Annotated in this window: 49 protein-coding genes; 34 read left to right on the top strand and 15 right to left on the bottom strand. The window is 34.0% G+C overall.

What is annotated here, in order from left to right; all coding sequences use genetic code 11:
* Window positions 1-486: 486 nt before the first annotated feature.
* Window positions 487-1632, bottom strand: a complete 1146-nt coding sequence (locus tag V179_RS0125680) for a tyrosine-type recombinase/integrase (RefSeq protein WP_028394000.1) — start codon at window positions 1630-1632, stop codon at window positions 487-489.
* 290 nt (window positions 1633-1922) lie between these two features.
* Between V179_RS0125680 and V179_RS0125675 the strand changes: the two genes are divergently transcribed.
* The 5 genes from V179_RS0125675 (at window position 1923) to V179_RS0125655 (ending at window position 4540) form a co-directional block, all read left to right on the top strand.
* Complete coding sequence (locus tag V179_RS0125675; protein WP_028393999.1) at window positions 1923-2225, top strand: hypothetical protein; 303 nt, start codon at window positions 1923-1925, stop codon at window positions 2223-2225.
* Between the two features lie 95 nt (window positions 2226-2320).
* Window positions 2321-2788: a hypothetical protein gene (locus V179_RS0125670; RefSeq protein WP_235179259.1), complete on the top strand. Its 468-nt coding sequence runs from the start codon at window positions 2321-2323 to the stop codon at window positions 2786-2788.
* A 94-nt stretch (window positions 2789-2882) separates the two neighbouring features.
* Window positions 2883-3086 (top strand): hypothetical protein, encoded by a 204-nt coding sequence (locus V179_RS0125665; RefSeq protein WP_028393997.1) that lies wholly within the window; start codon window positions 2883-2885, stop codon window positions 3084-3086.
* Window positions 3087-3147: 61 nt separating this feature from the next.
* Window positions 3148-3333, top strand: coding sequence for a hypothetical protein (locus tag V179_RS0125660; protein WP_028393996.1), 186 nt, complete (start codon window positions 3148-3150; stop codon window positions 3331-3333).
* Window positions 3334-3571: 238 nt separating this feature from the next.
* Complete coding sequence (locus tag V179_RS0125655) at window positions 3572-4540, top strand: helix-turn-helix domain-containing protein (RefSeq protein ID WP_028393995.1); 969 nt, start codon at window positions 3572-3574, stop codon at window positions 4538-4540.
* A 325-nt stretch (window positions 4541-4865) separates the two neighbouring features.
* Here the strand turns inward: V179_RS0125655 and V179_RS31155 are convergent, their stop codons facing one another.
* Window positions 4866-5030 carry a hypothetical protein gene (locus V179_RS31155; protein WP_154664027.1) on the bottom strand — a complete coding sequence of 55 codons (165 nt, stop codon included), beginning with the start codon at window positions 5028-5030 and terminating at the stop codon, window positions 4866-4868.
* 423 nt (window positions 5031-5453) lie between these two features.
* On the opposite strand from V179_RS31155, the gene V179_RS0125645 reads away from it, so the two are divergent.
* The 25 genes from V179_RS0125645 to V179_RS0125520 all read left to right on the top strand — a co-directional run bounded on the left by V179_RS0125645 (window position 5454) and on the right by V179_RS0125520 (window position 26029).
* On the top strand, window positions 5454-6515 hold the full coding sequence (locus V179_RS0125645; protein ID WP_028393994.1) for a helix-turn-helix domain-containing protein: 1062 nt from the start codon (window positions 5454-5456) through the stop codon (window positions 6513-6515).
* A gap of 448 nt (window positions 6516-6963) precedes the next feature.
* Entirely contained in the window at window positions 6964-7221 is a 258-nt protein-coding gene (locus V179_RS0125635; protein ID WP_028393993.1) for a hypothetical protein, read from the top strand.
* 387 nt (window positions 7222-7608) lie between these two features.
* Window positions 7609-8004 (top strand): hypothetical protein, encoded by a 396-nt coding sequence (locus V179_RS28820; protein ID WP_084552495.1) that lies wholly within the window; start codon window positions 7609-7611, stop codon window positions 8002-8004.
* Window positions 8005-8125: 121 nt separating this feature from the next.
* Window positions 8126-8551, top strand: a complete 426-nt coding sequence (locus V179_RS0125625) for a hypothetical protein (RefSeq protein ID WP_028393992.1) — start codon at window positions 8126-8128, stop codon at window positions 8549-8551.
* Between the two features lie 174 nt (window positions 8552-8725).
* The gene (locus V179_RS0125620; protein ID WP_028393991.1) at window positions 8726-8911 is read left to right on the top strand and encodes a hypothetical protein; all 186 of its coding nucleotides are present in this window, start codon (window positions 8726-8728) and stop codon (window positions 8909-8911) included.
* Between the two features lie 297 nt (window positions 8912-9208).
* Complete coding sequence (locus V179_RS0125615; protein ID WP_028393990.1) at window positions 9209-9475, top strand: hypothetical protein; 267 nt, start codon at window positions 9209-9211, stop codon at window positions 9473-9475.
* A 123-nt stretch (window positions 9476-9598) separates the two neighbouring features.
* Entirely contained in the window at window positions 9599-9763 is a 165-nt protein-coding gene (locus tag V179_RS31150; RefSeq protein ID WP_154664026.1) for a hypothetical protein, read from the top strand.
* A 1-nt stretch (window position 9764) separates the two neighbouring features.
* The gene (locus V179_RS28815; protein WP_051405148.1) at window positions 9765-11789 is read left to right on the top strand and encodes an ATP-dependent helicase; all 2025 of its coding nucleotides are present in this window, start codon (window positions 9765-9767) and stop codon (window positions 11787-11789) included.
* Window positions 11790-11836: 47 nt separating this feature from the next.
* On the top strand, window positions 11837-12142 hold the full coding sequence (locus V179_RS28810; RefSeq protein WP_028393989.1) for a hypothetical protein: 306 nt from the start codon (window positions 11837-11839) through the stop codon (window positions 12140-12142).
* 99 nt (window positions 12143-12241) lie between these two features.
* Window positions 12242-12442: a hypothetical protein gene (locus V179_RS0125595; RefSeq protein ID WP_028393988.1), complete on the top strand. Its 201-nt coding sequence runs from the start codon at window positions 12242-12244 to the stop codon at window positions 12440-12442.
* Entirely contained in the window at window positions 12442-12711 is a 270-nt protein-coding gene (locus V179_RS28805; RefSeq protein ID WP_034302618.1) for a hypothetical protein, read from the top strand. The genes V179_RS0125595 and V179_RS28805 overlap by 1 nt, the downstream gene beginning before the upstream one ends.
* Window positions 12712-13015: 304 nt before the next feature.
* Window positions 13016-14866, top strand: a complete 1851-nt coding sequence (locus V179_RS0125585) for an RCC1 domain-containing protein (RefSeq protein ID WP_028393987.1) — start codon at window positions 13016-13018, stop codon at window positions 14864-14866.
* Between the two features lie 662 nt (window positions 14867-15528).
* The gene (locus V179_RS0125580; protein ID WP_028393986.1) at window positions 15529-16155 is read left to right on the top strand and encodes a WxL domain-containing protein; all 627 of its coding nucleotides are present in this window, start codon (window positions 15529-15531) and stop codon (window positions 16153-16155) included.
* Between the two features lie 51 nt (window positions 16156-16206).
* Window positions 16207-18108 (top strand): hypothetical protein, encoded by a 1902-nt coding sequence (locus V179_RS0125575; protein WP_028393985.1) that lies wholly within the window; start codon window positions 16207-16209, stop codon window positions 18106-18108.
* Window positions 18109-18166: 58 nt separating this feature from the next.
* Window positions 18167-19399 (top strand): WxL protein peptidoglycan domain-containing protein, encoded by a 1233-nt coding sequence (locus V179_RS0125570; protein ID WP_235179261.1) that lies wholly within the window; start codon window positions 18167-18169, stop codon window positions 19397-19399.
* Window positions 19400-19511: 112 nt separating this feature from the next.
* A complete protein-coding gene (locus V179_RS0125565) occupies window positions 19512-19883 on the top strand; it encodes a hypothetical protein (protein ID WP_028393983.1) in 372 nt (123 codons plus the stop codon).
* An 80-nt stretch (window positions 19884-19963) separates the two neighbouring features.
* Window positions 19964-20311: a replication/maintenance protein RepL gene (locus tag V179_RS0125560; protein ID WP_028393982.1), complete on the top strand. Its 348-nt coding sequence runs from the start codon at window positions 19964-19966 to the stop codon at window positions 20309-20311.
* Window positions 20311-20754 carry a hypothetical protein gene (locus V179_RS0125555; protein ID WP_028393981.1) on the top strand — a complete coding sequence of 148 codons (444 nt, stop codon included), beginning with the start codon at window positions 20311-20313 and terminating at the stop codon, window positions 20752-20754. Before V179_RS0125560 ends, V179_RS0125555 begins: the two co-directional genes overlap by 1 nt.
* 32 nt (window positions 20755-20786) lie before the next feature.
* The gene (locus V179_RS0125550) at window positions 20787-21056 is read left to right on the top strand and encodes a hypothetical protein (RefSeq protein WP_028393980.1); all 270 of its coding nucleotides are present in this window, start codon (window positions 20787-20789) and stop codon (window positions 21054-21056) included.
* A gap of 130 nt (window positions 21057-21186) precedes the next feature.
* Window positions 21187-21723 (top strand): cupredoxin domain-containing protein, encoded by a 537-nt coding sequence (locus V179_RS0125545; protein ID WP_028393979.1) that lies wholly within the window; start codon window positions 21187-21189, stop codon window positions 21721-21723.
* A gap of 211 nt (window positions 21724-21934) precedes the next feature.
* Window positions 21935-23173, top strand: coding sequence for a DUF1173 family protein (locus V179_RS0125540; RefSeq protein WP_028393978.1), 1239 nt, complete (start codon window positions 21935-21937; stop codon window positions 23171-23173).
* 60 nt (window positions 23174-23233) lie between these two features.
* On the top strand, window positions 23234-24286 hold the full coding sequence (locus V179_RS0125535; RefSeq protein WP_028393977.1) for an RES domain-containing protein: 1053 nt from the start codon (window positions 23234-23236) through the stop codon (window positions 24284-24286).
* 72 nt (window positions 24287-24358) lie between these two features.
* Window positions 24359-25468, top strand: coding sequence for a tyrosine recombinase XerS (gene xerS, locus V179_RS0125530; protein ID WP_034302614.1), 1110 nt, complete (start codon window positions 24359-24361; stop codon window positions 25466-25468).
* 74 nt (window positions 25469-25542) lie between these two features.
* Window positions 25543-25695: a hypothetical protein gene (locus V179_RS32595; protein ID WP_407637276.1), complete on the top strand. Its 153-nt coding sequence runs from the start codon at window positions 25543-25545 to the stop codon at window positions 25693-25695.
* 31 nt (window positions 25696-25726) lie between these two features.
* A complete protein-coding gene (locus V179_RS0125520; protein ID WP_028393975.1) occupies window positions 25727-26029 on the top strand; it encodes a DUF3895 domain-containing protein in 303 nt (100 codons plus the stop codon).
* A gap of 250 nt (window positions 26030-26279) precedes the next feature.
* Here V179_RS0125520 and V179_RS0125515 read toward each other — a convergent pair whose 3' ends face one another.
* The 3 genes from V179_RS0125515 to V179_RS0125500 form a co-directional block, all read right to left on the bottom strand.
* Complete coding sequence (locus V179_RS0125515) at window positions 26280-26906, bottom strand: hypothetical protein (protein WP_152534827.1); 627 nt, start codon at window positions 26904-26906, stop codon at window positions 26280-26282.
* Complete coding sequence (locus tag V179_RS0125510) at window positions 26887-27357, bottom strand: hypothetical protein (RefSeq protein WP_028393973.1); 471 nt, start codon at window positions 27355-27357, stop codon at window positions 26887-26889. Before V179_RS0125510 ends, V179_RS0125515 begins: the two co-directional genes overlap by 20 nt.
* Window positions 27358-27775: 418 nt before the next feature.
* On the bottom strand, window positions 27776-28678 hold the full coding sequence (locus tag V179_RS0125500) for an ATP-dependent DNA ligase (RefSeq protein WP_152534826.1): 903 nt from the start codon (window positions 28676-28678) through the stop codon (window positions 27776-27778).
* A 164-nt stretch (window positions 28679-28842) separates the two neighbouring features.
* Between V179_RS0125500 and V179_RS0125495 the strand changes: the two genes are divergently transcribed.
* Entirely contained in the window at window positions 28843-29592 is a 750-nt protein-coding gene (locus V179_RS0125495; protein ID WP_028393971.1) for a phospholipase D-like domain-containing protein, read from the top strand.
* 73 nt (window positions 29593-29665) lie between these two features.
* Here the strand turns inward: V179_RS0125495 and V179_RS0125490 are convergent, their stop codons facing one another.
* The 3 genes from V179_RS0125490 to V179_RS30880 form a co-directional block, all read right to left on the bottom strand.
* Complete coding sequence (locus tag V179_RS0125490; protein WP_028393970.1) at window positions 29666-29959, bottom strand: hypothetical protein; 294 nt, start codon at window positions 29957-29959, stop codon at window positions 29666-29668.
* A gap of 121 nt (window positions 29960-30080) precedes the next feature.
* A complete protein-coding gene (locus V179_RS0125485) occupies window positions 30081-31376 on the bottom strand; it encodes a TerD family protein (protein ID WP_028393969.1) in 1296 nt (431 codons plus the stop codon).
* A gap of 56 nt (window positions 31377-31432) precedes the next feature.
* A complete protein-coding gene (locus V179_RS30880; RefSeq protein WP_028393968.1) occupies window positions 31433-33094 on the bottom strand; it encodes a C40 family peptidase in 1662 nt (553 codons plus the stop codon).
* A 272-nt stretch (window positions 33095-33366) separates the two neighbouring features.
* Between V179_RS30880 and V179_RS0125475 the strand changes: the two genes are divergently transcribed.
* The 3 genes from V179_RS0125475 (at window position 33367) to V179_RS0125465 (ending at window position 35725) form a co-directional block, all read left to right on the top strand.
* Complete coding sequence (locus V179_RS0125475; RefSeq protein WP_028393967.1) at window positions 33367-34575, top strand: hypothetical protein; 1209 nt, start codon at window positions 33367-33369, stop codon at window positions 34573-34575.
* Window positions 34569-35129, top strand: a complete 561-nt coding sequence (locus tag V179_RS0125470) for a hypothetical protein (RefSeq protein ID WP_028393966.1) — start codon at window positions 34569-34571, stop codon at window positions 35127-35129. Before V179_RS0125475 ends, V179_RS0125470 begins: the two co-directional genes overlap by 7 nt.
* A 347-nt stretch (window positions 35130-35476) precedes the next feature.
* Complete coding sequence (locus V179_RS0125465) at window positions 35477-35725, top strand: hypothetical protein (RefSeq protein ID WP_028393965.1); 249 nt, start codon at window positions 35477-35479, stop codon at window positions 35723-35725.
* 92 nt (window positions 35726-35817) lie between these two features.
* Here V179_RS0125465 and V179_RS0125460 read toward each other — a convergent pair whose 3' ends face one another.
* The 7 genes from V179_RS0125460 to V179_RS28795 form a co-directional block, all read right to left on the bottom strand.
* Window positions 35818-36459 carry a hypothetical protein gene (locus V179_RS0125460; protein ID WP_028393964.1) on the bottom strand — a complete coding sequence of 214 codons (642 nt, stop codon included), beginning with the start codon at window positions 36457-36459 and terminating at the stop codon, window positions 35818-35820.
* A gap of 14 nt (window positions 36460-36473) precedes the next feature.
* Window positions 36474-38408, bottom strand: coding sequence for a peptidoglycan DD-metalloendopeptidase family protein (locus V179_RS29400; protein ID WP_051405146.1), 1935 nt, complete (start codon window positions 38406-38408; stop codon window positions 36474-36476).
* 4 nt (window positions 38409-38412) lie between these two features.
* Window positions 38413-41727, bottom strand: a complete 3315-nt coding sequence (locus tag V179_RS0125450) for a type IV secretion system protein (protein WP_028393963.1) — start codon at window positions 41725-41727, stop codon at window positions 38413-38415.
* Between the two features lie 20 nt (window positions 41728-41747).
* Window positions 41748-43820: a VirB4 family type IV secretion system protein gene (locus tag V179_RS0125445; RefSeq protein WP_028393962.1), complete on the bottom strand. Its 2073-nt coding sequence runs from the start codon at window positions 43818-43820 to the stop codon at window positions 41748-41750.
* The gene (locus V179_RS0125440) at window positions 43774-44685 is read right to left on the bottom strand and encodes a hypothetical protein (protein ID WP_028393961.1); all 912 of its coding nucleotides are present in this window, start codon (window positions 44683-44685) and stop codon (window positions 43774-43776) included. The genes V179_RS0125445 and V179_RS0125440 overlap by 47 nt, the downstream gene beginning before the upstream one ends.
* Before the next feature lie 22 nt (window positions 44686-44707).
* On the bottom strand, window positions 44708-45028 hold the full coding sequence (locus V179_RS0125435; RefSeq protein ID WP_028393960.1) for a PrgI family protein: 321 nt from the start codon (window positions 45026-45028) through the stop codon (window positions 44708-44710).
* A gap of 84 nt (window positions 45029-45112) precedes the next feature.
* Entirely contained in the window at window positions 45113-45484 is a 372-nt protein-coding gene (locus V179_RS28795; protein WP_051405145.1) for a hypothetical protein, read from the bottom strand.
* Between the last annotated feature and the right edge of the window lie 900 nt (window positions 45485-46384).

The following is a 46384-nucleotide window of genomic DNA, read 5'->3' as shown; positions in this document are numbered from 1 at the left end:
TCATTAGCGTGCAAGAAGCATAGGAATCTCACTCATGTGTGCAAAAAACGTTTATTTCACACAAACGAATTATAATGTTATTACGGTAACAACGTAGAAATGAGTGTGATTACTATGAAAAAAGAATCATTGGAAATTTTTGTTGAGGATCTTGAATTAGCTATTCAATATGGTGATGACGTTCTAAGTGTAAAAAAAGGCAAAGTACATCTTACGAAATTGATACAGCTGAGGACTTATTCAAAATGTTAGATGAAAAATAAGGGGAGGTATTGGGTTTGGAGGAGAGAGAAGAATTTGACAAGGAATTCTTAGAAATTCTTGAAGCCGTATTATATGATTATGATGAAGCCGTTAAAAATCTTAAAGACCGTTAAATAAAAAAGTTCCTTTTATATAGAAGGGACTTTTTTATTTAGTGGTAGCATCAGGATAATGCGAATTTACAATGTAAATAAGTGATCATTTATTTCGAGTTTCTTCCTATTATATATACTCTCCAAAAATCTCAGGTTTCCACGAATGAATGGCATGCCGCTCCTTCTCCAATATCTTCTCCAAATAAATCTCTGTAGTCTGAAGTTGTTCATGTCCCAGGCTTTTCATAATGGTATAAGGATCGGAACCATTAAGATGTGAAATTATAGCAAACGCATGTCGAAAATGATGCGAAGAAATGGACGAAGAACGAAAATTCAAGAATGGCAACTCACTTTCTTTAATTACCTTTGTGAGATACTGAGACAAATAAGAAGGGGAATAGGCTCGTCCAGTATTCGTCGTAAAAAGTGGGGAATCCCTTTCCGCATCTTCAATACTAGCTAATCCTCTTGCGTGGCGAAACATTCGAATACTATTCATCCCTTTCTCTTTCAAAGGGATTTGCCTTCTTTTATTTCCTTTCCCTAGTACATCTAAAAAGTAAGAACCTGTGATGGAATCATACTGCAGGTCTTTGACTGTAAGTGTACAGAATTCCTCATTCCTCATTCCTGTCATGGTCAATACATGAATGATTCCAAATACAATCGGATGATTAATTTTACGGAAGTGGTCCAGGAGTTGAATCACTTCCTTCGGTCCAAGGTCCCGATTTGGCCGATCATCCTTTCGTACACTTGTCTTATAAAAACCGCTATGAATGGGTTCACTTATATACTTCACTTCATATAAGAAGTGGAGGAAACTCTTAAGTATCGTTGTTTTTCGTGCTAACGTTGCCGCTGAATAGGCTCCTTTTGCTTGAACATACGGACTTTTTGTTGCTAGCCATTCCTGGTACCGACGAATATGGCGTGTAGAAAGGGATTTAAATAAAGAGCCGTCCACAACCCGCTCCATATCTAGATCAATTTCTGAAGAGTAACGTAATAATTGCTCGATAAAGTGGGTAAGTTCCCGCTCATACTCTTTGATCGTCCGAGCGGATTTATCATGCTGCCGATTCAAATGTTCTTGTCGATATAAAAACCAGTGAAGCATTTCAACATCCGTAAAGTCTGCAAAAGGAATCTGCCCCCTTTTTTCCGCCTCATCCAATTGACCTTGCAATTGAGGTAATGATATCTCCCCTAACTGCTTTTTCCAATTTATCACCTGCAAGTCTCTATTGTTTACTGCCAGTTCTGCCATTCTTAACACCTTCTTTTTTATATACTCATAAATGATAAGCGCAAGACTATAAATAATAATATCCTAAATTATGTACCTTATAATCTATTATAACAAATATCAATTATATAGAAATTATGAACAACCTAAATAAAGAATATATTTGTTTATGTTATATTTAATCTCTATATTTATAGATTCTGATTTATATTATATTAAATTTGATATCTATAAATCTTTATCCTATAATAGGAATATGCAAAAATAGGATTATATAGGAAGTTATACACATTGATTCAGGTGGGGAGAAAATGATAAATGAAGGTGAAAAACTCAATATTTTTAAGTATTGGGATAAAGAAGCTAATGAAGGAGAATTTGTCGGGGGAGATCCTGAAAGTATAGTCGATTTAATCCCATATGAAACAGGGGATCAGGTTCGCGTCTTTTTGAATGTGACGGAGGAAGAGGATTCTGAAAGTTATTATTACATAAGAGAATTTGAGAAAAAGCGTGGAGAAGTAATTGAAGTCATTATGCAGCCACGTTTACAATATCGTGTTCGCTTCAATCAACAAGAAGCTATTTTGTATCACGAAGAACTAACCATTTAATGAGTAGGTTCCATAATCGGAAAGACAATTTGAAAAGATGAGTCTTTCGAAATACAATATAACAATTGGAACAATGTTCGAAGTAGACACATGATATGCAGCAGAAAGGATTTTTTGATTTGTTTACAAAATGGAGAAAAAATTTACTTGTAAATAGGCTGAAAAAAGAAACACATAAAGAAGCAAATACAATTGCTAAACACTGGGAAATGCGAAAATTCGTTATTGTGAATAAAAGTGTTAGAGAGGATTTTCCTGATATATATAATGGTGCTTTTAATACTGAGTCTAAACGTGTATATATTCATAATATACCTTTGACAACAGTTAATTTTCTATTTAATGAACTTTTAAAAATATCTGTAGATGTTGAAGGTATTTCGGTAGAGTTTGACCAAGATAAAAGTGGCCATAATATAGAATTTGAAATTTATTTAAGACAAAATGATTCAGACGACAGAATCCCATCCTTTTTAGATATAGCAAATACTCCATGTAGCCTGGATGTATCGGAACGATTTTATTTTGAACTAATTAGTATATTGGAGAGCAATATATCTTAGTGTTGCTGCACATCACGACTATTAAACGAATTCATTGTAATTGAAGAAAAGACAGATGATATGCAACAAATAAAGACAAGAGAGGAATATAAAAATGCCTAAAGAACAAATGAAAATGAGTATTGCTGAAATAAAAAATTCTATGTTAAATCCTGATTTAATAAAACACTTACATGGACTTAATATATCTAATCAATGGGGACAAATTGATGGTAGGCAACTAATATTAGATGTTTATAGATTATGCGAAAAACATGAAGAACTCTTAAAAGAATTAGAGGACTCGAAAAGAAAATAAAATGTCGCTTTCCGAATATACCGTAGACACATACTGTACTACAGGTTAAGGAGTGTTCTTAGTGAAAGATAATAAAGAGAATTGTCCATTTTGTAATGCTGATTTACAAGGAGAACCCATACCAGTAGAACAACAAGACTCTAATGGAGCTACTCACTTCAGCAGAAAAATTGGTATATATGATTTTGAAAAGGATAGAACAATTAAATGGCAATGCCCAGATTGCAAAGGTGAATGGAATAGATAATCACGTTGATGTGCATTAGGCATATATTACGAAGCTTTACGCAAGCAAGGCACCACTGATGAAGGTTTTTATAGTTGACACGGATGCCTTGAATAACAATATATTTCCCTAGCTGATATAAAGTTACCCTTTTTAGTGAATTTTTTTACTAAACTTATTTAGATATTTAATAAAAAAGATCAAAAAATATAGCATATTTTAAGGCAACCGTAAATAATACAACAAAGGAGTGTATCTCATGGATTGGTATACTCAGCAAGAAGTAGCAGACATGTTAGGGATCTCTAAAGCTACCGTGTACCACTGGGGGAAACAGAAAAAAATTATTAAAATTCCAGATCCGTACCGCACTATTAGAGAAACCCGGTATCAAAGAGCAGAAGTAGATGCAATTGCCCGAGAGCTGAAGACTCAACCAAAAGGACTTCCCCCTTCAAAGGTTGCGAAAAAATTAGGGGTTTCGGTCCAAAAGATTTATAAACTAATTCAAGAAGGTACAATTAAAGCGAGTGAAGTCCCAGTAGGGGATGAAAGAAAAACATACGTTATATCAGCGGTAGAATTAGAGCAAGCAGAAAAACTCCTTACCCCGAGTAGAGATGATCGACCTACACGGAGTGAATTTTATGATAGTAGAAATGGTGTAGCCTTATTTCAAAAATTTTATTCTTCCAAAATATCAGAGGCCCGTATAACTCGGAACGAACAAAACGATTGGGGTTTCTTAATTCAATCAAATCAAAAGTGGATTCCGTATGAAGAAGGAGTAAAGGTGTATCAACTTGTTCCTAGTTATCCGATACATGCTGATCCTGTTGAATTTAAAGGGTATGTGACTTTTGAAATTCCGTCGGATATCATTTGGTTTTATTCTTTTATGGATTACTTATACCAGGTTTGGGGGATGGAGAACATTCGACTAAGAGTTCTTCAGGATGGTTCTATAAAACTTTTAGTTCGTGCTGGTGAGAAGAGGCTAACTTCGAATCAAGCATTCTCAATTTCGGACATACTTCCTTTTTTAATGGATGGGGAAATTATAAAAGATGATGAGTTGTTTATTCTAAGAAGCTCATATCGAAAAACGACTGTTGAACTTCCCAAAAAGATGTTAAAGCAAGTAATAGATGCAGCTGAAAAGGAAGGTATTAGCATGAGTCTGTGGTTAGAGCATCTAATTGAAAAGAATATCAATAAAGAGGATTAATATAGTCGATATACCTTTGGTGGTTCTTAATACGTTTTAGTAAGGGGAGAAAGCTCTCCCTCTCCCAATACCCAAAATAAATTACCACTAGTTACAATGATTAATATAAAAGGCGGTGAAAAAATGGCAGCATCAATCCATACTCTATTAATATGCCATTCGTGCCATAAGCGAATTAAAAGTGATTCTCTATACACAGAATGGGAAGAATCAATCTATTGCGAACCATGCTTTGATAAATACCTGGATTTAATTACCCCAAAAAGTTGGGAAAATAAATAACAAATAAGCTTAGAAGAGCTGATTGCTAACGAGAATGAAACGATTAGAGTTTCTTATTCTTATTAGCAATCAGCTCTTCTATTGTTACATTCGTTTCCCTATAGATATGCTCGGGTGTTTTATTAAGACTGTGCATCACTGCCGCTAGAGCATAGGCTTTTTCTCCACTTCTTTTAATCTTCATAGTAACTTTATGATCTATACCCACTAGTATCCCTCCATGAATCACGATTTAATTTGTTACGTTGCATATCTCAACAGAAAATGATTAAATAGTTAGTAGAACATAATATTAACAGGGAACACCCCTCAGTAAAATTACGCCTGAACTACAGGTGTATTTGCTGAGGGGTTTTTTGTTTATGTTCTATCTAAGGCCACATGAACTTATCTAGCAATGTATGACAAATTTTGATATGATAATTTAGAGAATTGAATCGTAAATAAGAAATAAAAAAAACCCACCGGGGTTTCATTTAATCACTCAGTTTGGCCGCTGCAGATTAAATGAAAGATAGGGGCGGGATTTCTTGTGTATTCATATAACTGTATTCTATCAATTTTATATGATAAATACAAGTGAATTCCTTTCGTTTAATCCTGGCTGGGTAACAGGACAGGGGAAATTTTAATGGATGAGAAAATGAATTTAAAAGGCAAAAAAGATAGGCTTAGATATTTTAGACGTGTCGATACAGGCGTCATTGACCCTAGAGTTAGATTAGAGCAAAAAAAAGATGGATCTATCCAATCAGTATTAATTTCGTATCCACAGCAGGATAAAATATTTTTTTCAGATGACGAAGTAAGAAATTTCTCATTAGATGGATACGGAATAAGTATCCCTTATGTTGATGGAGAGTTTACAATTCTTAATAATTACTTCTTTGATTTTTGGGGCTATTACTTAAACGCAGAAGGGGTAGCACTGTACGGTCATTTAAGAAGATATACATATGGAGAGAAAGACTGGTGCTTTCCAAACATAGACTTAATCGCACTAAAAATGGATAAATCCCGACCTACAGTATTAAACTACATCGAATTATTAGAACGATATGGATTCATATATAAATTTAATATTTTGAATGAAGACCAAGAGAATCGAGAAGAAACTCCTATATATAAAGTTAGAAAAACGATTCCTCTCTTGACACAAAAGCTAATTGAAGGAGATACAGAACTCCAGTCTTCAGTTAGTGCTCCAAAGCACATACAGAAAGCTATAAAAAAAGAAAGAGCTGGATTACCTGAAAGGCTTCATATTGAACATGATAAATATGTAGAGAAGTACTTCAACAATGCTAATGTTATGGTGCCTGAAAAGTTGGATTATGAAGAGATTTATACGGCTTTGCTACAACAAGGGCAACGCAAGAAGCAATCCAAGCGCAGATCTCAAGTGAAAAGAAAACAAATCCATTTGTCGTTAACTAAAAATATGACTGAAAAAGAATTTACAGTATTAGACAATCTGTTAAATGTTGTCCAAGGTCATATATCTAAACCTTCTTTTGAAACGTGGTTCTATGATTTGCTTCTCAAAATAGAATCGGACAATTATACAATATATACCTATAGTGAAGTCTCACTTGAAATCCTACAAAATAGATATTCTGATAAACTAACAGAGTGGTTGAAAGAAATTGAACCAAGAATGGGTAATCTAAAAATAGAATTGTTAGCAAATTAACAGAGCTAAGCTCTGTTTTTTTTGTTCACCTTTACCCGCTTTTAAAATTTTTAATAGGGGGGTAAAAAAATTAATTACCGCTATTAAAATTTTTAATGGGGGGAATAAAATGTTTAATTACTGCTATTAAAATTTTTAATAGGGGGTAAAAAATTTTAATAGCTTAGATTTTTTATGCGTTTTACCGCTATTAAAATTTTTAATAGCGGTTTTTCAAAGTAAATGGTATTAAAACCCAAATGGTACCCGCTATTAAAATTTTTAATAGCAGGATTTCATGGCTATAAAAAATTTTAATGGGGGGGCATTAAAATTTTTTATACATAATAAGTACAAGTTCTTAAGAATTACATTTAAAGAAATATATAATAATCATGGCACTCAAATTCAAGATATTCAGAATAGTAATATCAAATTTGAAGTCTGATGAAAAAATAGGAGGACTTTTATGAAACCATTTGTTTGTCATCGAGAAGAACGTAAACAAGAGGTAATTGCTCTATTAACTGAATTAAATATTCACTTTGAATTTATCGAAGAGAATGAGATAAAGATATTCGGCAAAACACATATTTATGGTACATTTTTAAGTTCAGGTCATGTTCATTTAGAAAAAGAAAGCAAACGGTTAAACAGAAGAGTACATAAATGGCCTTGTGCGGGTATGCAAGCAATAACTTCATATTTGAAACAGCACGCATTATAAAAGACCTCACTATGTCTGGAATGGTAGCTAAGCATAGAAAGGGTTTCGTTGGTTGTAGCAAATCAAATTATTGCAGATAAATTGTGAGTATTAGCTCATGTTAGAACCAATTGCAACCATTTATAAAACAGTTTATAATTAATTGGTATTCTATTTCTTTTTTTCTGATAGCAAATCTATAATGGATTTTGCGGTGACAACTAATACTTTAAGCCTTTGGGCATTTTGAGATTCATAGCTTTTTAATTTGCTATGTTACCAAATGTCCAAGGGCTTTTTGTCGTTTTCTTAAAAATAGAGTTGATTAACTATTGGAAAGGGTGTTTATTAAATGACTTGTCAAAACAAGTATTGTATTAAACCGCATTGTAAAGGAGGTAACGCTCTATGACAGATTCATTTTTCCGTCCTTACAAAGATCGTCAAGTGACCATGAAAATGGTTGTGGACGTCTATAAGAATCTTCATACAGCGGGAGGATATAGTATTCGTTGTACCAAAACAGGATTAGTATTAGCGCATTGTACTGCAGTTACCCTCGAAAATTGTATCTTTCATGTATCTGAGAGCGGGAGACAAAAGACCATAGATCAGAATCGGAAAAGAGTTCATGCCTATGTTCGCGGATACCTAACAGGGATTAATCAAGAATTAGATCCTACGTTGGATACGGTTGTTTACTATAATCCTTATCAAACTGAACTATTTACTAAAGTTGTAAGCGGTGAGTTTATTATGAATTCAAATAAGGTTCATTGTGAAGGAAAGTATTGTTTTATCTGAATTCATAAAGGTCGTTTTGATATGATGCGGTTTATCAAAGATTGGTACAGATTTAGAAAAGACCAAGGCTATTGGTTTGCAATTAATATAAATTAGGGATTGCTAAGAAAGGGAGAGAGAAATGAAAAACATGTACAAGGAAATCTTAGAGGCAATAAAAACAGACTATTTCGCTAAAGTTGATCCAGCTGCTGCTCAAAGAGTAATAGAAAAAGTTAAGAGTATGCAAAATTTTAATAAATTTGATGCTATGCAACAGCTGGCTAATGGTCTAGATTATCCTAATCTTAATGAAAGAAATTTAGAAGCTTTAGCTTGGAGAATGATTGAGAGAACAATGATTTATCCATACAAAGTGGGAGATGAAGTTAAATTTAACAATCGTAATAGAGTCATACAGGAAATTGACTTAGAAGACCGTAGTGCATTATTAAGAAAAGAGGAAAGAGTCGGTGCAGTGACCGTCTCCTTAATCCACTTATATATAATCGAGCAATCAAGTGAGAAAAATAAAGTGACTACTTCTCTTCAATTATCTTTATTTTGATATGGGTATGTATCCCGATCGGATCGTAATAGGTAGAATATAGCCGTTAATGTTCGTGCTTTAGTTCGAACGGAATACATAGGAGCTGTTATGCCAGCCCAATATGGGACACTATTCACCAATTATGAAGAAGCATGTATAGAGTTAATCGAAAGCTATTAGGAGGTACTTACAATGAAACAATCACATATAGAAGCACTTGAAAAATTAGATGCCGTTATAACTGAATTAAGTAAGCTATGTGAGGAAGACAATTCATTTAATAAATTGCTAGGGGAATTAAACCAGAAGCAAAATATATTTGGGAAGTCACTAGATGAATATGATATTTTTTCTTTATTGAATAAAAATAAACTTTAATTAATGATTGAAATTCACTCCATATGGCATTTAATTTTAGTTAAAAGAGGTTTCCTAAGATTGTTTTTAGCAAGGAAATCGTTTAATTAGCAAAAAAAGAAAGCTATAATTAGCTTAAATCTTTTTCTTTTAATTATTTGCAAATCTTATTATGGATTTTGCGGTGACGACTACATTAACAGCCTCTGGGCGTATGAGATTCATAGCATTTTTTTAGCTATGGAACCATTCTGCCCAGGGGTTTTTTGCGTTTTCTAAAAGAAAAAGGTCAAGAAACGTTGGGAAAGGGTGTTGTAAATGTTGGATGTACTTCATGAATTTACAGAACAACATGTATATCAAGTTTTGGAAGTGAGAGTCGATGATTTATCTCTTCCAGAAGTAGGGGACATTGTATTAAAAAATATAATTTCGGGCGATATTACTACTTTTAGTATTTGGAAAGGTGATGAGGATATTTCTTCTTGTTATGTGTGTTTACCAACCAATGAAGAAGATCCAGATGAAAATGATGTTTATAGTATGGGAGAAGATTTTGGTATCGAACTTGAGAGTTTTATTTAATTATTTGTAGTTTCTAAGAAGCAAATGAATTCATTCATTGCTTTTTTTTATGGGTCTACAGCTAATGAATCACGAACTAAGAGGATTTAAAGTCAAATTAATATAAGAAATGAGGAATAGACAATGGTAGTTATGCAGTGGCAATTATGGAACATAAAAGAAGCGATAGAGTATATACGAGAAATGAAGAAAATCGGATTAAATTGTAGATTGTGTAATATTTCAGATTTAGATTGGACCATTCTCAAAATGATGTTTGGATCTTCTGTTGAAAGAGTGGGTGAGTAATATGTATCAAACACTTGCTCAAGCTTATAAAAAGCCTTCTCCGCTTGCTGAGATCCATACAGAACCAGCAGTTGAAAGTGAGGAATATTATTTTAGTTTGCTTTCCGACTATGGAATCAAGTTAAATAAGCCTCAAACTGAAGCTGTTAAGGCAGTAGACGGCCCTGTGCTAGTCCTAGCAGGTGCTGGTTCTGGAAAAACTACAGTCTTGACCACTCGAATTGGTTACATGATCTATGAGAGAGATATTGACCCTTCTAACATTTTATTAACCACTTTTACGAAAAAAGCCGCTACAGATATGATTGAGCGCCTTGCACGTATACCTGGAATGAACCGGTCGGCGAGTCGTTCTGTAACAGCGGGAACCTATCATTCTATTTGCTTGAGGATTTTAAGAGAAGAAGGACTTCAGTTTAGTGTGCTTTCGTCAGAACGGAGGAAACACATTATGTTAAAATCCATTCTTCGAAAAATGGATTTACATGAAGCGTATTCACCTGAAGCTGTAGCAGCCATCATTTCATCATGGAAAAACGCTCAATTACGCCCTGATGATATTATGGGAGATTCAAAAATTGAGTTGGAACTAAAATCTGTTTACCACAGTTACGAGGAAATGCTGGAACAGAGTAACCTTTATGACTTCGACGACTTGCTTATACAATGTTACTATTTACTGGCGTTCAACCCGTCCATTCTGAAAAAATATCAAGACCGCTATAAATATATTTTATGCGACGAGTTTCAAGATAGCTCAAAGGTCCAATATTCGATCATCCAGTTATTAGCGGATTCACATAAAAACCTTTGTGTAGTGGGTGATGACTCGCAAACTATATATAGTTACCGAGGAGCTAGGGCGTCGTTTATGATTAATTTCGATAAAGTATATCCTAATTGTCAAAAAGTTGTGATGGATATTAATTATCGTTCTGGTCCATCTATTGTTGGTTTAGCCAATTCAATTATTAAATATAACAAAAATCAAATTAAAAAAACCTTAAAAGTGAAAAAATCAGAAAATCATCAAGTTTCGATTATGTATCCAAACAATTCAGATGCAGAAGCAGAGTTAATCGTACAAGATATTATTGAGAAGCGCAATAGAGGGCATGAACTAAAAGATATGGCTGTACTCTACCGTACCCATTCAACAGGCAGAGCTATTTTCGACAAGCTAGTAATGTCAGATATACCCTTTATAACGTATGGTAAGGGAACAGAGACCTTCTACCAAAATCAATTCATTCGACCTATGATTGCACTATTACGAGTTGCTACTAATCAGAGAGATATTGATGCAATCGTAGAATCTGCTCCTATTTTCTATATTAAGAGAACAGAAATGAAGGATATGATTGATGATTTAATCAGAAAAAGACAAAATGACATCCCTAAGAACCTATTATATAGAGTTTTACTGGAGTATTCCGAAAAACTAATAGGGTTTCGGAAAGAATCCTTACTTTTAAAAATTAGATGTTTGAAAAAAATAGGAGAAATGACAGCACCTCGTGCAATCCAAGAAATACGTACGGGAGAAATTAACTATGAGAAACAGTTGGAATTGGATAAGCGAAAAACCATAACGGTGCATAAAGAGTTGCTTATTGAAATATTGGATGAATTTGAACAATCTGCTCGTGGATTTTCAAACGTTCAATCCTTCCTTTCGTTTATCGATCAGGTAGAGGAAAAGAATAATGAGATGGACGAGTTGCGTAATCAGCCAGATATAGAGGCCGTTCGCTTAATGACGATTCATGCAAGTAAGGGACTCGAGTTCAAAATAGCCTACGCGCTTTCCTTTATTGAAGGCGTAATTCCTCATGTAGCATCCATGGATACTGAAGAAAAAGAGGATTCTCAACAATCTTCTTTAGAAGCAATTGAGGAAGAGCGGAGACTAGCGTATGTCTTAACAACTAGAGCGAAAGACCATTTATATATATCTGTTCCTAAACATCATCGAGACAAAAAGACAACCATATCAAGGTTTTTGAGTGAGGCACTTGAATTATAGAGAAAATGACTAATCAAAAAACGAACTTAAAAAAGGAGAGTTTTAAAATGTACAAAACAACTATTGGATTAGGTAATGACTTTTTATATGGCTATGTGAATGGAGAACGTTTCATGGTGGCAAACACCGTTGAACAAATATGTGCTTTCATTCTAAAAGAACGTTTCAAAGATGTTATAATCACAGATTTCTTAGACCAAATGGAGATTGAGACATCAATGGGCTTTATTCTATATTGTAATAACCAAGAGTTTTTAGTAAATGAATTACTTCCAGTTTTAGTTCCTATGCAAAAGGGAGAGAAGGATATACCAGAATTTGTTGCTTATGTAGATAATTCTTTAAATTGTTGATCTGTCGATAACATTAATAAAAAAATAGATTATTTATAACCAATACTATATTGATAATCCAGATAGGTTTTCTATCTGGATTATACAGGGGGATGTACGATGTACTATAAATTATTAATAGATTGTGAAAAGTCATTAGATTGTTTAAAACAACAAGAAGAAGGTGTAATCTATACCGCGAGAACTCTATCTAAATATAGCCATTGCCAAGTTGATGTTTATTTAATTGATAAAAAAATTAATCGACATATAAGCTCTTTTATTAATGGTAAACCGAATATTATAGGAGTGCCAGCTTAATGAAGAAGCGGAGCGGATTGACTAGGACCGGCTTTAGCTTATCGTTTGGCTGCTGTGGGCGGTCTAACTATTGCAATTTAGGGAAGGGTACCTGCTATTATGAACGGATTGATCCAGAGGTGCCTACAAGTTGTAATGCCTGGGTCCGAAACCATAAAAGCAATCTAGAAGAGAATGCTGATAGCCAGATAAATCAAAATCATTTTATTGATGAAGAATTGGACTTTAGTGAAAATGAGGAACTTCATCAACTATCATTGTTTGATTGAATTTAAGATTATAAATATAACTGTACTAAGACGGATTATCTTTCGTCTTAGTGCTGGATTTTGTAGGTAGTTATACCTAAATCTCTTGATTTAGGTATAAACGTAAGGTAAGATAATGAGATATAATAAAAGAATTTTATATAGAACAACTGGGAATACCCCATTCTGCTCATGAAATTGACGCTCTTGCGTTATTATTTCGTGAGTAGAATGGGGTGTTCTTATTTTTTTAATCCTTATTAATTTTTTTGGAGGTACGGCTATTGAAAAAAATAGAAGAAAACATAGAAATGGGGAAATCTAAATGAAATTACATCATTTATTTTTAGCAAGCTCTATGGCTTTATCAGTTGTTGCAACAGTACCTATGAATGTTGTTAAAGCAGAAGTAGTTGAATCAGGTAAGAGTGTAGGTATTAATAATGGCTTTAATGTTAGACATAATTCTTTTGTAGTTTCGAAGACTGGTAATGTTTATGTATGGGGAGAATTTTATTCACCGACACCTACTTCATTAACTGGTGTATCAGATGTTAAAGAAATATTTCACACTACTTCTAATACTTATTTTCTAACTAATTCAGGCGATGTCTATGCGGTAGGTGCTAATTCCTTCAGTCAAGCAGGTAGTAAATCAGAAGGGACCAATATTACAGTACCAATAAAAACGAACATTTCTAATGTCCAGTCTATATCAGGAAATGGAGAAACCATATTTGCCGTTACAAATGACAACGAGGCTTATGCTTGGGGAAATGGAGGTAATAAGGTACTAGGGTTAGGAACGACTGACAATATGGATGTGCCTACAAAAATGAATTCTTTGTCTGACGTAAAAGAGGTAAAGGTTTCTGATACTACTGCTTTAGCAGTTACCCTTACGGGAGAAGTCTATGTATGGGGAAACTATGAAGGTACTTCACTATTATTACCCAAGAAAATAGAGGGTCTTAGTGATGTAAAAACAGTTTCTGTAAAAAATAATCAATTTATTGCACTTAAAAATGATAGTACTCTATATTCTTGGGGCAAGGGAGCCAATGGAACTTTAGGTCATGGAGATGTTGTAGATAAAAGTGTACCTACTAAAATCGAAGGGATTTCTGATGTTAAAAGTATATTAATGGCCAGACACAATGCATTCGCACTGACCAATTCAGGGGACGTTTATTCTTGGGGGAAGAATAGTGAACATGGAATATTAGGACATGGAGATTTAATTGATTTACTAGTACCAAAGAAAATATCAACTTTATCAAATATAAAAGAAATTTATGCATCCTCTGTAATGTATTATGATTTTATGCTTGCTTTGACAAATGAGAGTGAAGTCTACGGTTGGGGCGGAAATGATCTGTATCAATTAGGTCTTGGGGATAATGCCAAGCGGATATCGCCAACTAAAATTCCAGGTTTGACTAATATTTCTGAAATAATATCAGGTGGGCTTCATAGTTTAGCAATAACAAAGAGTAGCGAAATTTATGCATGGGGTTATAACCACATGGGACAAATAGGACTAGGAAATAAGAATGCGAAGGGAGTTGTACCTACAAAAGTTGAAATGTTTCAAGCTTCTGAACCTGATGAACCGACAGTACCCACACCTACAGAAATAAATAAAGATGCAGGATTCTCAATCACTAATTCAGGCTTACATTTAGAAGTCGATATGCAAAATCTAAATCCAACTATAAATCCTGAAAATATAAGTTCAGGCAGTTTTGCAGAAAACATTGCGGATGTTCAAAGTTTAAAAGTGAAAGATTTTACAGGAATAGATGAAGGTTGGTCAGTTTACGTAAGTGCAAAACAAATTGAAGAAGTTTCTCCAGTAGGAGGTTTTAAAGAAGGGACGGCTGCCATTAAATTACCTACTGGAGTTCTATCTTTAGAAAGCAGCTTAGTTTCAACACCAATTTTTAACGTAAATACTAATTTATCATCCTTAGATAGTGGGACTCCGCAGAAGTTTGCATGGGCGGCTCCTGGTGCAGGAGCTGGGGAAAATAACTTACCAAGTGATGGAGATTTCAAAGTGAAAATAAAAAATCTATCTTCTGTAGCCAAAGTGGTTGATCCGATTAATTACCCTGATAAAGCAACTCCATATCAAACTACCGTTAAGTTTACTTTAGTTCAAGGAGAACTTTAAAAAGGAAAAAAATAATAATCCCTCCTTAGTAATAAGGCTAAGGGGAGATTATTACTTGACCATTAAAAAATTGAGTTTATTAATTTTCTTTTTGCAATTAACCCTACTACTAAATAGTGAGACGAAACGAATAGCCCAATTAAATTTTCTATGGAGCCTATCTTGGTGGCGAATAATTAAGACAAGAATCAAATAGCACACAATTATATTAAAGGAACCCCGAATCACAGTTTTAGGTTGTCCTGCTACATAATTAGTTGAACCAAAATAATACAGAATGTGTCCCCGAGTAACTTGCAAAAGGATTCCAAAGAAAGTATATTTAACTTAGTTCAACTGGTAATGCAAATCACGTAGATACTGACTTTCTCCAATTTAATATTCATTGGATATACTAGTAATTACTTAGAATAATACATTACAATTATATTTGATAATACAAAACATTCATATAGAAACTAACCGGGAATACCCCATTCTGTTCATGAAATTGACGCGCTAGCGTTTTATTTTGTGAGTAGAATGGGGTTTTTCTTGTTTTTAAATCCTCCCCTAAAAACTAGGAGGTAATGCTATTGAGTAAATCGAAGTAAACGTAATCCAATTGGTTTGTCACAAGTTCGTTATATAACACTAAAATAAAATGTTAAAGGGGTAAGCACATGAAAATAAAGAGTATTTTATTTACAACAGCATTGATGGTTACTAGTTCCATTGCAATCGGAGGTAATTCAGTTCATGCAAATGAAATACCTTCACAAGCGGGGCTACAGGTACAATCAGGAGGTCTACATTTAGAAGTTGATAACGTGAATCTAAATCCTCTTTTAACTATTGATGGTCTCCCAGCAAATCAATTCAAACAAAATGTAACAGATGTACAAAGTTTAGTGGTAAAAGACTTCACCGGTACTAAACAAGGTTGGTCTGTCTATGTAGAATCTAGCAAATTGGTAGAAAAAGCACCTGCTGGTGGATTTAAAAACGGAACAACAGCTTTAGAACTTCCTACTGATGTACTTTCCCTTGAAAGTACATTAGTTTCTAATCCGACATTCCAAATTAACAACCGATTAAATGCAATAGACAAGTCTATACCACAAAAATATATTTGGGCAGAAGCTGGTACGGGGGGAGGAATTAATCAAATGCCAGCAGATGGAGAATTTAAGATTATAGCCCGAAACTTATCTGCGGACTTACAAATGGTTGATCCAGTGAACTATCCAAATACAGCTACACAGTATGAAGCCACGGTTAAATTTTCACTTGTTCAAGGAAATGTATAAATTCTAAAGGAGGTATGGGGTCCTCCAACCAGGGGGCTCCATAATAAATATATGAAAAAAAATAAAATACCTTCCATAATGTTAGCCGCAACAGTAGCATTATCTTCTGTTGTTGCAGTTGCACCTGTGAAAGCTAAAGCTGAAGAAAGTATTGTGTCAGCTAAATCTTTAGGAATTTTTAATAGTATGGATCAATATTCAAACGTATCTACTCATACTTTTGTGACCAAGAACGGGGACGTGTATATTACTAATTTTGGCGAATTAACACCAACAAAAGTTGCTGATTTGTCGGATGTAAAGCAAATATTTTACAATGAGCAAAACACCTATGCTCTCTTAAATAATGGAGACATTTATTCTATGGGAAGTGGTACAAACGGCAAATTAGGTGATGGCACAACTAATACAAGGTTGAATTCTTTTAAGAAAGTCGATGGCATTAGTAATGTAGAGTCTTTAGTTGTATCCAGTACCTCCATATTCGCTATAACAGTAAATAAAGAGTTGTATTCTTGGGGGATGAGTGGGAGAACAGGGCACGATGGTAGCTCTGATATTCATGTTCCTACAAAAATACCTGGGTTATCAGGTGTTGAAAAAGTATTTTCAAACGGCGAGGTAACTTTTGTAACACTAGACAATGGTGAAGTATACGCATGGGGAATATCAAGTGTAGGGGCATTGGCTTCTGGAGTGCAGGTAAGCACCTTTAAAACTCCTACCAAGATAAATGGTTTAAATAATATTAAATCTATTTTCTTAGGCAACAATCCGAAAAGTTATTTTGCTGTGTCTAAGTCAGGGGACGTCTATTCCTGGGGGATGAGTGACAAAGGTGTTCTTGGATTAGGAAATGTTACTTCAGCTTTCACGCCAACTAAAGTAAATATTTCTAATGCTAAATCACTAACAGTTGGCCCATGGAATGTGTATGTAGTTACAAATTCAGGTGATGCCTACACATGGGGTTTTGGTCAACACTCTTTAGGTTTAGGGCATTATAATACTGTAAAAACACCAACTAAGATTGATAGTTTATCAGATATTAGAGCCATTATTCCTACTGGAAGATCTGCTGTCTTTGCTATAACCAATACAAATGATGTTTATTCTTGGGGTGGAAATGAATCAGGTCAATTAGGGCATGGAGATAAAGAGCCTTTATTATTACCTAAGAAAATTAGCGAACTAAAAGACATTGACTCGATAAACTATAGCAGCAATAACAGTAATGGTGGAGAAAGTATTATGGCCCTAAGTAGCTCCGGTGAGGTTTTTGCAATGGGGTTAAATAATTTCGGTCAATTAGGTTTAGGCAACAAATTAAATTATTCTACACCACAAAAATTATCGTTGTTCACCGCTACTGAGATAGAGCCAGAAGTACCAGAAGCCCCCAGTGAATCAGAAGTAAATAAGGACGCTGGATTTACGATTACTAATTCGGGTTTACATTTAGAAGTCGATATGCAAAATCTAAAACCACTCATTAATCCAGAAAATATAGCTTCCGGCAGTTTTGCTGAAAACATTGCAGATATTCGAAGTTTGATAGTTAAAGACTTCACTGGAACGAATCAAGGTTGGTCTGTGTACATGAGTGCTAAGCAAATCGAAGAGATAGCACCAAAGGACGGATTTAAAGGGGGGACAGTAGCTATTAAATTCCCAATTGGAGTTTTATCATTAGAAAGCAGTTTAATTTCATCTCCTATTTTTAATGTAAATGCTAATCTTACATCATTGGATAGTGGGACTCCGCAGAAGTTTGCATGGGCAGCTCCTGGAGCAGGATCTGGAGAAAATAGCTTACCAAGTGATGGAGATTTCAAGATAAAAGTAAAAAATCTATCTTCTGTATCAAAAATTGTCGATCCAATCAACTATCCTGACGTTGCTACTCCTTACGAGACCACAGTTAATTTTACCTTAGTACAAGGAGAACTATAAAAAAGAATAAAGGAGAAAGATTCCCCTTAGTTTTTTAATAAGGGGAGTCAATAAAGTGATGACTATGAAAAGAATTTTTAGCCTATTAATCTGTTTTTTTGTAATGATACCTACTACTGCATTTGGAGAAGATACAAATAGCCCGATTGAATTTTCTATCGAACCAATCTTGACCCAAAATCAAGACAAGAATCAAACTGCATATCATCACATAAAAGCAGTCCCAAACAAAAGTTATAAGTTGTCCTACTATATTACTAATAAGACTAAAAAAAATACAGAGATTTTTGTAACTCCAAGTAATTTGCTGACAAGCCCTCAAGGACAATACTATTTTGTTAATTCTGATGGGAATAAAACAAGTAGAATCCATAAAGATTACCGAGTTGCACATTTAATTAACCATCAATCCTCCATAAAATTAAAACCGTTAGAAAAGAAAAAGATAACTTTTGAAATAACCTTACCAGCTACCGAGCTTGAAGGCTTAATGGTAGGGGGGTTAATTTTTTCTCCCGAACAAACCTTCACTTCTAAAAGTGATGGGATGACCATCAATTATAAAATACAAAAAATATTACCGATTAAGTTAGAAATCAGCACAATAGAATCTCATGTACCATCACTAGATTCTATTACTTATAAAGATAAGTCCATTTTAATCGGCATTGACAATACACAGCCTACGATCTTAAAAGAAGGAAAAGGAAGATTAACAGTTCAAGATGATAAAGGAGAAATAGCATTTCAAAAGGAATTCGGAAATTTCGAAATGGCTCCTATGACAGGAGTAGATTTTCAAGTTCCGCTAGAAGGTAACATAAAAGAAGGGGAATATGTCGGAACAATAGATTTACAAGTTAATGGAGAAAAGAATACCCTTACCCAAGTATTTGAAGTAAAAGCAAATTCAAACATTAACAGCGGTATACCTGATGTTTTTAATTTAGTAACAGATTCTTTATGGATATGGATTATCATAGGAACAATTATTATTATTTTCTTCATAATTTGGTGGAAGAAAAAAAGAAAGTATACCTATATGCAAGCACGAACTGAAGATTTATATAACAAAAAATTAAATAATTTCCTGATAGAGAAAGTTAAAAAAAATCTCTACTATTTACATAGAGAGATAGAAGAAAAAGAGGTAAATGAATACAAATCAAAACAAATAGTAAAATATAAAAAGAAATTTTTCGAGAAGAAAATTGGTGTTTTTTCTTCTGAAGGAAGAACAAAAGAAGCAGTATATTCGTATTGGAATAAGCATAATCAAAATATAAGTTAATCATTAATTTCAAGCAAACAACAGGCAAATGTCCTGTTGTTTTGCTTTTTAATTGGAAAATTGATACTCTTAAACCTTACTTTTCTATAAACTAATACCGGAGGAATATAAAATGTATTATATTGAATTGAAAAAAGAAGCAGTTGCTACTTGCCGATTTTCTGTAAAAATAGAATATACAAATTTTAAGAAGTTCATAGAGTCTAGACTAAACAAAGCCCCTATTTATATAGTGATCGTGAGGAATAGAAAATTACTAATGGACACATACACGTTGAAAATATCAGACACAGACACAGCCGAAGAAAAAGGTACCAAAATAGAAGTAGGTAAACAGTTATTATTAAAATTCCCAGGAAGTAGAATAATTCCAACATATAAAAAATTAGAAATACAGTTGGAAAATGTTTTATTTAATTGGCTATATGAGGAATTCTATAACTATCAAAAGTTCTGGAAGGGACAAACTCCATTTAATCTATAGATTGACAAAATATCAATACATAATATAATATTATATTATAGTAAGGAGGAATGATTAATCTACATTGGGAGTGAAAATTAATGATAACAGATACTTTATTCAGTTTAAATGATGGTAAACCTACATTATTAAAGAGTAACCAAAAAAGAAATATTCTTGAGTATTGGAGAACCATAGCAAAGTATAAAGGGATATACTTGCCGTTATATGCTAAAGGAATTATGAATTATATACTTAATGAAATGGACCACCAAGGCATTTTAATACAAACATTAAGTGTAATGAACCAAAAAAGTGGAATAAGTATAAACAAGATTCGTTATGTGCTCTCTAAAATGTTGGAGGCTGACTTGATTTATCGTCGTCGTGGAGTAGTAATGATAAAGGGATATATGGCACTTTTAAAAATGACAGGAGAATCTCATTAATGAAAGACTATCAGTATGCCCAATTAATATGTAATAGCTTTAAAGAACACGCATCAAAGAAAAATCTAAATGTTACTGATGAAATAAAAATCGACTGGGGAGAACTTCAATTTTTGCTTTCCATGTTGGAAAAAATGGAGTCTATGGTAAATGCCCTTTCGTCTATTGAAAAAATAGTTGATGAGATAGCTGTAAAGAAATACATACAACAAGCATTGATACAATTAGACTATTTATCAGTTAATAAAGAACTACGAAACCCACAGTTTGATAGTTGTATAGTAAAAGACGAGTTAATCAACGATCCGGACGTTAGCCCATTACTTAACGAACCAATAACGGATTTCGACGAAGTAGTTATTTACCGCATGTTTATAAAACAAATGAAATTAGAGGAATCTTTGGACTACTTTATTAAAGAAAACAGTCCGCTATTTAGCTAGTATAATCTTGTTTTAGATAGGTGGAATTGATATTGAGGTCACTCGGAAAAACCATTAAATTATCTAGAGACGGTAAATTAAAGCTAAGCAAAAAAATATTAAAGAATATGAATGTGACTCCAGGCGATTTAATAGAAATAAGCGTGACAAATAAGAATATTCATCTACAGACAGTTAAACCAACTTGCATGATCACAGGGAAACAAGCAGAGAATATGATACAACTAACGAATGGTGACTTTATAAGTAAAGAGGGAATAGAAATTCTAAAGAGGGAATTAGAAAAAATGGGTTGGTTATAAATTTTTTAAGTCTATTTAACTTTGCGCTAAATTCAAATTTAAAGAAGAGTTAAATGAATGAAGCCTTTGAAAAAAAGATGGCATTTAATCTATTGCAGGAAAAATAATATATGAATTGAGGATGATTAATATGAAATCAGTAACTTTAACATTAGCTCCAGCTACTTTTGTAGTGAATGGTAATTCAAACGAAGAACTCCTTGAAAATGCAAAGAAAGCATTGACCGAACAGCTAACTAATAGCATATTCCCTCACATTACATATGCTATCAATGATGCCGATGTATTAACACATGAATCTGCTTTCCCTGGCATGATTGTTGAAACTAATAATGGCGACAAAGGAATCATAACAGCAGTTAATAGAAAGAATCTTAATGTAACGTTAACTAAACATAGAAGTGTTTCTGGACCGCCACAAGCGTTTAAAAAGTCTTCTGCTACCTTTTCAGATGCTAGGAGTCTGAGACATGAAATAATGAAGCCAGATTGGTTTGAAGGTGATACAGGCTATATCAAAACCAGAGAAGGCATTCGGGAATTTGTAGTCGGAAAAAAATCAGGGAAAAAAACTAAAATACATATAATCGGACTAAACAAATTTGTATCATTAACAGAAGAACAAATGGAAATTCATCTTAAAGATAATAAAAATGAATTGAAATAATAATTAATTTGGACGTTCAAACTCAGAACGTCCCTTTTCTCATTATATGTGCAACAAAACAAATATTGTTTCGTGATAAAATAGACCTAATAGAATTTCATTACTAGGATTTAATGATCAAATATGGCACTTGCTTTTAAAGTGAGTTAATACCTCTACCTGCTTTAGTAGAGTAATTCCCTATATTAGGCAATGATTAAAGGAGATAAAAATGAGCGGTATTTTAGAAATGAAAAGTTTAAAAGACCATTTAGTTACACAGTTCAGCTATTCTACATTAAATCAACTTGACTCACAGTCAAAAAAAAATATAATGAAATCTATTTATAAACAACGTCATCTTAAACAAATTAGCTTACGATGTTTATGTAAACCAGATTTAATTAAGATGACGATTGCTTATATAGAAGAAAAGGATACATATTACTTGAGAAGTTCCAGTAATCAATCTAGTAAACATGCTGAAACTTGTCATTTTTATAAGAAGAACTCAATTTCCTCTGACTCAATAAACGAAAACGGATGGAAAATGGACGATAAAGGAAATTACTTCGTTAGTTTAAATACTCATGACTACAAGTTGCAAGTACGGAAACAATCCCAACTAGACTCCACTACATCAACAAAAGATTTAGGTGAGATAGGGATTAGCTCTAGCAAAGCCAGTTTAAATCAACTTATTAAATTTATAGTCACTCAAGCATGGAATACATGTATCAGATTTGACTCAAAAAAAGAGTATCCTACTTTATCACATGTTTTTAATAAAATCTTTCAATCTACATCAAGAAAAATTTTTGTTACAAAAGAACTTTCCCTACATCAAGTTTTATTTAAAAAAGGGAAAATCGGAACAATTTATCATTTAGAAAATGAATACAAAAAAAAAGCGCAGCCATTTGTTCTTTTGCAACTGGACTTCTTTGTCGAATTGATTGAGGAGCGCTCTTTTGTCATACATGCTAGGAATCCTGTAACGCAAGAACTTTATAAATTTACAGCTCCATTTCAAGTTATGGACCATGCTAATAGAGCGGTACGTGTGTCGGATGGACCCTTTATTATTGGTGGATTTGTAGAGAACAAAGGTTTTGGGAAATCACCTGAATTTATTAGTTTAAGTATGCTGCCAATCAATAAAAATGGTGTGCCGATAGAAAGTTCATTTGAAAGAGAAGTTTACGATCAATTATGTGATGATCAAAGATTGATTGAACGGCCAATAGAATCTAAATATTATCCTAAATGGAATGGACTAATCCCAGATGGTCTATTACTTGATACGACGCCCGAAACCATAATAGAGATTTTTGGAATGTCAGAGAGTAATAAAGAGTACCATCTTCACCGAAAGTTTAAAATAGATCATTTTAATAGCTTAAAACCAAATTATGAACTTTGGTACTGGGATGCGTTTAACGGTTCTGAAAAGCCTGTCCTGCCGTCTTAAACAGTACATAAGTCTTTCACAAAATAATCAACAAGGATATATTATATGGAGGTTTGGTAAGTGTATTGCTGTGAAAATTGTTTTAAAGACCGTTTCCTAATAAATAAGATTAGAAACAATAATATAATTGATAGCTGTGATTACTGTTATGAAGATGGAGTGAAAGTTATTAAAGTTGATGATTTAGCAGATGTATTTGCTATTTTCATTCCATACTACGAAAAATTAGAACATGGAGAACACTTCATCCATGAAGTGCATGACCCAGTAGATATTGGAGAATTTTTGTATGACTTAATACAGCATGAATGGATGATTTTTTCAGCAGGTATAGAAGGTCAAACTGCAAAATCACTCTTAACTGATATTATGCTTTCATTAAATAGTGAATATAGTGAAGCCGATTTATATGTAAAAGCTGCTGAAGCGGTATACTTTGAATCAACACTAGAAGTATGGGATAACTTTTCAGAAGAGTTGAAGCATGGGAATCGCTTTTTTCCATCCAAAGGCTATATTGCCGAGAATATAGTTAATATTTTAAAAGAAAATAATCATATTATCCCTCAAAGTGCTATTTTTTATAGAGGGAGGATAGGAAAGCATATTATTGATAATATGGGGGCACCGCCCAATGAAATTGCAAGTCCTGGGAGAGCCAATCCTAGAGGTATCTCTTATTTATATGCGTCTCCACAGAGAAAAACATGTGTAGCGGAACTAAGACCGTATAAATCTGCTGTAATAACCCTAGTGGAGATGACAGCTAAAAGGCAATTAAAGTTTGTTTCTTTAAATACTGGAAGAGCATTAATATCCCCTTTTCAATTTAACGGAAACCTACTTGAAGCGACGGAAACTCTATCGCTATATCAAAAATTAGTTTTTGAATTGTCTAAACCAGTTAGCCCTGATAATTCTGAAATAGATTATCTACCCACTCAATATCTATCCGAATTGATCAAGAATGAAGGCTTTGATGGGTTTATGTTTAAAAGCTCTTTGGGACCTGGAGATAATTATGTAATCTTTAACGAAAAAAATGTAGATTTAAATTCGGTTGAATTTTGCAAGATTGATGAAATACAATACACAGTTCATCAAAGTTTCTAATTGATAACTTTTTGTTAAAATTGTATTTAGTGGAAAGTTTCGATAAAATTCGACAATAAAGGAGTGTGCGAATTGCCTGTCCCTACTCGTAAAGTCTTATTAGCAGAAAAACATATTGAATCGGCACTTAATGAGCTACCTTCCTATGTTGCTGAATTTGTTCGCGCAAAAAAAAGAGCGAAATATTCACCCGAAACATTAAGTGGTTATTTACATGATTATAAGCGTTTCTTTACCTGGTTAAATCAAGAAGGTTTTACAAATGAGGAATCTCTAAAAGACATCCCCTATTCTGTTTTAGAGAAATTAAGAAAAAAAGAAATTGAATTCTTCTTTGAAATGCTTACAGATGAACTAATAGAGAAAAATGAAGGTGTATTTGTTAAAAGGTCAGATGCAAGTCTAAATCGATATATTCAATCTTTAAAGTCCCTTTTTAATTATCTGACTACTGAAACTGAAGACGATGATGGAGAATGTTACTTCTATAGAAATGTCATGTCTAAAATAAAAACTCCCAAGAAAAGTGAGTCAGCTTCATACCGAGCTAAAAAGATTAGTTCAAATCTATTGGTCGAGAATGATTCAGGTGATTTTATTGATTTTATGAAGAACCGTTATGAAACCACCCTAACTCCCTTTCAAAAAGCAAGATTTAAAAATAACAAGGAGCGAGATATAGCGATAATTTCTCTATTTACTGGATCTGGGGTAAGGGTAAAAGAAGTTGCTGGCTTATTATTAACTGACATAGATTTTGTTGAGAATAACATAACTGCACTACGTAAAGGTAATAAAATAGATACAATTAGCGTAACAAGAACCGCAATGCAGGATTTGAAGTCTTATTTAGATGTTCGTGAAGAATTATACAAACCAGATAAAAAAAATCAATTTGCATTTCTTACTATTTATAAGAAAAAAGCTAATCCAATAACAATTGAAGCCATACGTGCAATGATAAAAAAATACACAGGTGCTTACATGTCTGGTAAACAATTAACTCCACATAAATTGCGCCACACTTTTGCTAAGCAATGGCTTGATGAAGGTGGAAGTTTGATAGCCCTCAGAGATCAATTGGGACATAACTCCATTGAGACCACCGCACTCTATACGAATTTGTCACAGAGCGAACATAGAGAAGTATTGGATCGTATGGATAAAAAGAAAGAATTTTGAGATGTGGATTTTAGATAAACCAGTGTTCCATCCCCACAGCAAAAGAAAGAGGTAAGATATTGGAAAATGAACAAATAAATCTAGATATTATATACGACTATAAGGACAGACCGGATATTATGAGCGGACGCTGCGATAATTGCCAAAAAGCTCATTTTAATAGTTCTATTAAGAATGGCGACTTCATTCGTGAATGTAGAAATTGTGGAATGAAAAAAAATATATAGAAAACTAATATAATTTAAAGGTTGTGAAATTATGAACCAAATTTCATTTGAAGACCTGTTCATTGAAGAAAATAAGGTAATAAATGAAATTCAAGAGCCTTCTCCCCTTCAAAGAGAAATTATAGCTCTCTTGGAATCAGGGGAAACTAGCGCATTACAAATATGTGAGAAATTAATGAAATTAGGAAAGATTTCTTGTGAACGTTTTTCAACTACTAAGCCCAGAGATTATGGACAAGTTTGTTCCTGGCTAGATACCTTCGTTTCTCAGGGCATACTCTTATTGGTTGAAGACAAAGATAAGCAAGATAGAATTTATAAATTAATAAAGTAGCTATTGTGATTAAGATATAATTATTGAAGTTTCTGAAGTGCACACGCATCCGATAAAAAGACGTATTTAACTACCAATGTAACCCGTTCTTAGAACGGGTTTTATTATTTTCATTAATAAAAAAATGACTCAGCTTGTGCGAGCCATTAGGCATATAAGCTTTTCATTGACGTTTCATCTCACATTGTGCACATATTTAATTAGGTGTTATTAAGAACTAACAGTGCTTGTATCGCTTCATCTATTAGTTTTAATTGTTCAACTTATATAAGATTCCTTGTATGCTGCTTTTAACTTCGTGTGAGTTTCCTAGTTTTTTCACTCTTTGAATGAAATCCAAATACATAATTGCAAAAACATCTTCCACCATAACTAACTCATTTTCCAAGTATGGTTCTAAATCATGAAGGAGAACTTCCCCGCGATATAATTCTTGCTCCTTTATCAAAATTTCTAAGTATGCCATTTGCTCTTCTTTTACTTCTTCAATTTCTTCATATTCAAAGCTAAAAACATTTGTTGAGATAGGCCGTAGAATTTTTTTTTCAGCTTTTTTACGATTCTGACCCAATGATCTTTTTTCATTGGCTAAAAATTTAGCTGCTATTTCGTGTTCTCCTCCTGTTTGCACTTGAAACAAGAAATCGTCATATAACATGTAAATCAGCTCAGCGATATTAAAGGAAGTAGGAACCTTATCTCCATACGCAATTTTCATGTCTTCAACAAATACCTGACCACGCAAATATTCGTAGTATGGTATTTTAATGGTTAGCTTTTTCTTATAAGTCTTAATAAATTGAAAAAAAGTTCTTGTCATTGAGGAGCCGTTCAACCTACCTAGTAAGATATCATATTCACTGTACGATCTCTTCAAGTGAGCCGCCCCTTTCTAGCCAAAGTACAACTGAATAAACAATACAATAAACAGTTCTTCTCTCAGATAGTCTGTGTCGAATGGAAAGCCCATACGGACCAGCTAATTCTGTATATTCACTTTCTTCTAATGGGCGAACATGCATATATCCTTGCTTGTCTGTATAATCTGCAGACCAATTAATGATGTGCTGATGATTAAGCCCATAACGTAGCAACATTGTATTGAATTTAGTTTGGGTAAGACGTTCATTTGTGTGAGGTTTATAAAGTCTTGTTGCCTGTTTACAGAGGGTTTGAAGCTTCATATGAAGGATCTGTGTAGTTACAAACTTAATGTCATGAGTTTTGTCTGAACGAGTTTTTCGAGTTGCTTTAGACGATGTAGCTTTTACTGTCTTTTCACTTGAATCATTATTGCGTTTTGAAAATATAGGATTAATATACTTCACTTCCCCACTTCTCCCCTCAATTATTTCAATTTATCTCTAGGGCATTTGTCCATTTGGACACCCTTTTCTTTAATATAGGATGGAGGGAAGAGTTTTAGAACATATTTTAGTATATTTTAAAAGGAACTTGTCCAAGATGGAGATATATAGATTGATATTGGAGGATGAAAATATGTCGGATAAAATAAAAAAAGATAATATTAAATGGATACAAGCTTCTAGTAAAAAAGCAAAGAAAGCCGGAGTAAAGTTACTTAGTGTAAAAACAAAATAAAGAATGGATTCCGTTTTAACGGAGTCCATTCTTTATTTTGTTCTCGAATAATGAAGTTCTTTAATTACAATAAAGTCGTTTAAGGAGTATCTTCTTTATGTTATAGCCCAAGATGTGTACTTTTTTCTTCACCTGGACGCCTTGTTAGAGGATAAACTCCACAAATACTGGAGTAAATAGGAAGCCATTATCGGTATAGCCTCTCCCTTTTAATTTACAACGAAGTACAGGCTCTATATAGGTAAACTTCTTATCTTCATTAATAATTAATTGAGAGACAATATTAAAAAAGGCAACTTTTTGCTCTCTAGTCAAACCAAACTCTACAATACCGAGCGGTCGCATTATTCCTGTTAATTCATCTCTTTCAGAACATAAGAGCCCAAATTTATCGTTTCGATATCCTGTTATCCATGCTTCCTCCACATACGTCCAAGAGATAATTTTTATCCAATCGCCTTTAGTAGATCTTTTCCCTACAAGGTAGCGACTCTCAAGTCTTTTACTTACGATCCCCTCCTGCTGCCGCTCTTCTACTTCTTGAAAAAGTGAGATGCCATCCGTCAATCGGTAGTCAACCATCTTTGTATGAGGATTCATTACAAAATGTTTTTCGAGCAATTCTTTTCTTTGTGTAAGGGGCAAATGAGTCATTTGTTGGCCCTCCCACCTTAATACATCAAACACCATAAATGTAGAAGGATTCAACAAGACTGCTTCTTCTATTTTTCGATTATTTGAAAGACGGAATCGGTTCATTACCTTAGAAAAGTTATCCCTTCCTTTATGGAAGCAAACTAATTCACCGTCCAATATTGAATCATTGGGCAGACCGGTTATAACGACCTCTGGAAATTTTTTTGTTATTTGTGTTCTATGTCGAGTAAATAATTCTACATGTCCATTCGCATTTTTGGTGTAAATGAGGCGGATTCCATTAAATTTAACTTCATGGAGGTATGCTGGATCGGAAAATGGTTCATATGGTTCGTGCTTACTAAACGTCTCTAATAACATCGGATATAAAAAAATGGTGCAGACCTCCAAAGGGTTTTCCTTTATTTATAAACAATTCCCATGAAAAATATCCAATAACTTTCAATTTATATGCCCACAAAGTCTGGTATTTCATTTAAAAGTATCGAGCTTCTTAAATTTATCCTTTATCATATTGAATATATAAAACAATAAAATTTTAAAGAGGTGGCATTATGGATGAAAAAAAATTCTTAAGAACAATGATAGAGACATTGAAATGGGATGGCGATGATTACGAAGAGAAAGAAAAAATGCTGAGTATTTTGCGATATGCGGAAATAGAATTTGAAAAAACAACAACTTTTACAAGAAAGCATTATCAGTGTTATGAAGATATAGCTATTCGAGTTAGAATACCTATGTTGAAAGATGCAAAAAAATTAATCCAATCTTTTAAAAAATTAGTAACTTACATATATAAAGAGACTAAAGAATATGATTTAGGAAATGTGCTTATAAGACCTAAATTCGTTGAAGGTCAAGATATCGAAATTGTAGAACATTCTGTAGCATTTGAAGAGATTAGAGAGGAAATCATACAAGGTATCCGTATTGCAAAATATGTTATTTGGGTGTCTGTTGCATGGTTTACAGACAAAGTAATCTACGAAGAACTTTTAGCTAAGAAAAAAGAAGGTGTACAAGTTAGAATTATTACTTCAGACGCATCTAATAATAATAAATTAAAAGCTGAGTTAATAAGTGATTTTAATGCCTTATTTGTTCCTGGATTTGGAGCATATGGAAACAACCTTGTTCATAATAAATTTTGTATTGTAGATTTTGAATTTGTAATGCATGGATCATATAATTGGACTTATGCTGCTGAATATAATGATGAAACTTGGATTACTTCAATAGATAAAGAACTTGTTGCTGAATTTTCAGAGGAATTCAAGAAGTTATATATTAAATATATTTAATATAATTAAATAAAAAACATGGTGATTCGTATCGGAATTCGCCATGTTTTTTTTCTTATACCGAATCAAACCATTAATAAATAGTTGTTTTCTTCTTTCTTATTGCATCATCAATCCAAAGATATATAAATAAAGAAACTATAGGTAAGAATTGTGCAATGCAAGAAATAAAAAGTGGTAAACCATTTAACCAAGCAAATAATAAGGTAACAAAGCGAATAATTAATCCTATTAAAAGCATTTTTATTCCCATATGACGTGGCAACGGATTAGCATAAGTATGAGTTAAAATAGGTACACCTTTCAAAGTAAAAAAACAAGAAAGCAAATAAAGAAAAGTTAGAACTATCGAAATAATAGTTATCATAATCATCTCCTTTATGGAGAAATTTCATCCTACATATTGTTTGACGTAATTTCTTATTATAGTTTATTTATAATGAAACATATCTAGTATGAATTGTGGTAAGTTTCCTAGTATATAAGTTTCAAACTAAATGCACTGAATTTTTAGGAGCCTTTGGGTACTTTCTACTTTCCCAAGAGTGCGTTCTTCTGATTTCTAAATCACTAATTAAGAAATAATCATAATGAATTTGTTCGCTTCCTATTGGATCATCCCATGTGCAATCTAGATGAAACCAATCGCCATTGACTTTTACCATATTCCAAGCATGTGCTGCTCTTGTTCCTAATTGCTTAACTTTCGCCTCACCTCGAATGATGAGTGTTTCTACACCGATTTCGTTCAACAAGCGGTAGGCCAGTTGTGCATATCCTTGACAAACAGTTCGTCTTTTCACCAACGCAGCATAAGCAGTGTATTCTGTAAGCGATTGATCATAATCTACATGTTGGACAATGAAATCATGAATGAATTTAACTTTTTGGGGTGCGGATACATGCATTGGAACGGTTTTAATGATCTCACTTATTTTGCGATCGACTATTAATTCTTGTTCTTTTGTTGTTTGATACAACATTTTAATATCGATTGTATTATGTCCGTTCAGATAAGAAATTTGATATTCTTGTGAACTAATGGAACGCTCTAAATAGTGATCTTTATGTAGAATCTGTTCAAAAGCAAACTGAATCACTTTTTGAGCTTGTTTCATGCTCATATTATTTAGATTTATTTGAAATGATGAAAGTCGATTAATTAGTTTTTCATACAGAGTTTGCTCAATTCCTGAAAACTGATAAGGATACGATTGTAAGGGCACCATCTCTGTTGAATGAGTCGGTTCATATACAGATAACCCATAATCCTTGCAAACATCCGCTAATCCTCCATAAAAACCGCTTCCAACCGGATTGATTTTCCAATGGTCTTGATAACGATATAATTCAAATAAAATCAATGCTGTTTCATTTGAAAAAGGACCGTTCATTGTAAATGAAAGAATTGGTGAATTGTCACCGTTTCGAATTTGTAAATGAACCATTGAAATGTATTGAAAAGTTTGTTTAGTATGAGCGGATTCGTGGATTGTTAATACAAAAGAAACTTTCTGAATAGACTTTGATACACAAGCTAAATTCACTTTGAACTGCTCTTTTTGTATTAAAGTAGGATTCAGCCGAATAACGGATTGATCAGATGATGACGGATTGTTGTAAAAAATCATATTTGAATCTTGATGAACCAGTCCATCTCCTTCTAATAAAAAGGCAGAAACATCCATATCATAATTTGCCGGTGCACTCCATCCTATATCAATATCCAAATTATTTATAGAAGATTCGATTGGGTATTTTTCTCCTTTTTTTAATAGCTTCATTCCCAGTCCCTCTCTTTTTCTGTTTATTTATCTACATAAAGTATAATCCTTTAAATTTAAATACGCTTTACGCGTCCATTAAATTTTTCCTTCCAATATCCCCCATCAAGATTCGCTATTGCTACTCCTGTTGAACCCTGGGCTCCTATAAACTCACCATCACCTAAATAAATCCCTACATGACCATCCTTCTTATATGTATCAAAAAATACTAAGTCACCTGGCATCATCTCATTTGGATTTATAGCAGTCCCTAAATGTTTTAGAGTATCTGTAGTGACAGAGGTTCGATCTCCTAAATCTATCCCGGCTTGAGAAAATACCCAATGAACAAAGCTGGAACAGTCAAAACGACCATTGTTAATATCATAAGTATTTCTACCGCCCCCAAACACGTACACAGAGTTTCCAATCCATTGATTACCGATTGTTGTTATATCTTTTTGGGTGTAAGAAGTATTGCTCATGTTTTTATAACGCTCGGCTCGTTTGTTTACTTCTCGAACATACCAATCCGCGTGATTATAATGCCATATAGCTTTGTTTGGATCAGCAGAGAAGTTATGTCGGGCTAAATAATTTGCAGCTGAAGCAATACTATCTGGTATACTCCATGGGTCACTTTTACCATCATTGTCAAAATCTACGCCAAAACCGTTTCCCGATTGGATTACAGCTGGATCTGTTATATCAAGGTCAGGTGAAACCGCTCCACCGCCAATATCGAATTTATACCCTACCCAACTGCTAGGGAGAAACTGCATATGTCCAATAGCACCCTTATTAGAAACCATAGAAGCCATCGTAGAATGGTTGGTTTCAATACTATGAAGCGCAGCCAAATAATACCACGGGATATTATAAGCATCACCTGCGGCTTGATAATATTGCATATATTGCAAAGGCGCTCCTTGATTCGAATCGGAATAAGAAGGCTCACCAATACTTGATTGTATAGATTGTTGGTATTGCTTTTGAGTCTCTAATGAACTTTGTTGATTGGATAAGTCCAAATTTTGTATTTCCAATGAATTAATCTTATTGGTTAGTTCTTCTTTCTTATTAACTAGGTTAGTCATTAGCCGTTCTTGCTCCGCTTTTTGCTCATTTATGATGGAACGAATCTCTTCATAAGCCGCCTTTTTTTCAGCTAACCCTTGATGTTTTTCAGTTAATGTAAATTTATGATCAGAAAATTTATTATTTTTTTCTTCATAATCTATTAGAAGAAGTTGATCCGATTTAATAATAGTTGCAATAGCTTCAAATCGTGTAATAAAGTCAGTAAAGCTTTTAGAGCCTAGTATCACTTCTAAATACGAAGCGTTTCCCCCCTGCTCTTGTAAAATAGACATTCGCTTATTGATTAATTCTTTACTTCTAGTAAGTTGTGTTTCTATATCTGTTAAATCGGCTCCTACAACCTGAATTTCAGATTCTAGGCGACTCATTTGCTTCTCAATCTCTAAATATAAATCCTCATTATCCTTTACTGCTTCTATGATTTGTGCAATTCTTCTTTCTATTTGTGATTGTTCAAGTTCTAAATTCTTAATAAGGAATTCAAATTCTTCTATACTTTTTTGATTGGTCTCTTTTGTTTCTTCAATTTTATTAATTTGAGATTCTAAGGTTTCCCCGCTTATTAATTGTGGACTGAACCCCAAGCTACTTAGAGAAATAGCTAAACTTGCCAATATAATACCTTTTGTTTTCATATTAGATTCCCCCTATTATTTAAATCGAATATTTAAGAGATTTAACACACAAAAAAACCCCACAAGTATGCACGAGTGCATGAACCTTGTGGGGTGTTCCCATTCAATTCTTGATATAATACAAATATTATATCATAATTTACCAGTATTTCTCTATGGATTTCATTATGATTATCGTTATAAATGGAAAAATATGTAGTTTTCATTTGACAAATTACCTACAAATACATCATAATATAATATAACATTATATTTTTAAAGGGAGGGATTGCATGTTTGCAGATTATTTATGGTATTTAGGAGCTAAGCAACAATATAACATGGCAAAATCCCAAGGATTAGCAGGCTTAATAGGGCTATTATCAGTTGTTTTATTTGTATGGAAATGGGATGAATGGTTTCTGCCAATCGTTGACAAGTTAGGCTTGGTTGATTTTGCTGAAAGGATAGGAATCGTTCATGGTTTAGGGGCTATAACAGTCATGAATGTAATTTTTATCACGTATATATTTATTTTATTCATTCTTGCCCTTGTTTTTATAGGCTTTTTAGTAGGTTTATTACTTCTTATGGTTGGGCACTCAAAAATTGGATGGACAATAATCATGATATTAACTACTCCTTTATGGCTACCATCTGCTATCATTTATAAGAGGAATATTGTGGCTAGATCTTTAACAAGTACGTATCAAAAAGATAAAGAACTACAGCCTCTTTTGCAAAAATACAAAGACTTACCTACGGTTGAAAAACAATTTGAATTGTACATAGAACAGATTAAACGTATAGATAACACATGCACCGTTCAATCTAGTAGAGATAAAAAATTCGCAAAAAAAATTCTTTTCAGAGCTGTATCAGCAGTTAAAGAAGATACAAACTGGTTAATAGCCTTGGATCAAAAAACTCAAAAATTACATTTATTGTTTCCAAACCCTCTGCCCCAATTTGGTTCACGTTCATTCTATTCTCCACAAGAGAAAGAAATAGGTCTTTATGGGATCATTTCGCAATGTTGGGATGCTAAAGAAGATATGGCACCTGTACCATATTACCATTCTGACCATTACGTCCCTTCCATGGAAATTGAAGTGAACTGGGTAAATGGAGAATTGGAATTACATATAGTTAAAAGTGAAATTAAACCTTTTAACATTTTGTTTTTAGGTAAGTTCTATCATATTCAAGGTATGAAAATACAATCCTTTTATAGAGAGACATTAAAATTAAACCCAGTAATTATTCAAGCATTAAATAAAGCACATGTAGCTTACTATGTCTTGCAAATCGCTTATAAAGATACAATGTACAATGAAGATGAAGCTTTACAGTTATATCTAGAAGAAAGTAAACATGTTGCAAACGGTGAAGCTCTCTTCCCTTTATATGCTGCTGATGTTGAAGAAGAAATTCAGGAACATGCGGAAAATGGAGAAAGCTGGGCTATAGAATGGTTAAAAAGGGTGGAATCTAATTGGTAAGGAAACGCGGAGATGTATTAATATCAGATGAAGAACTGTTGAAAATAGCTGAAGAACATAAAGATAAAATTACAAGTGTGAATAAGTGGAATCAATACGCAAAGGAGAATAAACTCCCCCATTCGCAAACATTCATTTTACGCTTCGGTAGTTGGAATGACTTGAAAGCAAAGTTAAACCTTGAAACAAATCGTCAGCATCGTCCTTTTAAATATGGAGTTGAAGAATTAAAAAGCATTTTAAAGGAACATAGTAAGGAATATACGAGTATTAATCATTGGAATCAATATGCAATCGAACATAAATTACCTACTCATAGTGTCTTTGAAAGACATTTAGGACTCCTAATGCTAGAGGAGCTAACACCTTTTAGAGATAGGGTATCAAAGGAAAATTTGAAAGATGTAATACTAATGCATTTTCCTGATTCACCTCCTACTATGACAGAATGGACAATGGTAGCAAAAGATATGGGACTTCCCTCTACATCAACGATTACAAGGTGTTTCGGAAAGTGGAAAGATATGAAAGAATATATATATAGACCTAAATGATGCACTTTTAACTGATTAGGAATTTTAAAAGAACTAAAACAAGACTCCCCTTTGTTTATTACTTAAGGTTCTCTTTAAGAAGCGGAATGTTTAGTACAAAAATAGATCAATAAACTAAAAAACTCAATAAAATTATTGATGTAAGAAAGCAGAATATAGAAGAAGCACCATTCAAAATTCCTAAATCAAAGCCTTTAGATGATTAAGTTAAAACTATTAAAGAACATAGAAATAGATAAACCAGTCTGGACTTGCCAGTTTCATATTAAAACTAGGTTGTTAGTGGCAAATCCAGCGTGACAAATTGCACCCCATCGTAGGATTCTAAAGATAAGGGAGTGGGGGTAATGGAAAATAAGGTCTGTACAGTATGCAATACATCCAAATCACATTTTAATTTTAAGGGTGATCATCCTGATATTTGCGATTCATGTGATAAAGTTGCTTATGAAAAAAAGCAGAATAAGCTATTAGGATGTATTCTTGTTTGGTTATTATTTTTTATCGTTATGCCCATATTTGGATGGCTTTTCTTAGATTGGGATATCTCTAATGATGATGTAGGGTGCATGAATCGATTTTTCGAATGCGAATAAAAAAGAACGTCTAAGATATTATGTGTGTTCCAACAAAGCGGAAAACTACTAATTCTTAGACGTTCTTATTTTATATCCCCGAACCTTCTATCTTATTCGAAAGTATCTTCAAATACCGTCCGTATAGTTGATAAAGGCGTATCAATTTGATAATAATCATTTTCATCGATTTCTTTTTCATCATGAGTATGCCCATGAAATGACTTTAATGAAAATGGTATAGAAATACTCTCTCTGGTACTATACGAAAATGTTATTTTCCCCGTAGTTAATTCTTCTTTGTATTTACCAATATCAAATTGAAAGCTTATAGATTGAAAATCACCATTTTGATTAATTAATTCCATTGTATCTAACAAATAATCTAAACGCGAAACCCCATCTAAATCCTCAATTATCAATGCAGAATTTGTAAAGGCGCTATAAAATATATCGGGGTCATTTAGAACCAAACCGGAATGTAATAAGTCGAAAGGAAACTGCTTTGGATTAGATACCACTTCATTATCTAAGGTTACTTCAATTAATTCCATAGTTGTAGGTAACTTATTTGCAATAAAGGTTTCCATTATTATTTGTTCAGATTGCGCATGCTTCAAATGTTTAGCGATATCTGATTCTACAACTTGTGCTTCTGTTACTTTTTTCTCTTTATCGATGATTAATAGAATGAACACACACAAGATTAAGCATATAGATACTGATATCAATAATTTATTTTTGGTAATATTCATTCTTACTCTCCCATTTACAGTGGAATCAACAATGCTGGATTTATTACATTCTTTTTCTGTTGTTTAGAGCCTTTATGTAACTCAAAATGTAAATGGATCCCTGTAGAACTTCCACTTGTACCCATTATTCCAAGTAATTGACCTTGAGTTACAGTTTGTCCTTGTTGGACAGATACGGATTTGAAATGTGCATACACCGCTTCATAAGTTTGTCCACCTACTGTGTGTTTTACATACACATGATTTCCGAATCCACCTCCGCAGGAGCTCCCATAATAACCTTTTGCAGGACAACCAGTAATAGATCTAGTCACGACACCGTCTGCAGCTGCTACGATTGGTGTCTTATCAGAGGTTTTACCAAAATCAATTCCATAGTGCATTTTACTTCCTAGTTTTCTATATCCGTAAGGACTAGTCACTGTACCCGCAGTCGGTCTCATAAATGTACCAGGAGCTAAAGGTGGTACACTACCGGAATCTGGTGTATATAAGGCTTCATTTTTAAACTGTTCAGCGGCATTTTTTATTTTAGTAACATACCAGTCCGCATGATTATATGCATAGATTGCCTTATCCACATTATTTGAAAAACCACTTTTACTGAGGTAGTAAGCCGTTGTGAAAACTGCATCTTCGATTTCCCATGGAGAAGCGATCCCATTCCCATTTCCATCTCGTCCATAACCACCGTATTTTTTTATTTGTGCCGGGTTATACTTTATAGTATCAGGTATATTTGGCCCTCCATTTGAACCTTTACAGGAAGGGTACGACCAGCCCAGCCAAGTACAGGGCATAAACTGTGTGTGTCCTTCTGCACCCGCGCTTGATAGCATAGTAGGATGGGTTGAAAAGCCAGTTTCGATATAATGAAACGCAGCTAAATAATACCAATCTACTTTATATTTTTGCTGTGCATTTAAATAGTGTTGCATAAATGCAGTCGGAACTCCTGCTCCAGGAGTGACTGTGCCAGAGAAACCAATCATTGAACCACCTTCTAACCATTCTGAATAACGGATTTCGCCTCCAGTAGCGGCAAACAGTGCTTCAACCATTAGTAAATCTTGATCTCCATAGTCAAAAGGATCTCCAGATAAAACACGTACATAGTATGAATAATCTTCTGTAACAATTTCTTCTTCTGATTGTGTATGTTCTCTTGTTTTTGTTGTAGTAACAGTTTCAACGGTTACACTTTCTTTGGTTATATTTCCTTCAGCATCAACAACATCTTTGGTTGTAGTTGATGTAGAGGTAGATGAGCTCACTTTCCAGTCTGTAATCAGCGGTGTATAGATGAATTCAACTTGTTGGTTCCATGACTCTACATGTTCTAACTTCGATACCTGACTTTTTTGTAAATTAGTACTGGTGCTACAGCTGGTTTGTCCATCTGTAGTTGTACAGGTTGTTGTCTCGGTTTCAATAGCTTGATCTAGAGTTACGTACTGGAAGACAGGTTTTAGAGCATTCACCATCACTTCCGCTGCTTCTTTAGGAGATTCATCCCGTTCATAAGATTCGTAGATTTGTAGAGCTGAAATTACAAGTCCTAAAGGTACCTTGTAAGGTAGTTGCTCAGGTTTAGATGAATCAACAGAATTGTCTACAAGAACAGTGACATACTCTTGTAATTCTTTTGCTTCTCCCGTTAAACTTTCATTTGCTCCCCCTACTCCAGTAAAAATCATGGTAGTAGCCAAATAGATCATAAACAGTAGTAAGAGGCCACCAACAATACCCAGGATATAAGGTAATCCAATAGAACCTAAAAAGCCAAGTAAAGCTTTCCCAGCAGCCAATAGTGCTTTTGCAGCTACTTTAGCTGCTGCTTTAACTGCTTTTTTCATTAACGCTTTTGCTTTTTGTTTGATAACTTTCTTGGCTTTGTCTTTGGCTATTTGTTTAATAAGGGATTCTTGTTCTTCGTTATTTTGTGCCATTCAATCACCCCAATAGCCCTTGTTTACGTCGTACTACGTCCATTTGTTGTCGTTTACTAAGCGTTTTTTGAACACGTATAGTGTCTCTTGAAGGTAGTAGTGTACCAAAGGTTTGTGAGGAGTAATAAGGCTCCGTTTCTAAAGTGCCTTCCTCTGTTTGTAGAGCAGATTGAACAGCAATTGAATTTGGAATTGGATTAGCTGGCTTCAAAACATTATGATGAATTTTCATCGGTATTTGTCTACTATCTTCCGCATTCATTCTGGTATCACCCGCATAATAAGGAGATACACGATAGGTCATACCATCTTTTTGTGCAGTAACATATTGGCGATCCTTTTCTAAAATGACTTGAACATTTCCCATACCACTTGTTTTAAGGTCTTCGAGAAAAAAGTTCCCATTATCTACAAATTGACTATATGAAGGAATTTCTGGACGATCTGTAGCCTTATGGAAATCACTTATTCTTGGACTACCTAATAGTTCATTTGGATTGCTGGCAATAACCATGCTAGATGGGACCTTCGCCCCTCCACTATCCAATCGGTAGGTTGATGATTGTCCATTTTTAGAAGGACTAGCTACTAAACGGTCTCCTTGCATGTCTAAATCCTGATAGACAACGTCTCCTTTACTCATTCCACTATGTCCAGACCCGAGACGAGAAACCACTTGAGTTGAACCTGTTTTCGTTCTTACCTCAATATAAGATTCGTTAGGTGTGGTTACTTGTCGGATAGCTCCCGGTGCAACCACCTTATTTCCATTGTCATCTATTGTTGTTTGAGCCATTTGTAAGACTTCTGAAGGTGCATAAATAGCTTCTTGTACACGATCTTTTAAAGGAGAAAAGCGCGCGGCCGCCGACTTTGCAACTTTGTAACCAGTTGCCCCAAACAGTGCACCAGCTACATAACCCGCACCGTTTTGAATATTATTTTGTGCTTGTACAGCTCCACCTGCTCGATCAATGATATGATTCATGCCAGTGTTATAACTATCACTACTTGCCTCCATGAATCCTTGAATATGGGAGGCTATTCCATTCATTCCGGAGGTAGCAGCAGTATATGAAGCAGTAGCTTGCATTCCGGCTAAATTAACAGCTTCACCAACTGTTTTTAAACCCTTTACAGCGCTTGGTAATCCACTCGCCCCACTTACATATTGAACAGCTTGGTGTCCCAGATTTCTCAATCCTGTCAAATTACCTGTGCTTAATGAAGCACCAGCTGATTCAGCACTATCCTTGTACATACCTAAATTTGCTTGATGGACAGATTCCTTATTTTGATTCCAAGCTTCCAGTGCGTCCCCTTTTGACATTCCGTTACTCATTTGATCTTGAATAAAGGCTTGTCCCATACTCTTCGTTTTTGCACTAGCCATTTGACTAGCAAGATATAATGCATTAGGTTTCCCGTTGGGTTGTAATACCGAAGCACCTTGAACATGTGCCACCGCTTCAGATGCTGCTTGTGAGAGTGTATCAACATTACCAACCCCAGGAATGCCTCCAATTTGTGAAGATAAATTATCATTAAACTTCGCCATACTTATAGGTTCTTGAGCGTCAGCGCCCATAGACGAAACAATTTGTCTCCCTTTTTCTGCAAAAGCATTTCGCATTTGTCCTTTTTTTGCTAAAAATGCGCTATTTCTACGTGTAGCAAAGGCTTCATCACTTTCACCTGCTTGCTGTGGATGAGTATTGGAGTATTCATCATTAAAAGATTGTAAATTATCGTTTGCCCATTGATTCGCCATTGCATTTGATGATGCTGAAACTAAAGAACTTCCACTTGCATTTTTGCCATCATTTGCTTGAGCAGCTGCAAAATTTGCCTTTGCACTGCTATGAAATCCAGCGCGTTTTTGAGCTTCAACCTGTTGATAATGACCTGCTAATTCACTCTCACTAGCGTCAGGAAATCTCTCTCTCAAACCAGCCATAACTGAATCTCTATTTTCGTCAGCCCAACTAGCAGTTTCACGATTTGCGATTTCATTTGCGAATGAATCACTAAAGTCACCTTGCTTTTTCAATTTATCAGCATTGGCTAAAAGAGCCTCTTGTCCAGCTTGATGACGAGCTTGAAGTCCATGGATACCGGCCGCTCCTCCGCGACCAATTGCGCCACCTACAGCGCCTCCAAGTTCAGAGCCAGCAGTTGCACCTATCATTGCTCCTACTGGTCCAAGTGGGGATCCTGCAATAGAACCTGCCATACCGAAAACAGCTTTACCGGCTTTACTTGTAATTTCACCCGCTTTTAGCATTTTTTCAGCGAGAGTAGTCGTCCCATTATCTCCTCCAGGTGTAGCTCCAATAGTATTTTTTAATTCAGAATCCTCACTTGTACCGTTTTTCTTATCTTTAACTCCTGAATATGCACCTTTTAATGCTCCCATTACGCTCTTATCTCCTAATGAACCTTTGACAGCACCATACATACCGGATAATCCAGCCATTCCAAGCATAGATCCTGCTTTAGCAAGTCCTCCTTGCATGTCACCACCTAACATAGGTATTAATCTGCGTACTGATTCACTAATTGGGATAAAGATTAGATAAACGATCACTGTTTCAATAAATCCACTTGAAGTAGCTGATAAAATAGCAATTGTCCAAAAAACAAAGGCATGGATAGATTGGATAGCAATAGAGCCAATCAATTCTTTAAACCATGCCCCAGTTATTTCTTTTGTCTTAGGGTTTAACCAAAAAGCCATCATGATTGGACCTAAAGCCATTAATATGAGAAGGGTAACTTTACGCATCAAATAATAAAAATTTGCCCATAAGGTTAAGCCCACTAATATCAATTGAATGAATATGTATCCGATTACTCCAGATGTTTCCTCTGAACGTTCTTCATTAAGTTTATCAAGGTTACTTTCATAAGCTCCCCCAAATAAATTGGTCACACTTTGATTTATAGTAAATAATAAATCATAGAGAGTAGGAAGGTTAAATAAGACTATTCCTACTAATAATAGATCTTTAAAAAACTCTATAGTTTCGTTCCTTCGACTTGGATTTAATGGAGCGCCTGCAATTCGCATTCCTGCTATCACAATTAGAGAAACAATTAAAAAACCGGTTAGAGTAAGCATGGTATAATATAACGGACTTAACCCATCGGTTAAATCTGATGGCCTAAAAGTTCCCCAAACCAACTCACCCTTCTCACTTTTTCCATAAACCAAATCTTTAAGAAGACTTAGACCTGTAAATGGCTCTATTAAGCTATCAAATAGAAATTTTATGATACTCTCGAAAATTTCTATGAGCTTGTCGGAAACTAATGACAAATAAATTACCTCCCTTCTTTTTATTGATATAGTTGTTGGTTAAAAGCTTTTCGTTTAAGGTGTTCATTTAATACAGCATTATTACTTTCAATAAATATAAGTTCGTCTTCAGTAGGATCAGTTTTTAAATGAACGGAAGAACGTCCTGAACGTAAAATGCCTTCTCCTTTATCAGGGTTCTGGAAAAGAATATTAATTTCTCCCTGTGATAAATCAAAATTTTCTTCGATAAGTTTTAAATCAATCTTATTTTGCTTAAGGAAAAAGAAAGTATGTGTATTTTGTAAAACCCCACGAGCTTTCTTTGATTCTAGAATTCTCACAAAATCTTGACTTGCTATTCTAAGTCCCGCATTCCTTTTTCGAGCTCTCCTTGCTACTTTTTCTGCGAATGAAACAGTTTGATCTGAGTCTACCATCGTCCAAAATTCATCGGCATACACTATTTTTTTCTTGTCCTCATTATCCGAATTTTTTACAAAATACTCCCATATATAATTTAGGATGACATGATAAGCGATTGGCCGTAAGAATCCTTCTTCCATTTGAGATATATTGAAATTTACGAGCCTAGCAGAGTGCATATCAGCATCAATATTGGGACCCAGATTTGTTTGTCCATCGAAGATTGGCTTAGAACCATCCATTAAAAATGGACGAATGGCCGCAATTAGTCGTTCTGCTTTATACTCTTTACTATACTTCTCTGTTAAATATTGATAGGCATCTGTTAATGTTGGTTCTGGTTTACGAACTTTTGATTGAATAATTTTGCCGTTTTCTTCTTTTACGGTATGTTCATAGAGAGAATCAGGGTTCGTGGAGTAACCTGCCTTTTCTGTATACAGATATTTAAGTGTCTCTTCAACATAATTTCGTTCAAAAACATCTAGTCCATTATCTTCTTGGTTTTTGCCCCTACAGATAATATCAAAGAATCCTAAACCTTCATTTATTTTTTCACGGATAGGAACGAAGGAAATATACTTTTTCCCATTTTTTTCAATAATTTTTCTTTCATCTGTTTCATCAAGTAGTTCTAATTCTTCATCCTGTTCTTTTAAATACGGAATATTTGATACATTAATAGCAAGAGGATTTATTATAATAGCGCTCTCTTCATGTAAATCTAAATTGACACCGCCTAATCTTTTAGTAATCTTCGAAAATTCTCCCTCGACATCTATTAATCTTGAAAAAACAGCAAGTCCAGTAGTTTCACGTGATAATAGCATTTTCATTAGAAGTGATTTACCAGAACCTGATACACCAAAAATAGCCATATTATAATTATCAGGAGGATGTTCATAAGTTCCAAATGCATTATAGAATTCTTTTTGCCCAGTTATTTGATTTTTTCCAATAGGAATCCCCCCATTGAACTTTCCACTTCCTGAAATAAATGGTGCAAAGGTTGATAGTGAGCGTCGATCTAAATTTCGTAAACTATCTTTAATTTCGTTCTCTGATAAAGGTGTTACAGAACGGAATCCCTTTTTTACTCTTCCCCATGTTGCAGCTAATTTAAAGAATAGGGAACTCATTTCATCTTCAATACTTTCACTGAACTTATCTAATTCACGTTCGCTATTGGCATATAAGGTTCCTAATACGGATACATGATATGAATCGTTGTCACTGAATTGTATTTCTTCCATTAAGACATGTGTATCTCCAATCTTAGTTTGGAGATCTTGTATTTGGTCTTGATTACCGCGGGCAACTTGAAAACTCATGTTTGATTTTAAAATGGTATCTTGCTTTTGAAGCATACGGATTGCATCGCTTCTAGGAATCTTATGAATGTCAATCATGACGTCTATCTCTCCACTGGAAGTTAGAGAATTAAGCCAAGTTGTTTTCATCTTTCGAGGATAACCATCACGGGTTATATAGAATGGACGAAAATATGTTTTCGTACCTAAAGATTGTTTAATAATCCCGTAATCGTCAGAGGAACGATGAATCCCTAATCCTTCAGGGGCGATAACATCCCATATATCAGGTTTCATATTGATTGCAAGTTTATCTTCGGGTATAGGAGTTTCAATCAACTCTGTTGATTCCTGCTGTTTCTTCTTCTTCTTTAGCATTACTCATTTCCCCTTTCACTAATGTTATTTGGCTGGCACTTTGGTCAGCAGTTACATACAATGCTAGCTGCTCTTTGTTTTCTATATCTTTATATTGGTTTTTTACTGCTTTTCTTCGATTAAATGTATAATAAAGAACTTCACTTATTCCGTCTGTTGTTAGGAGGTCTACTCTCATATCAGCTTTTCTAAGTTGAGACCTAGCGGTTGAGACTCTCCTATATAGTTCATTGAAGGCTTTCTCAAGGATTTTTTCTTCTAATTCATCCTGATCATTCGCTTTTATATCCTTTTGATCGATTTTATAGTCAAAAATAAGGAATCGTTTAAGTTCAAAACGTGGTTGAGATCTTTGCCAGTTGATTAAATCCTCAATCATTTTTTGTCCATACTCATAGGCAAGGGGAGGTAAATCATCCTCTTCCTCCATAACTTTTTGAATGGCTTCAATAGGTTCTGCTAAATCGATAAAACGATTTTGAAGATATTGTCTGACAGGATAATTAATTTGGGCCAACCATGTTTCGTATATTGCATCTACCGCTTCTTGTTCTGATTGGTCCAATAAATAATAGTTAACTGGGTCTACCTCCGCCATCATTGAAAATGTATAATCACTATGATGAATCATGTGATTTTCAATCTTTAAGATGTGAGGAAAAAATTCCTTGAAAGGAACGGCTTCCTCTTCATCTAAGGGTGAGTCATTTTTTTTATTCTTTTTTGCACCCTTATTATTCACTGGTTGATATTGATGTCGTTGAGTTTTCTTATCTTTCCATGGCAAGATGGGCTCTTTTAAAATTATTCGTGAAATAACATATATACATAATCCGACTATTACTAGAAAAATTATATCTTTCATGGGTGAGAGAGCTCCTTTCTATCTAATTACCTTTTCTCCAGCTTCCATACTGTGATTTTCTTTGAAGCTTAATAAAATAATAAAAATCTCGATTCATGTTATATTTTGCAACTTTGGTGAATCCAAAGAAAAAAACAATTGCTACGATAGGTGCTGCTGAGAAAAGAGCGACAAGAGCACCTACTAATGTTCCGAATCTGGAAAACAGATTAAATATCACTGGAACATAGCTGTATAAAATTAATCCACCTATTGCTAGGTAAACAAGATGTCGTTTAGATAAAATACCAAGTATTTCTTTTTGTTCACTTGACATGTCTACTGGAACTTTTGAAATCCTCATCTAGCTCAGATCCTTTTATTTATATTTTAAAAAACACCTTCTTCTAAAGTAGAAAGAAGGTGTTTTTCAATTTTTAATTTAGGTTTAAGCACCAAGACCAGTAGCCCAGCCAGCGATATCGTATGCTTTGAAAATTATATAAGCTCCGACTAAAACTAAGGAGAGCTTAATAAATCCTTCTGTCCTTTTTTGTGGGTTTCCACCGCTTCCTGCTAATGTCATTCCACCCCATACCAACATGCCTACAATCCAGAAACCTCCAAGTGCCATAACGAAATAAACTACACCATTCAAATCTTTATAAACCCCATCCATTTTACCCGTATTGGTGATACCAGATTCTTTAAGTGCATTAGTAACATTGGCACCTTCAGCTGCTACTTCATTCGGACTCGTTATAAAAATAAAAGAAAACAAAATCATCAGTGTTGCTAAAATCCCAACATATTTTTTCATTTCTATCCTCCTTAAAGTTGGTGATTTTTTCAAAAAACGCGAAAAAACCCCATTCTGTTCACGAATCGGCGTAATTATACGCATCTTTCATGAACAGAATGGGGTATTCCCAGTCGAATTATATTAAATTCATCGCACTTCTATGATAATGCAAAAGTCTAATAAAGTGCAAGTGGTTTTTACCTATACGAAGGAAAGGATACAATTTTTTGGTAGTTTAGTAATATATCCATGCTGATTAGAATATAGACTAATAAAGATGAGTATAATATATTGAAACTTTTAATTACAAAAACAAAAACTAATACATTACATAGTAAGTTGTTTTATTCTGTTTTATTTATTTGTTTTAATGTTTTACTTGTTTTAATTGTTTTAGGGTGTCTAAAAATGTTGAATTACCAAGGCTTATAGACAATAAACTATCACTAATTTTACGTGAACTATCACTAATTTTACTCGTACTATCACTTTTTCTACGAAATAAATCACTTTTTTTACTACAAACTATCACTAATTTTACTCGAACTATCACCTCTTTTACTAAGTATCACAAATTTTACTCCAGCTATCATCTTTTCTCCAAGTATCACTAATTCAAGGCGAATTATCACTAAATTTACTCTTAAGTATCGCTAATTTTACGCACTATCCTACTTTTTCTTAAATTTCACTAATTGTAGGAGAAATATCACTGAATTTACTCTTAAGTATCACTAATTCAAGGTGAACTATCACTAATTTTACTCTTAAGTATCACTAATTTTACGCACTATCCTACTTTTTTCTTAAATTTCACTAATTGAAGGAGAAATATCACTGAATTTACTCTTAAGTATCACTAATTCAAGGTGAACTATCACTAAATGAAGGCGAACTAATCACTAATTTTACGCACTA

Origin of the sequence: Bacillus cihuensis (assembly GCF_000504145.1) — a bacterium.
GTDB classification, from domain to species: Bacteria; Bacillota; Bacilli; order Bacillales; family DSM-1321; genus Peribacillus; species Peribacillus huizhouensis.
This window is presented reverse-complemented; position numbering and strand designations above follow the sequence as displayed.

Excerpts from the sequence above, each read along its gene's own strand:
- V179_RS0125540 (WP_028393978.1), top strand. The coding sequence starts at position 21,935 with ATGAGCGGTATTTTAGAAATGAAAAGTTTAAAAGACCATTTAGTTACA.
- V179_RS0125580 (WP_028393986.1), top strand. The coding sequence starts at position 15,529 with ATGAAAATAAAGAGTATTTTATTTACAACAGCATTGATGGTTACTAGT.
- V179_RS0125555 (WP_028393981.1), top strand. The coding sequence starts at position 20,311 with ATGAAAGACTATCAGTATGCCCAATTAATATGTAATAGCTTTAAAGAA.
- V179_RS0125485 (WP_028393969.1), bottom strand. The coding sequence starts at position 31,376 with ATGAAGCTATTAAAAAAAGGAGAAAAATACCCAATCGAATCTTCTATA.
- V179_RS0125675 (WP_028393999.1), top strand. The coding sequence starts at position 1,923 with ATGATAAATGAAGGTGAAAAACTCAATATTTTTAAGTATTGGGATAAA.
- V179_RS0125655 (WP_028393995.1), top strand. The coding sequence starts at position 3,572 with ATGGATTGGTATACTCAGCAAGAAGTAGCAGACATGTTAGGGATCTCT.
- V179_RS30880 (WP_028393968.1), bottom strand. The coding sequence starts at position 33,094 with ATGAAAACAAAAGGTATTATATTGGCAAGTTTAGCTATTTCTCTAAGT.
- V179_RS28820 (WP_084552495.1), top strand. The coding sequence starts at position 7,609 with ATGACAGATTCATTTTTCCGTCCTTACAAAGATCGTCAAGTGACCATG.
- V179_RS0125635 (WP_028393993.1), top strand. The coding sequence starts at position 6,964 with ATGAAACCATTTGTTTGTCATCGAGAAGAACGTAAACAAGAGGTAATT.
- V179_RS28810 (WP_028393989.1), top strand. The coding sequence starts at position 11,837 with ATGTACAAAACAACTATTGGATTAGGTAATGACTTTTTATATGGCTAT.
- V179_RS0125625 (WP_028393992.1), top strand. The coding sequence starts at position 8,126 with ATGAAAAACATGTACAAGGAAATCTTAGAGGCAATAAAAACAGACTAT.
- V179_RS0125575 (WP_028393985.1), top strand. The coding sequence starts at position 16,207 with ATGAAAAAAAATAAAATACCTTCCATAATGTTAGCCGCAACAGTAGCA.
- V179_RS0125645 (WP_028393994.1), top strand. The coding sequence starts at position 5,454 with ATGGATGAGAAAATGAATTTAAAAGGCAAAAAAGATAGGCTTAGATAT.
- V179_RS0125445 (WP_028393962.1), bottom strand. The coding sequence starts at position 43,820 with ATGCTAAAGAAGAAGAAGAAACAGCAGGAATCAACAGAGTTGATTGAA.
- V179_RS29400 (WP_051405146.1), bottom strand. The coding sequence starts at position 38,408 with ATGGCACAAAATAACGAAGAACAAGAATCCCTTATTAAACAAATAGCC.
- V179_RS0125570 (WP_235179261.1), top strand. The coding sequence starts at position 18,167 with ATGACTATGAAAAGAATTTTTAGCCTATTAATCTGTTTTTTTGTAATG.
- V179_RS31150 (WP_154664026.1), top strand. The coding sequence starts at position 9,599 with ATGGTAGTTATGCAGTGGCAATTATGGAACATAAAAGAAGCGATAGAG.
- V179_RS0125435 (WP_028393960.1), bottom strand. The coding sequence starts at position 45,028 with ATGAGGATTTCAAAAGTTCCAGTAGACATGTCAAGTGAACAAAAAGAA.
- V179_RS28795 (WP_051405145.1), bottom strand. The coding sequence starts at position 45,484 with ATGAAAAAATATGTTGGGATTTTAGCAACACTGATGATTTTGTTTTCT.
- V179_RS0125545 (WP_028393979.1), top strand. The coding sequence starts at position 21,187 with ATGAAATCAGTAACTTTAACATTAGCTCCAGCTACTTTTGTAGTGAAT.
- V179_RS28805 (WP_034302618.1), top strand. The coding sequence starts at position 12,442 with ATGAAGAAGCGGAGCGGATTGACTAGGACCGGCTTTAGCTTATCGTTT.
- V179_RS0125490 (WP_028393970.1), bottom strand. The coding sequence starts at position 29,959 with ATGATAACTATTATTTCGATAGTTCTAACTTTTCTTTATTTGCTTTCT.
- V179_RS0125585 (WP_028393987.1), top strand. The coding sequence starts at position 13,016 with ATGAAATTACATCATTTATTTTTAGCAAGCTCTATGGCTTTATCAGTT.
- V179_RS0125460 (WP_028393964.1), bottom strand. The coding sequence starts at position 36,459 with ATGAATATTACCAAAAATAAATTATTGATATCAGTATCTATATGCTTA.
- V179_RS0125495 (WP_028393971.1), top strand. The coding sequence starts at position 28,843 with ATGGATGAAAAAAAATTCTTAAGAACAATGATAGAGACATTGAAATGG.
- V179_RS0125475 (WP_028393967.1), top strand. The coding sequence starts at position 33,367 with ATGTTTGCAGATTATTTATGGTATTTAGGAGCTAAGCAACAATATAAC.
- V179_RS0125465 (WP_028393965.1), top strand. The coding sequence starts at position 35,477 with ATGGAAAATAAGGTCTGTACAGTATGCAATACATCCAAATCACATTTT.
- V179_RS0125620 (WP_028393991.1), top strand. The coding sequence starts at position 8,726 with ATGAAACAATCACATATAGAAGCACTTGAAAAATTAGATGCCGTTATA.
- V179_RS0125520 (WP_028393975.1), top strand. The coding sequence starts at position 25,727 with ATGAACCAAATTTCATTTGAAGACCTGTTCATTGAAGAAAATAAGGTA.
- V179_RS0125665 (WP_028393997.1), top strand. The coding sequence starts at position 2,883 with ATGCCTAAAGAACAAATGAAAATGAGTATTGCTGAAATAAAAAATTCT.
- V179_RS0125440 (WP_028393961.1), bottom strand. The coding sequence starts at position 44,685 with ATGAAAGATATAATTTTTCTAGTAATAGTCGGATTATGTATATATGTT.
- V179_RS0125670 (WP_235179259.1), top strand. The coding sequence starts at position 2,321 with ATGCAGCAGAAAGGATTTTTTGATTTGTTTACAAAATGGAGAAAAAAT.
- V179_RS0125680 (WP_028394000.1), bottom strand. The coding sequence starts at position 1,632 with ATGGCAGAACTGGCAGTAAACAATAGAGACTTGCAGGTGATAAATTGG.
- V179_RS0125615 (WP_028393990.1), top strand. The coding sequence starts at position 9,209 with ATGTTGGATGTACTTCATGAATTTACAGAACAACATGTATATCAAGTT.
- V179_RS28815 (WP_051405148.1), top strand. The coding sequence starts at position 9,765 with ATGTATCAAACACTTGCTCAAGCTTATAAAAAGCCTTCTCCGCTTGCT.
- V179_RS0125595 (WP_028393988.1), top strand. The coding sequence starts at position 12,242 with ATGTACTATAAATTATTAATAGATTGTGAAAAGTCATTAGATTGTTTA.
- V179_RS0125565 (WP_028393983.1), top strand. The coding sequence starts at position 19,512 with ATGTATTATATTGAATTGAAAAAAGAAGCAGTTGCTACTTGCCGATTT.
- V179_RS0125560 (WP_028393982.1), top strand. The coding sequence starts at position 19,964 with ATGATAACAGATACTTTATTCAGTTTAAATGATGGTAAACCTACATTA.